Annotated in this window: 40 protein-coding genes and 1 pseudogene; 38 read left to right on the forward strand and 3 right to left on the reverse strand. The window is 61.5% G+C overall.

Annotated elements, in window-relative coordinates; genetic code table 11:
* Nucleotides 1-656: 656 nt before the first annotated feature.
* A pseudogene (locus tag LD110_RS21460) lies at nucleotides 657-956 on the reverse strand (transposase); the annotation flags it as partial.
* Between the two features lie 206 nt (nucleotides 957-1,162).
* Here LD110_RS21460 and LD110_RS21465 point away from each other — a divergent pair.
* From LD110_RS21465 to LD110_RS21595, 27 genes are all read left to right on the forward strand, one after another.
* Nucleotides 1,163-1,912: an IclR family transcriptional regulator gene (locus LD110_RS21465; RefSeq protein WP_225501967.1), complete on the forward strand. Its 750-nt coding sequence runs from the start codon at nucleotides 1,163-1,165 to the stop codon at nucleotides 1,910-1,912.
* 341 nt (nucleotides 1,913-2,253) lie between these two features.
* A complete protein-coding gene (locus tag LD110_RS21470; RefSeq protein ID WP_225501968.1) occupies nucleotides 2,254-4,311 on the forward strand; it encodes a CoA transferase in 2,058 nt (685 codons plus the stop codon).
* A 265-nt stretch (nucleotides 4,312-4,576) separates the two neighbouring features.
* Nucleotides 4,577-5,824 (forward strand): alpha/beta fold hydrolase, encoded by a 1,248-nt coding sequence (locus tag LD110_RS21475; protein WP_225501969.1) that lies wholly within the window; start codon nucleotides 4,577-4,579, stop codon nucleotides 5,822-5,824.
* Nucleotides 5,825-7,309 (forward strand): aldehyde dehydrogenase, encoded by a 1,485-nt coding sequence (locus LD110_RS21480; RefSeq protein WP_225501970.1) that lies wholly within the window; start codon nucleotides 5,825-5,827, stop codon nucleotides 7,307-7,309.
* A gap of 91 nt (nucleotides 7,310-7,400) precedes the next feature.
* Entirely contained in the window at nucleotides 7,401-8,876 is a 1,476-nt protein-coding gene (gene tcuA / locus LD110_RS21485) for an FAD-dependent tricarballylate dehydrogenase TcuA (RefSeq protein ID WP_225501971.1), read from the forward strand.
* A 70-nt stretch (nucleotides 8,877-8,946) separates the two neighbouring features.
* Entirely contained in the window at nucleotides 8,947-10,005 is a 1,059-nt protein-coding gene (locus LD110_RS21490) for an NAD(P)-dependent oxidoreductase (RefSeq protein WP_225501972.1), read from the forward strand.
* A complete protein-coding gene (locus tag LD110_RS21495; protein WP_225501973.1) occupies nucleotides 10,002-11,483 on the forward strand; it encodes an MmgE/PrpD family protein in 1,482 nt (493 codons plus the stop codon). Before LD110_RS21490 ends, LD110_RS21495 begins: the two co-directional genes overlap by 4 nt.
* Before the next feature lie 175 nt (nucleotides 11,484-11,658).
* On the forward strand, nucleotides 11,659-13,128 hold the full coding sequence (locus LD110_RS21500; RefSeq protein ID WP_225501974.1) for an aldehyde dehydrogenase: 1,470 nt from the start codon (nucleotides 11,659-11,661) through the stop codon (nucleotides 13,126-13,128).
* A gap of 150 nt (nucleotides 13,129-13,278) precedes the next feature.
* Nucleotides 13,279-14,253, forward strand: a complete 975-nt coding sequence (locus LD110_RS21505; RefSeq protein ID WP_225501975.1) for an SMP-30/gluconolactonase/LRE family protein — start codon at nucleotides 13,279-13,281, stop codon at nucleotides 14,251-14,253.
* Nucleotides 14,250-15,017 carry a glucose 1-dehydrogenase gene (locus LD110_RS21510; protein ID WP_225501976.1) on the forward strand — a complete coding sequence of 256 codons (768 nt, stop codon included), beginning with the start codon at nucleotides 14,250-14,252 and terminating at the stop codon, nucleotides 15,015-15,017. The genes LD110_RS21505 and LD110_RS21510 overlap by 4 nt, the downstream gene beginning before the upstream one ends.
* Nucleotides 15,004-16,215, forward strand: a complete 1,212-nt coding sequence (locus tag LD110_RS21515; RefSeq protein WP_225501977.1) for an iron-containing alcohol dehydrogenase family protein — start codon at nucleotides 15,004-15,006, stop codon at nucleotides 16,213-16,215. Before LD110_RS21510 ends, LD110_RS21515 begins: the two co-directional genes overlap by 14 nt.
* A 212-nt stretch (nucleotides 16,216-16,427) precedes the next feature.
* A complete protein-coding gene (locus tag LD110_RS21520; RefSeq protein ID WP_225501978.1) occupies nucleotides 16,428-18,362 on the forward strand; it encodes an NAD(P)/FAD-dependent oxidoreductase in 1,935 nt (644 codons plus the stop codon).
* Between the two features lie 48 nt (nucleotides 18,363-18,410).
* Entirely contained in the window at nucleotides 18,411-19,586 is a 1,176-nt protein-coding gene (locus tag LD110_RS21525; RefSeq protein WP_225501979.1) for a thiolase family protein, read from the forward strand.
* Nucleotides 19,583-19,978, forward strand: coding sequence for a Zn-ribbon domain-containing OB-fold protein (locus LD110_RS21530; RefSeq protein ID WP_225501980.1), 396 nt, complete (start codon nucleotides 19,583-19,585; stop codon nucleotides 19,976-19,978). The genes LD110_RS21525 and LD110_RS21530 overlap by 4 nt, the downstream gene beginning before the upstream one ends.
* Before the next feature lie 172 nt (nucleotides 19,979-20,150).
* Nucleotides 20,151-21,209 carry a substrate-binding domain-containing protein gene (locus LD110_RS21535; RefSeq protein ID WP_225501981.1) on the forward strand — a complete coding sequence of 353 codons (1,059 nt, stop codon included), beginning with the start codon at nucleotides 20,151-20,153 and terminating at the stop codon, nucleotides 21,207-21,209.
* On the forward strand, nucleotides 21,202-22,788 hold the full coding sequence (locus LD110_RS21540; RefSeq protein ID WP_225501982.1) for a sugar ABC transporter ATP-binding protein: 1,587 nt from the start codon (nucleotides 21,202-21,204) through the stop codon (nucleotides 22,786-22,788). Before LD110_RS21535 ends, LD110_RS21540 begins: the two co-directional genes overlap by 8 nt.
* 11 nt (nucleotides 22,789-22,799) lie before the next feature.
* A complete protein-coding gene (locus LD110_RS21545; protein ID WP_225501983.1) occupies nucleotides 22,800-23,993 on the forward strand; it encodes a hypothetical protein in 1,194 nt (397 codons plus the stop codon).
* Nucleotides 23,994-24,085: 92 nt separating this feature from the next.
* Nucleotides 24,086-26,647, forward strand: a complete 2,562-nt coding sequence (locus LD110_RS21550) for a beta-glucosidase (protein ID WP_225501984.1) — start codon at nucleotides 24,086-24,088, stop codon at nucleotides 26,645-26,647.
* Between the two features lie 146 nt (nucleotides 26,648-26,793).
* Nucleotides 26,794-27,861, forward strand: a complete 1,068-nt coding sequence (locus LD110_RS21555) for a Gfo/Idh/MocA family protein (RefSeq protein WP_225501985.1) — start codon at nucleotides 26,794-26,796, stop codon at nucleotides 27,859-27,861.
* A complete protein-coding gene (locus LD110_RS21560; protein WP_225501986.1) occupies nucleotides 27,858-28,658 on the forward strand; it encodes a hypothetical protein in 801 nt (266 codons plus the stop codon). Before LD110_RS21555 ends, LD110_RS21560 begins: the two co-directional genes overlap by 4 nt.
* Nucleotides 28,659-28,713: 55 nt before the next feature.
* Nucleotides 28,714-30,024 carry an ABC transporter substrate-binding protein gene (locus tag LD110_RS21565; RefSeq protein ID WP_225501987.1) on the forward strand — a complete coding sequence of 437 codons (1,311 nt, stop codon included), beginning with the start codon at nucleotides 28,714-28,716 and terminating at the stop codon, nucleotides 30,022-30,024.
* Between the two features lie 14 nt (nucleotides 30,025-30,038).
* Nucleotides 30,039-30,998 carry a carbohydrate ABC transporter permease gene (locus tag LD110_RS21570; protein WP_225501988.1) on the forward strand — a complete coding sequence of 320 codons (960 nt, stop codon included), beginning with the start codon at nucleotides 30,039-30,041 and terminating at the stop codon, nucleotides 30,996-30,998.
* A complete protein-coding gene (locus LD110_RS21575) occupies nucleotides 30,998-31,891 on the forward strand; it encodes a carbohydrate ABC transporter permease (protein WP_225501989.1) in 894 nt (297 codons plus the stop codon). The genes LD110_RS21570 and LD110_RS21575 overlap by 1 nt, the downstream gene beginning before the upstream one ends.
* A 60-nt stretch (nucleotides 31,892-31,951) precedes the next feature.
* Nucleotides 31,952-32,755, forward strand: a complete 804-nt coding sequence (locus LD110_RS21580) for a sugar phosphate isomerase/epimerase (RefSeq protein ID WP_225501990.1) — start codon at nucleotides 31,952-31,954, stop codon at nucleotides 32,753-32,755.
* Nucleotides 32,752-33,855, forward strand: a complete 1,104-nt coding sequence (locus tag LD110_RS21585; RefSeq protein WP_225501991.1) for a Gfo/Idh/MocA family protein — start codon at nucleotides 32,752-32,754, stop codon at nucleotides 33,853-33,855. The genes LD110_RS21580 and LD110_RS21585 overlap by 4 nt, the downstream gene beginning before the upstream one ends.
* Before the next feature lie 20 nt (nucleotides 33,856-33,875).
* Nucleotides 33,876-35,072 (forward strand): Gfo/Idh/MocA family protein, encoded by a 1,197-nt coding sequence (locus LD110_RS21590; RefSeq protein ID WP_225501992.1) that lies wholly within the window; start codon nucleotides 33,876-33,878, stop codon nucleotides 35,070-35,072.
* 2 nt (nucleotides 35,073-35,074) lie between these two features.
* Nucleotides 35,075-36,076 carry a sugar phosphate isomerase/epimerase gene (locus LD110_RS21595; protein ID WP_225501993.1) on the forward strand — a complete coding sequence of 334 codons (1,002 nt, stop codon included), beginning with the start codon at nucleotides 35,075-35,077 and terminating at the stop codon, nucleotides 36,074-36,076.
* Nucleotides 36,077-36,184: 108 nt separating this feature from the next.
* Here the strand turns inward: LD110_RS21595 and LD110_RS21600 are convergent, their stop codons facing one another.
* On the reverse strand, nucleotides 36,185-37,072 hold the full coding sequence (locus tag LD110_RS21600) for a helix-turn-helix transcriptional regulator (RefSeq protein WP_225501994.1): 888 nt from the start codon (nucleotides 37,070-37,072) through the stop codon (nucleotides 36,185-36,187).
* A gap of 148 nt (nucleotides 37,073-37,220) precedes the next feature.
* Between LD110_RS21600 and LD110_RS21605 the strand changes: the two genes are divergently transcribed.
* The 5 genes from LD110_RS21605 to LD110_RS21625 all read left to right on the forward strand — a co-directional run bounded on the left by LD110_RS21605 (nucleotide 37,221) and on the right by LD110_RS21625 (nucleotide 42,243).
* Nucleotides 37,221-38,264, forward strand: a complete 1,044-nt coding sequence (locus LD110_RS21605; RefSeq protein WP_225501995.1) for an NAD(P)-dependent alcohol dehydrogenase — start codon at nucleotides 37,221-37,223, stop codon at nucleotides 38,262-38,264.
* 81 nt (nucleotides 38,265-38,345) lie between these two features.
* Nucleotides 38,346-39,338 (forward strand): aldo/keto reductase, encoded by a 993-nt coding sequence (locus tag LD110_RS21610; RefSeq protein WP_225501996.1) that lies wholly within the window; start codon nucleotides 38,346-38,348, stop codon nucleotides 39,336-39,338.
* Nucleotides 39,339-39,388: 50 nt separating this feature from the next.
* Complete coding sequence (locus LD110_RS21615; RefSeq protein WP_225501997.1) at nucleotides 39,389-40,828, forward strand: MFS transporter; 1,440 nt, start codon at nucleotides 39,389-39,391, stop codon at nucleotides 40,826-40,828.
* Between the two features lie 144 nt (nucleotides 40,829-40,972).
* The gene (locus LD110_RS21620; RefSeq protein ID WP_225502006.1) at nucleotides 40,973-41,956 is read left to right on the forward strand and encodes an aldo/keto reductase; all 984 of its coding nucleotides are present in this window, start codon (nucleotides 40,973-40,975) and stop codon (nucleotides 41,954-41,956) included.
* 29 nt (nucleotides 41,957-41,985) lie between these two features.
* A complete protein-coding gene (locus LD110_RS21625; RefSeq protein WP_225501998.1) occupies nucleotides 41,986-42,243 on the forward strand; it encodes a hypothetical protein in 258 nt (85 codons plus the stop codon).
* A gap of 48 nt (nucleotides 42,244-42,291) precedes the next feature.
* Here LD110_RS21625 and LD110_RS21630 read toward each other — a convergent pair whose 3' ends face one another.
* The gene (locus tag LD110_RS21630) at nucleotides 42,292-43,221 is read right to left on the reverse strand and encodes a helix-turn-helix transcriptional regulator (protein ID WP_225501999.1); all 930 of its coding nucleotides are present in this window, start codon (nucleotides 43,219-43,221) and stop codon (nucleotides 42,292-42,294) included.
* Between the two features lie 198 nt (nucleotides 43,222-43,419).
* Here LD110_RS21630 and LD110_RS21635 point away from each other — a divergent pair, with 198 nt between their 5' ends.
* The 6 genes from LD110_RS21635 to LD110_RS21660 all read left to right on the forward strand — a co-directional run bounded on the left by LD110_RS21635 (nucleotide 43,420) and on the right by LD110_RS21660 (nucleotide 47,502).
* Nucleotides 43,420-44,442: a zinc-dependent alcohol dehydrogenase family protein gene (locus tag LD110_RS21635; protein WP_225502000.1), complete on the forward strand. Its 1,023-nt coding sequence runs from the start codon at nucleotides 43,420-43,422 to the stop codon at nucleotides 44,440-44,442.
* 112 nt (nucleotides 44,443-44,554) lie between these two features.
* Nucleotides 44,555-45,301 (forward strand): SDR family NAD(P)-dependent oxidoreductase, encoded by a 747-nt coding sequence (locus tag LD110_RS21640; RefSeq protein WP_225502001.1) that lies wholly within the window; start codon nucleotides 44,555-44,557, stop codon nucleotides 45,299-45,301.
* On the forward strand, nucleotides 45,298-45,681 hold the full coding sequence (locus tag LD110_RS21645; RefSeq protein ID WP_225502002.1) for a DUF2255 family protein: 384 nt from the start codon (nucleotides 45,298-45,300) through the stop codon (nucleotides 45,679-45,681). Before LD110_RS21640 ends, LD110_RS21645 begins: the two co-directional genes overlap by 4 nt.
* A 146-nt stretch (nucleotides 45,682-45,827) precedes the next feature.
* A complete protein-coding gene (locus LD110_RS21650) occupies nucleotides 45,828-47,063 on the forward strand; it encodes an MFS transporter (protein ID WP_225502003.1) in 1,236 nt (411 codons plus the stop codon).
* Nucleotides 47,064-47,085: 22 nt separating this feature from the next.
* Entirely contained in the window at nucleotides 47,086-47,340 is a 255-nt protein-coding gene (locus tag LD110_RS21655) for a hypothetical protein (RefSeq protein WP_225502004.1), read from the forward strand.
* Between the two features lie 21 nt (nucleotides 47,341-47,361).
* Nucleotides 47,362-47,502 carry a hypothetical protein gene (locus LD110_RS21660; RefSeq protein ID WP_225502005.1) on the forward strand — a complete coding sequence of 47 codons (141 nt, stop codon included), beginning with the start codon at nucleotides 47,362-47,364 and terminating at the stop codon, nucleotides 47,500-47,502.
* Nucleotides 47,503-47,864 lie beyond the last annotated feature (362 nt).

Raw genomic sequence — 47,864 nt, forward strand, 5'->3', positions numbered from 1 at the left:
TGAAGACAACCCATGAGGTGTCAGCAACGGATAGAGCCACACGGCAGCACAGCAATTCCATCATTACTGTCAACGGATTTGGCGCCGGACTGGGTCGTACATCGGCCGGATCGGCTCGGATTGCTTATATTTTCTGGAGTTCCCTTTGTTGACAAGGGCGAAATTCAGGTTCGAGTCCCACCTCGGGCACACGTTTTCCCCCAGGCTGGGGGCCTTTTAAGGGGTCTCCAGCCTGTTGACACTGTCAACACCCTGCCGGGGGTCGTTATGACGGGTGGCGGTCACGCCGTATTTGTCGGTGGCCGTTCTTGTGACCGGCTACTTCCTTTCCTGGCTTGGCGGCTTTTCTGCCGTTCTACTAATTCATTGCTCGGGCTGAGCGCGGCGACATGACTTTTTCACGGGTGGGGAGTGCCGCAGCGCCGACTTGTTGTGTGTTCCGTAGTCATAACTGTTCATGGTGGCCTTCGCTGGCGGCAGCATGACTTCTCCGTTTTCTTTTTCGGGATTGTTCCGGTGGGTCCGCAGGGATGGGCTGGGCTGGGATTTGCATGGTGTTGGTCCTTGGTTGCGTGACTGCGGGCCATTGGATTGAGGCGCCGTTCTGACGCGAAAATGACGTGACCATGGGTCGGCGACGGTTGAGTGAGCGGCCTCTATCCTGCTTCAGTGAGTGGTTCGATGGTGACTTTGTAGCCCAAGGATTCAAGTTGTCCGATTGCGCGCGTTTTTGTCCTGGAGGGTGCCCGGAGGCTGAAGTAGTCGGCGCCCGTTGCCGGTCCGGGCCTTGGCGGACTTGACCTTGCCGGCAGATTCATTGGAGCCCGGGCTGGAGCCGGTCCATGAGGCCAACTGCGCGGCGGTGGGAAAGACGGCCATGTGGCCCCGGTTTCGGCGATGAAAACCTCTGCGGCGGTGGTGCTAAAGCCCGGGATGCTCACGAGGAGTTCCCGACTTGGTGCACCTTGAGGAGTAGCGCTTGGACGTTCAGCGCTGGTCTCAAGCCTCCGTCCCCGCATATGAGTTGGCGTCGGATGGCCGGTCGTCGCGAGGCGGCGGACGGCGCGCCCGCGCCCTGCCGAATTTTGGGGTCCGAGAACGGTTATCGGTAGGATCGTAGAAGGCGACCTAGTGGTCGAGCGAGATCAAAGACGGAGCAGACATGGCGAACGGGCTGGATCGGGGCGAGATCCGGAATTCGGAGCACCGCACCGTCAGCCGGGCAATGGGCATCCTTGAGGCCGTCATCGCGAATGAGCCCCAAGGACTCCGGCTGGGTGACCTCTCCGAACAGGTAAAGGCGCCTAAGTCGTCCATCCACGGTCTGGCGAAAGGCCTGGTCGCGATGGGTTATCTGCGAGAGCACCAGGCTCGCTATTATCAAGGTCCTGCTCTCGCCATGCTCGCTCCTGGTCTCCTGAGGCTTCCCGCAAACGCCCATCGCGTTCTTGAGCGGCTGGCAGTGGAGGCGGACGAGACTGCGATCTTGGCTGCCCTTGTGGGGGAGTCTGTCATCAATGTGGACTTCGTGGAGTCAAGTCAGTTGATCCGCGCATCCCCGGTGGTCAACGTACGTCGCCCACTTTTGCCGACGAGCTATGGCAAAGTGTTTCTCGCATTCATGGAGCCGTCCAAGCGCGATTCTTATCTTGCTCGAAACTTCCCGGAAATCGAGCGGCGGGAGGCGATCACACTGGAGCTGGAGGAAATCCGCTCATCCCGCGTCGCATTCAACCGGGCTGAGTCAACGCCCGGGCTCTACGGTCTCGCCGCACCTATCCTCGGTGAGGAAGGCATCATTCTCGCCATTGGCGTGGCAGGGCCCGCCGACCGCATGCAGGGACGCGAAGCCGAACTGGCTCGCGTGGTTACGGCCGCTGCTGCCGAGCTCTCCCTCGCCCAGTCCGCCTAAGGCTTCGCGCGTCGCGTCTTCGCGACCAACTCTAGAGGCGCCTCTCTGCGCACGCTTCGACATTCCCGGTGCCTGCCTCCCCCGCCGAGTCACGCTGGTCGTTATCTATTGGGACGTCGCGGGATCTCATGTCCTCCTGAATTCAGGAGCCCTCCACACTTAGAGCGACCGGCTGCCGCTCGTCTCCGACTTGTGACCTCAAGTGGTTCGGTGACGTAAATAAGAGTCCTACTTCCAATCTGTTCCCAATTACGTATGAATGTTCGCTATGATGAACGCATGCGAGTCGTTTGGGCATGCCGGCGATGACCGCGAAGGCAACTGCGACAGGGAGGAATCGAATGAGCAGGACCATTACTGACCCGGGGGAGACCCACGGCCTCTCGACGAGTGACGTCCCCACTACCTGGCTTTCCACGCTGCGCGTCCTGTCGGTTGGAGACACGACGGCGGTGACCACTGCTTCCGCGATTCTGCGTGCTTTTGGCGCGAACGTCACTGTCGTTTCAGCTCTCGGTCTGGAGGAGCAGAACCAAGTACAAAGCCACGACGTAGTACTCGTCGACCGCATTGAGTCAGTGCCCGGGCTGACCGGGTCAAGGAACGACGTCACGGGCTATCTCCACTCCGTCGAAAAGCTCAACCGGGCAGTCTGGGTTACTGCCAGCGCCTTCGGCCTCGAGAGCGAACGGGCCGACGCACTCGGCTCGGACTTCGTTGCTTTGGCCGCAGGTGGTGTGCTGGGGCACTCAAGAGAGGGGGCCGGAACCCCCACTGTGCCTGCCGGTGAGATTGCGCTAAAGCTCGTCGGAGTTACGGTTGCCGTGTCTGCACTGCACGGCGTGCATGAATTCCGCGATACTGCCCGGCCGGTGCACGTCGACGTCTCTGCGCAGGGCGCGGTTGTTGCCTCGGGCCTCTGCTTAGAACTTGCGCACGCCTTGGGCCGTTGCCCCGACGAAGGTGGCAGTTCCCGCTACGGTGCTCCCACAGGCTTTTTTCACTGCAAGGAAGGGCAGTTTTACATTGTGGTGCTTGAGCAGCATCAGTGGGAGGCTCTCCAGCGAACGCTTTCCCCAGCCCTTGATGATCTTGTGTCCATCGAAGATGGACGGCGTTTCCCGGAGCGGGTAAATAGTGCGCTTGAGGAGTGGGCTTCGACGAGGTCCAATCTTGAGTGCGAAAGCATACTTCAGGATGCGGGTGTCCCCTGCACTGCTGTGAACTCGGTGGAGGAGTATCTCGAGCGGGCACAAGCGATCGGTCGGCCTCTGGATCAGGCCTCGGTGTCAGCGAGCATGCCGGCGATAGTTAGCACCGAGGAGAAGCGAAGTCCGATAGTCGCGGGGCGGTCCTTAAGCGAGTTGCGGGTGCTGGATGCCGGGCATGTGCTGGCAGTGCCACTCGCCACAGCATGGCTTGGAGCCATGGGTGCACAGGTGACCAAGCTTGAGGACGCGGCTCGCCTCGACGTGTATCGACGGCGCGGTCCCTTCTTGGATGGTGAGCCTGGGCTGAACCGGAGCGCATATTTCAACCAGGTCAATTATTGTAAGCGTCCTTTGGATGTGACGGTGAACGCAACCGGATCGAGCTTGGACCTGGAGCCCTTTGACGTCGTTGTCCATAATGTTAGTCCTCGCAGGGCTAAGGCCCTTGGTGTTGACGGCGAGACGGTCGCCAGCAAGGACCGTCCGAGGCTGTCTCTGTCTTCGAGCGGGTTCGGCGGAACGGGCGACTGGGCGGGGTACCGAGCTTACGGGCATAACATCCACGCGTTCGCCGGTCTCGTGAGCGCAACCCAGGACGCCGCGGGACAGATGGCCGACGTTGGCACGCCGTGGGCCGACCCGCTGACCGGCGCTGTGGCCGCGACTTGGATCCTTGCATGGTCGTTGGCCGACGAACACCACGCGGTGACGAGCGTCGATCTTTCCATGACCGAGGTCATGGCATCCCAACTCATTGACCTCGTAGGGGTCGACCCGGATCGTTACTACGATGCACCGGACTCAGGTAGCGATGTCTTCGTCCGCTTCGGCGACGATCTGATTGCTGTCTCGCTTCGCACGACAGAGCATGCGACAGCGTTCAAGAACATGACAGGGAAGGCGACCCCTACAGGTCTGCGGCGCGGCGCGGAGCTAATCGCGGCGGATCTAGGACTCGACCCCTCACTCCGAGCCAACGATTTCGCGGAACTGCTGCGCGAGCAAGGCGTACCGGCAGCGTTAGTTGAAGATGCGCATTCCCTCGCGAATGACGCCTTCCTCCGATCCACGGGAATACTTCAGCGTGTCGAAAGCCCGACGCTTGGCGGTTACGAGGTTACGGGGTTGCCCTGGAACATGATTGGGCAAAAGAGGGCACCGCTGACAGCTGCACCCGAGCTGAACTAACAACGGGCAGCAAGGGAATTACAAAGCCAATACAGGAGGCGCTGCCGATTGCAGGGCCAGTTAACGGCGACGGCCAGCACGCTCGGGCCGTCGGGAGTAAACATTTGCACCTAAAAAATTCTCTTTGGAGAGGTAAGTCAAAGATGACCCACACGAAAAGCTTCCGGTTCCACAGTGGGACGGCACGAATGACATCCCGTTTCGCAGCTCAGCCATGGGACTCGTGTTTGACGCGATTGGTGCGTGCCAAGGAAGGCGTGCTTCAGTGACTCAGGGTTTGGAGGCGCTCGCGGCGCGCCAGCAGGCCTGGCTGAGCGCCGCCACCGAAGACGCGCAGTTAGCCTCGTTCCGGCGTAACGTGGATCTCCGTCTGGCACTCGTTGATCGCAACCATCACATCGCCGTGGCGGTGACGCCAGGCGGTATCTCTCGCGCCGGCACCGACGTCGTTGACGTCTCGCTCGTCGCGCCCTCCGAGGCCTGGAGCGAACTGCTCTCCCATGCGCCAGCTCCCACCATGAACCACTTCCTGGCGATGCGAATGCGGGTCGAGGGCACCCGCATCGAGGGCGACGAGATGGTGTTTGCGCAGCACGCGCACGTCGTGCGGCGCCTTTTGGAGCTAGCTCGTGAGATCGTCGACGGGCCCGTACTCCGCGCGCCTGATCCGGTCCTGGACCGCAGCGGCATCCGCGGTCGCCATGTAGAGGTGACCGTCGATGGTCACCAGGTCGACCTGTATGTTGAGGAAGTCGGCAGCGGCGACGCGTCCCCGTTGCTGGTCCTTCACACAGCCGGAGCGGACGGCCGTCAGGCACATCCGCTGATGGCTGACGCGGAGCTGACTGCCCGCCGACGGGTAATTACTTTCGACATGCCAGGTCATGGCCGTTCCGAGGCCCTTCCGGGTCCGCTCGGATCGTGGACCCTCACCGCAGACCGTTACGCAGACTCAATCCTCGGAATCATTGAGGCACTCGCGTTGGAGAAGCCAGTTCTCGTAGGAGCCTCCATGGCGGGGGAAGCCTGCTTGCTCATGGCCTACCGATCCCCGGACCGCCTTGGCGGGGTTATCGCGTGTGAGGCGAGCGAACATGTGCCGGGGCGCGTGACTCCTTGGGCGGGTCATCCGCGAGTGAACGAGAGCGTCTTTGTTCCCGAGTGGATCGACGGCCTGATCGCACCCACCGCGCCAGCCTCGATGCGGGACCTTATCTGGCTTGGGTATTCACAGGGTGGTCACCGCACCTTCGCCGGTGATATCGACTTCTATTCCGGCGCCTGGGACGGGAGGGACATAGTCCCACGAATCGACACATCATTGTGCCCAGTGGTCATGATGACAGGAGAGTATGACTACTCCTGCACCCCGGCGATGTCGAAGGCAACGGCTGAGCGCATCCCGGGTGCCCGCTTCTGGACGATGACCGGCCTGGGACATTTCCCGATCTGCGAACACCCCGCTGCGTTCCGGCCACACCTCGATAAAGCCCTTGCAGAGATTGGTGCCTAAATGACTACGCTTCTACCCGATACCCGCATGCTGATTGATGGCTCCCGTGTGCCACTGGACAGCGAAAGGATAATCGCTGTCACGAGCCCGATCGACGGATCACACCTGGCCGAGATCGCCGACGCCAGCGGTGCGCAAATCCATGATGCGATCACCGCTGCAGAACGGGCTTTTTCCAAGTGGCGCCAGGTGTCTGGAAACGAACGTGCCAAGCTTCTGAACCGGTTGGCGGACCTCATTGACCGGGACTCCCACGAACTCGCACTGCTCGAAACCACGGACAATGGAAAGCTGTTGCGCGAGACTTCCACGCAGGCACGCTTCGCCGCGCGCAACTACCGCTTCTTCGCGGGGGCGGCTGACAAGCTGTACGGTCACACCATCCCGCTGGACTCGTGGGACACCTTCGACTACACATCCAAGGAGCCCATCGGAGTCGCCGTGCTCATCACGGCCTGGAACTCTCCAATGCAGCTCCTGGCCAACAAGCTCGCCCCGGCCCTCGCGGCTGGCTGCACGGTGGTGATAAAACCCAGCGAGATCGCTCCGCTCACCACCCTCCGGCTCGCTGACCTGATAGCCGAGGCTGGGTTCCCACAAGGCGTAGTCAACATCGTCACGGGTGGCGTCGAGGCGGGCATCGCGCTCACAACGGATGCGCGGGTTGGCCGGATCAGCTTCACTGGCTCAGTGCCTACTGGCCAAGCAATCGCCCGCGCCGCGGCCGGGACATTGGTGCCGGTTACCCTCGAGCTCGGCGGCAAGAGCGCAAACATCATCTTCGACGACGCCGACTTGGAACGCGCAGTTCCGGGCGCTGTGGCGGGCATTTTCGCTGCCGGCGGGCAGACCTGCATTGCAGGAAGCCGGCTGCTCGTGCACGATTCCGTGGCGGACATAGTTACCAAGCGAATCGCAGAGATCGCCCGGAACATTGTCATCGGCGACCCACGGGCCGATGAAACGCAAATGGGGCCTGTGGCATCCTCGCTTCAGCAAGAGCGGATTCTTGCCATGGTGAGCAAAGCTTTGGACGATGGCTCCCATCTCCTCGTTGGAGGCGGCAGACCGGACGACACCAGTCTGCCCGCTGGATCCTACGTGCAACCAACCATCTTCACCGAGGTCGACCCCGAATCGCGGCTCGCCCAAGAAGAGGTGTTCGGTCCTGTGCTGGCTGTCACGCGCTTCAGCGACGAAGAACAGGCTGTGTCTATTGCCAACAGCACGGAGTTCGGACTCGCCTCGGGTATCTGGACGTCTGATCTGTCACGGGCTCATCGAGTTGCCCGGGAGCTCGTCGCTGGAACGGTCTGGGTCAATACCTATCGCTACTCGGCCGCCCAAGCGCCGTTCGGCGGCGTCAAGCGCTCCGGCTATGGCCGGGAGCGCGGCCTGGAGGCGCTCGATGAGTACCTGCGCACAAAGAACGTGCTGATCGACCTGTCCAACAGCGTCCGCGACCCGTTTGCCATCAAAGCCTGAGAAGAAAGGGTGACAGGACGCCTCGGATATGAGGAAGCTGATCACCGCGCTGTACCTGACCTCCGGGTGCACACAATTGAAAGGAACCAAAGTGCCTGAAATCTCCGCTAAGAGCTTCGACGTGATCGTCGTCGGCGGTGGGAACGCCGGATTCTCGGCTGCGCACGCAGCCGCGGAGCGCGGGCGCCGCGTCCTCCTTCTGGAGCGTGGCACCAGCGACTCGGCTGGTGGAAACAGCTTCTACACAGCCGGCGCCACGCGCATCCCGCACACAGGGCTTGATGACTTGCGCTCATTCGTCGAGTTTGACGACCGTCATGTCGTGACCGAAGTTCCTCCCTATTCGTCGGAGGAGTACCTCGCGGATCTGGAGAAGGTGACGGACGGACGGACCGATCGCGACATGGCTAACGTGCTTGTGCACGAAGCTCAGCATGCGGTTCGTTGGCTCCACGGCCTGGGGCTGCGTTACCGGCTGATGTATGAACGTCAGGCCTACCAGCGGCCCGATGGCAGCTACCTCTTCTGGGGAGGTCTGCATGTCGGCAACGTGGGCGGCGGCGAAGGGCTGATAGCCGACCACACCCGCGTCGCGGACCGTTTGGGCGAAGAGGTACGCTACGGGGCGCATGCCCGCTCGCTCGTGGTCGAGGACGGCCGCGTGGTAGGTGTTCGGTACACCGACTGCGAGGACGTCGAGCATGAGGTCCGTGCCGAGAGCGTGGTTCTTGCGGCCGGCGGCTTTGAAGCAAACGCCGACTGGCGTCGCGAGCACCTCGGCGAAGGCTGGGAAAACGCAAAGGTACGCGGCACACCATATAACACCGGAGACATGCTGGCCGCCGCACTTGAGATTGGTGCAGCTAAGGGCGGCGACTGGTCGACGTGCCATTCAGTCCAATGGGACGCGGAGGCCGAAAACAACGAATCAAACCGTGAGCTCACCAACCGCCTGACGCGTCAAAGCTACCCACTCGGCATCATCGTCAACCGTGAGGGCGAGCGGTTCCTTGATGAGGGCGCAGATTTCCGCAACTACACGTATGCCAAATACGGTCGGGAGATTCTCCGCCAGCCGGGCTCCATCGCCTGGCAGCTGTTTGACGCAGAACTCCGGCCCAGCCTCCGGACAGAGGAGTACGACATGCCGGGGATCGGAGTGCACATCGCCGACTCGATTGAGGACCTCGCCGCCGCTACAGGAATCGACCCGCAAGTCGCGGTAACGGTGAAGTCCTTCAACGCATCAATCGATCGCAATGTGCCGTGTGACCCCACTGTCAAGGACGGCCGTGCGGCGGGCGTCGAGCCGCCGAAGTCGAACTGGGCCTCCCCGCTCGAGACACCTCCCTTCTATGCATATCCCGTAACTTGCGGAATCACGTTCACTTTCGGTGGGCTGAAGGGCGATCTTGACGGACGCGTACTCGATGAGGAAGGCCACGCGATCCAAGGCTTGTTCGTGTGCGGCGAGATGTTGGGCGGGCTGTTCTCGGGCAACTACCCTGGGGGCTCCGGGCTGGCTGCTGGCATGGTCTTCGGTCGTCGTGCAGGTGCGATCGCTTGAGAAAAGGAGCCATCATGGCATTCGCCCAATCGATCGACATGCCAACACTGACCGCCCCGAAGGAGCGCGCATGACTGTCATGGTCACCGGCATCGGATTCGTGGGTGCGTACATCGTGCGCGACCTGCTCGCTTCTGGATCGGACGTCGTTCTCTACGGACTGTTTGGGGGCATCCCCGATGGGGAGTCCGACTACGTCGACATCCAGAACGCCCGCCAAATCACGCGCGGGCAGGACTGGTCGCGTGTCACCGTCGTCCCGGGCGACATCCGGGACACTGCGCTGCTCGAAGCTACGCTGCGAACCCACAAAGTCACAAAAGTCATCCACCTTGCCTCCATCATGGCGGCGGCGGCGGAACGGGATCCCAGTCTCGCTGTCAGCGTGAACGTGGGCGGCAGCGTGGCGCTTTTCGAGGCCGCCGTTCGCGTGGGCGTGGAACGCATCGTTTGGGCAAGTTCGATCAACATTTATGGGCCAAAGTCGGCAGGTGAGGACGGAGTGATCTCAGATGCGAGTCCTGTGGACCCGACATCCGTGTACGGGACGACGAAGGTGTGCGTGGAGGGACTTGCTGCCCGCTATCACCTGAACCATGGTCTCAACGTCGTCGGGCTGCGCCTGGGAAAGGTGTACGGATTCGGCGAACACGTCAAGGCTGGACGGGGCGGGGGGAACACATGGTTCGCGAACCTCATCGAACTGCCTGCACGCGGTTTGGGCCCCACGGTCGTTCCCTTCGGAGAGGCCAGCCTCGGCTTCCAGTACATCGAGGACATCGCATCTGCCGTAGTGGCAGCCCTGGGCTCGACGCTTGGCGCAGGCCAAAGCTTCCTGACCGGAGGAGATTACCGTCCGGTTCGCGAGGCCTTCGAGTACGTACGTAGCATCCTTCCGGAAGCGCAGATGACCTTGGAGAATGGAGGAGAGGCGGCCGGATTGAAAGCGGGAGCAGAGACAAACTGGGCCCGGCGATACGATGGCACTCGACTCGCTGAGATTCTAGGCTTCCACCCGCGATTCTCCATGGAACAAGGCATCCACGCGACAGTTAACGCCTATCGCGACCTCGCTGGTCTGCCGGCCGTGCCCCCGCCCCTACATGCGAAGCAGGAGAGAATTTCATGACTTCCCCTAAGTCCCACGGCATCACGCCCGGCAACGATGGCGCTTCGTCGCCTTCTGTAGCACGGGAACTGTCATCCTTTGCCGCTGGGACCTCGTTCCTGGACCTGCCCAGGGACGTGGTGCTTGAATCAAAGCGCATCCTCTTGGACGCCGTAGGGTGCGCGGTGGCCGCGGCAGCTTCGACGTCGAACACGAAGGCGAGGGCCGCCGTCGAGTTTGGAGAGGGTTTCGGTGGCAGCGACGGCTCCGCAACGATTTTTGGTGCAACCCAGCGATCGTCACTTTACGGTGCGGCGTTTGCCAATGGTGAGCTCATCAACGCACTCGACTACGACGCCGTCCTGCCGCCCGGCCACGTCTCGCCGTACGTGTTGCCAGGTGCTCTCGCTGTCGCCGAGATCGACGGGGCGAGCGGTCAGGATCTCATTTCCGCGATCGCTGTAGCCCACGAAATGTCATTCCGGTTTGGTAAGGCAATGGACTACATCAGGGACACCAAGGCGGGGGTCGTGTCCTGGGCGCCGGTTTTGGGATACACAAGCACGGTTTTTGGGGCGACAGCAGCGGTCAGTCGCCTGAGGGGCGCAGGCAGTGATGTGATGTGCCACGCGTTGACCATCGCTGCGAGCACCACCCCGGTAAATTCTCTTCGCTCTTGGGTGGAGCACACCCCGGCGTCTACGATCAAGTACACGATGGCAGGGTCAATTGTTCATACGGCCCTCAACGCCTCGGCAATGGCGGCGCTCGGCCACAACGGGGATCCCGGAGTACTGGATGACCCTGAGTTTGGCTACCCGCGTTTCATCGGGACGAAACGGTGGGAGCCGGAGGCGCTCGTAGACGGTCTTGGCGACAAATGGCACTTTCAGCGGGCGAATGCCTTCAAGCACTACCCACACTGCCGTGCCCTCCATGGACTTCTCGACCTCCTCACGGACTCCCTTGAGGAGAACAGCATTGCATCGGAGGAGATCACGGCTATCCGGGCATGGGGTGAGGGCCACACAGATAGGCCCGTGTGGTTGGCCACTGAGGTTGGGGACCCGGTAGAAGGCCAGCTCAGCATCGCTCATGGCCTCGCGGTCGGGGCTCAGCGTCTCGCCCCAAGCAGAGCATGGCAGGATGCGTCGACAATTTCCAATCCGGAAGTGCTGCGCCTGATGAAGCTTGTGACATACGAAACCCACCCGGAATGGGCCAGTGCGATCGCTACCGATCCGTCGGCACGTCCTTCCAGGCTCGAAGTCGAAGCCCGCGGCGAGGTTTTCGTATCTGAGTTGCGGTATCCGCGAGGGACTCCGGGGTCTTCGCATGACCTATCCATGACAGACGACGAACTCCTGTCCAAGTTTCTCGTGAACACCGCGGACTCCCTTGGCGACCGTGTGGCCAACGAGGTTGCCGACGCGATCATGCGACTCGACGAGCTGCCCAACGTTTCCTCTGTACTCCGCTCTCTCGGCAGGGTGCACTAGGGCCGGCTTGCGGGCTGTCTGTCGCAGATAGTTGTCCGGCTATGCGAGTTCGACCAGACGCATCCTCAGTTCATACTGCATTCCGTACAGATATTCGGTATTCTGAAAATCACCAACTTGCGACCGGTAACATCGACCTTCGCAATCAAAGTCTCCAACGTAAGGAGAGACAGAGATGAGCTCAGCTCTCGCATCCAATCACGACACGGTATTTATCGGTGGGGAGTGGGTAGGCCCCGCGAGCGGCGATCGCATAGACGTGATCTCACCACTCACCGAACAGCCGATCGCTGCTGTGCCCTCCGGTTCGCGTGAGGACATCGACCGGGCGGTCACAGCAGCAACGCGGGCGCTCCATGCTGGCCCTTGGCCTGACATGGCCCTTGAGGAGCGGATCGCTATCCTCCAACGGTGGCGTGAGCTGATCTTGGAGCACAAGGAGGAGTTGGCGCAACTCATCACCGACGAAATGGGCGCTCCAATTACCCAGTCGCGCGAGATTCAGGTGGCCAATCCGGTCAACATCATCGACGCCTATGTGGCGATCGCACGGGAATATCCCTTCCGCTCGGTGCGCCGATCAACGAACGGCCAGGCGCTCGTGATGCGCGAGCCCGTTGGTGTGGTCGCCGCCGTCGTCCCGTGGAATATGCCCGCATCGCTCCTTGCACAAAAGGTTGTGCCTGCGCTGCTGGCCGGCTGCACAGTCGTCCTCAAGCCCGCGCCTGAGTCTCCGCTCGATGCGTACCTTCTCGTCCGGCTACTTCAAGAGGCCGGGTTGCCGCCTGGCGTGATAAACCTCGTGGTCGCGGACCGGGAGGTCAGCGAATATCTGGTATCCCACCCTGGCGTGGCCAAAGTGACCTTCACCGGATCGAGCGCGGCCGGAAGGCGAATAGCTGAGATTTGCGGACATGACTTCCGCAGGTTCACCCTCGAACTCGGCGGCAAATCTGCCGCAGTGGTGCTGGAGGATGCAGACCTGGATGTCGTGATGTCATCCCTCCGGCTGGGTTCTTTCCGCAACAACGGCCAGATATGTAGCCTCAAGACGAGACTTGTAGTGCCGGCCTCGATGCAAGCCGAGTTCCTTGGACGCCTTGACGCCATGATCGAGACCATGCCCGTTGGAGATCCGCATGACGATCTGACTCAGATTGGTCCGCTCGTGAACGCGCGCCAGCGCGCCCGTGTTGAGGAGTACATCCTCAAGGGCTCCCAGGAAGGCGCTCGACTGGTTCGCGGCGGTGGCCGGCCAGCAGGCTTGGACCGGGGATGGTTCGTCGAGCCGACGGTATTCGCCGACGTCGACCCGGGCGCAACTATTGCGCAGGAGGAGATCTTCGGCCCCGTTGTGGCAGTGATCCCTTACCGGGATGAAGAGGAGGCAATAGCGATTGCCAACTATTCTGACTACGGCCTGAATGGAGCGGTGTTTACGACCGACGTCGAACGCGGGGTTCAAATAGCCCGCCGTATTCATACGGGCACTGTGGAGCTCAACGGCAATCCGTCGGGGTTCCTCGCGCCCATGGGTGGCGTCAAGTCCAGCGGCGTAGGGCGCGAGTTCGGTCCCGAGGGCATCGACCCGTTCGTTGAGCTCAAGGCGATCGGTATTCCGGGCGAACTGGCCGACCGGCTCTAGCTCCCGTGGCTCGGCGATGGGCACCGGGATTCCAGCGTCCGTGGCCCTGTGCGGGACCTACGGCGGACTCAAGACATCAAAAAGATCGCTCGCCAGTTTCCAAAGAAGCACTGGCGGCGTCGCTATAGACATTGGCAGAAAGGTGCAAGCATGTACGAGGCCAAAACTCTCGTTGATCGCGGCCCGAACGGGCACATAACATTTCCAGAAGGTGGCCGGTGGCACGGAGGCCGATTCTGGTTCTCGGATCTGTACACCGAAGCGGTGTATTCGTGTGAGGAAGATGGTTCGGATGTGCAGGTCGAGGCATCCGTGGCAGGCACGCCGGTCGGACTCGGATGGCTGCCTGACGGACGCCTCCTGATCCTGGCAATCGACGACCGGCAACTACTCCGTCGCGACCACGACGGCTCGCTGGTAGTCCACGCGGACTTCCGGCCGCACCTCGTGTCTCCAGGGGATGGTCCAAACGATATGTTTGTGGCCGAGGATGGCTCGGCCTACGTCGGAATGATCGGGTTTAATCCTCGAGCGGGTGAACCGTTCAATCCCGGGCCAGTACTGCGCGTGACGGCGGACGGCTCCGTCTCGGTCGTCAGCGAGCCCCTGTACTTCCCCAACGGAATGGCACTTATTGACGGGAGGACGTTGGTGGTTGCCGAGTCGTGGGGAAATCGCCTGTCGGCGTTCGACGTCGATGCCGGCGGCTCGCTCTCGACCCGCCGGGACTGGGCAACGTTAGGCGATATCCCGGACATGAGCGATCAAACGAAGGTCTTCGACCAGCTCGTGGTGGCCTGCGACGGGATCTCCGGACCCGACGCCGAAGGCGCCGTGTGGGTTGCGGACTATCTTCGTCCTCGCGCAGTCCGGGTGCTGCCCGGAGTGGGGATTGTGGATGAAGTCAAAACCAGTGGTGGCCTGAACTCCTACGACGCCACGCTAGGCGGCGCGGATGGCAGGACTCTCTTCCTTGCGACGACGGCAGCAGATACAGACCCAGCGCTACGTCGGAGCGAGCCGGCCGGGCAGATCCAAGTCGCTCGGGTGGATGTCCCCGCTGCAGTCTTCGCCCATGGAAAGGACCGGGAAGAGTCACCGGCACACGAGGGGAGCATCGCATGAACCCGAATTATGACTTCAAGGGACAGGTAGCACTGGTCACTGGAGCGGCATCCGGAATGGGATTGGCGACTGCACGGGCGTTCGCCGAAGCCGGTGCCGCTGTTGTACTCGCAGACCTCAACGAGGCCGCAGTGAAGGAGGCCTCGGAAGCTCTGAATGCAAGCGGGCACGAAACCGTCGCCGTCGCCTGTAATGTCGCGGACGAAGCCGCTACTGCGGCAATGGTGCAGCGTGCCGTTAGCCAGTACGGACGCCTGGACATGGCGTTCAACAACGCGGGCATCCAGATTCCCGTTAGCGACGCAGCGGACGAAGAATTCGAATACTTCGAGAAGGTGCACGCCGTCAACCTTCAAGGGGTCTGGGCCTGCATGAAGCACGAACTCCGGCAGATGCGCGTCCAGGGAAGCGGAGCAATTGTGAACTGCTCGTCCCTTGGGGGTCTGGTAGGGGCGGCAGGGCGGGCCTCCTACCATTCCTCCAAATACGGGGTGATTGGACTGACGCAATCCACTGCCTTGCAGTACGCACCGCGTGGTGTTCGCATTAATGCGGTTTGTCCCGGGACCATTGTCACGCCGATGGTCACCTCGATGTTTGAGAACGGTCAGTTGGACCGGGAGCGGGCACAGGAGATGACGCCAATCGGCCGCCTGGGTAGCCCGGAGGAAATTGCATCCGCCGTGCTGTGGCTGTGCAGCCCTGGTGCGAGCTTCGTGGTGGGCGTCGCGTTGCCTGTTGACGGTGGCTATGTTGCGCAGTAGCGGTCAGGAGATCCTGCCCAAGGAGGCCGCCATTCCGGCCGCCATTGATCTGCGACACGCGACGCCGGCGGTGACAGTGTATGCCGGTGCCCGCGCGCTGAGGGCGCTATCCCGCGAGCTTGAGCGTGCGGGCGCGCGCTCTGTGGTGGTGGTAACCAGCCCGTCGCTGGAGGGAACGCGACCCCATCAGCTGGTCCTGGAAGCTGTCGGGGAGCGGCTGGCCAACTCTTTCGGCGGCGTTAAGCAGTTCAGCCCAACCGACGTGGTGGTTGCACTGGCGGAAATCATCACCGCGGTGGAGGCTGACGCCTTGGTTGTCGTGGGCGGTGGGTCGGCCATGGTGACAGCCCGTTCGGCGGCTGTTCTGGCAGGCGAGGGACGGCCGATCGATGAGCTCCTGACACGCCGCGACGACAGCGGCAAAGTGGTCAATCCGCGGATGCCGCGTCCTAAGGTCCCCATCTGGATCGTGCCCAGCACGCCCACGCCTGCCATGGCGAAGGCAGGTTCCGCGCTCAGGCAGTCGGGCACCGGTAAGCGGGTCGCGATCTTTGATCCCAAGGCGCGCGCAGCAGGTGTTGTGATTGATCCGGCCGCTCTCTCATCATCCCCGACGTCATTGTTCGTGGCGACTGCCATGAACGGGCTGTCAATGGGCATCGAGGGCCTGCTCGCAACCTCCGACGACCCGTTCGCCGAAGCGCTCCTTTTCCAGGGTGTCCGCGAAATCGTTACCAATCTCCGTGCAGTGGCGGTGGATAGTGAGAGTTGGCAGGCGAGGGCAAGAGTCGCTATGGGGTCCATCCTCACAGGCCAGGGGAGCGACTACTCCGGAGCGGGGCTCGCGCTAGCGCTCTCCCATGAGATTGCCCCGCACTCGGCGGTGGCCGGCGGGGTGGTGGAGTCAGTGCTGCTGCCGCACACAGTCCGTTTTACGGCTGGGGCGGTTCCGCATCGAATTCCGATCGTGGCGGCCGCGCTTGGGGCCACAGATCATACGCTCGACGGCGTAGCTGCTGCACTTCGGGACTTCGGGGGAACCCTGGGGTTGCCTACAACCTTGAGGGACACGGGCATTGGAGAACACGATTTGAAGGCGGCTATTGAGCACGCAGTCAACGATTGGGCGATGAACTCGCGGATGCCCCGCCTTGCTACGCTCCAAGACCTTGAGGCGATCGCGAACGACGCATGGTGACGCGTCGGATGTGGTGATCCGCCACGTCTCACTGCCCGCCGCAATTCAGTATTCAGCGCCAATGAAATGTCCCCGGCACTCCTGCCGGGGACATTTTTCTTGGAACGGGCGGGGCCAACTGAAGCGCCCCTGTGACAACTGTCCGTTGACCTTCAATTCCATTCAGGATATGGTACAGGTATTCAGCATTACAAACGGAAGGTTGATAAAGGGTGGAACAAGAGGCGAATCGGGAAGCGTTCGAGCGCGACATACGTGAGGCGATGCCCTACACCAACATCCCTACGCTGCTGCTGCTGCTTCATCAGTTCACGGGTGAGGACCGCTGGCTCAAAGACCCCTTCCAGCCGGAGCGCAGTCGCGGCCTCGACGACAATGACTCGGGCGGTCTCTCGCCTGAAATTCAAGCGCAGATCCGCGAGGCTGCTGTTCAAGCCATTCTGGCCTGGAAGGGCGGAAGTGCCGTTGCGAAGCCGTCCCTGTCAGGCGATGAGCTGATCCAGATGATGACGGTCACGGAAGCGGAGCCCATCCCGGCTGACTACGCATCGGTGATGGCTGACAAGCTTGTGAGGTATGCGGGCTATGCCCCCGAGCGCATTAGCGTCCCGGAGGGTTTCCGAGTGTTGATTGTCGGAGCCGGGATGTCCGGTGTTGCGGCGGCAATCAAGCTCGCTCAGGCTGGTGTCCCGCACACGATCATTGAGAAGCAGGATCGGGCAGGTGGCGTCTGGTCGTCACACCGCTACCCGGGTTGTGGGGTGGACACGCCAGGACATTTGTACTCGTACACATTCGCTCCTGGCAACTGGGCGACGTACTTCCCGCTTCAAGAGGAGATCCAGGGTTACTTCCATCGCGTCGCCGAAGAATCCGGCGTTGCAGACAGGGTCCGTTTCGGCACCGAATGCCTCACTTCGAGGTATGACGAGGAAAGCCATACATGGCACTCCCTTCTCCGCAACCCGGATGGTACAGAAGAAACGCTGGTCAGCAATGTCGTCATAACTGGCGTCGGCACTTTTACGACACCTAAACTCCCGGCCATCCCTGGCCTGGAAACCTTCGATGGTCCGGTCGTGCACACAGCTCGCTGGGACTCGGATGTAGAACTTGAGGGCAAGCGTGTTGCGGTCATCGGCAACGGTGCCAGCGCCATGCAGCTGGTTCCTGCAATCGCCGATACCGTTGAACATCTGTCCATCTTTCAGCGCTCCAAGCAGTGGGCGGCCCCGTTTTCCAAGTTCCATAAGAAGGTGCCGGAACCGCTTCGATTCTTTTTGCGTGAAGTTCCGCATTACGAGTGGCTCTATCGCCTTCGCCTGAGTTGGATCTTCGACAGTGCCGTCTACGATGCGCTGCAGAAGGACCCGGAGTGGCCGCATCCGGAGCGATCGATGAACGCTATTAATGACCGCCATCGGCGATTCTTTACGCGTTACATCAACGAACAACTGGAAGGCCGGCCGGACCTGATCGAAAAGGTAACTCCCGATTTTCCGCCCTTTGGCAAGCGGATGCTACTCGATAACGGTTGGTACAAAGCTGTCGCGCGGCCCGATGTCACACTGATCGACGAGGCTGTCGCGCGGATCGACGGCAACCGGATCCATGGTGTCGGCGGGCAGGTGGTAGAGGCTGATGTCCTCATCCTGGCTACCGGCTATGACGTGGTGCGTTACCTTTCCCCGGTTGAGCTCATCGGCCGCGGCGGTGTCAGCATTCGGGAAGCGTGGGATGACGTTGACTCACGGGCCTACCTGGGCACTGTTGTTCCCGGATTCCCGAACTTCTTCATGCTCTATGGACCGAATACCCAGCTTGGCCACGGCGGCAGCTTCATTTACATCGTCGAGTGCCAGATCGACTACGTGCTGAGCGTGCTGAGGGCAATGTCGGAGACTTCGGTTGACGTGGTCGAATGCCGCGAGGACGTCTACGACAAATACAACGAGACCATCCAGTCGATGCACCAGAACATGATCTGGAGTCATCCAGGCATGTCGACCTACTTCCGCAATGAGCGGGGCCGGATCATCACCCAGAATCCATGGAAACTACCCGACTTCTGGGCATTGACCCGAGAGGCCAACCTTGACTCGGACTACATCACAGTGCAACAGGTGGCCGAACTCGAACGGGCCTAAGGACGGCTTCCGAGATCAATTGATTCAGGCATTGAAGGGAGAATAAGCGTGGCCGAAGCGAGGCCAACAGCTGTGATAGCCGGAGTCGGCGAAACGACGTTCGCGCGGCATTCAGAAAGGGCGGACGAAGAGTGGATCGCCGAGGCGATTGCCCTTGCCCTGCAGGATGCTGGCCTGAGGCGAAACCAAGTTGACGGGCTCGTGGTCGCCACAATCTCCGTCCCTGATGATTCTCCGCATATTGCCGAACACCTAGGGTTCGAGTTGCGCTACGTCATGAAAGCAGATTATGGCGGTGCCAGCACTCTGGCTGGCATCGCCCGTGCCCGTGCCGCGATCGAGGCGGGCTTGGCGGATGTGGTGGTTGTGGCCGCCGGTGGGAATCGAATTGATTTGCCGACACTCAGCCATGATCGTCGCACTCCGCCCTGGGACTACAGCTTGCGCAACTGGCTCGCACCATTCGGATACGCCGAGCCCAATGGCCTGTTCGGAATTATCCAGCGTCGTCATATGCATGATTACGGCACTACCCTGGAGCAGCTTGGCAAGATCGCAGTGACCTTACGCGCGCACGCGCAACTAAATGAGCGAGCCCTGCTGAGGGAACCGATGACGATCGACGATTACATCAGTTCCCGGTTGATTGCAGACCCGATCCGTAGAGCAGACTGCGTTATGCGCTGCGCAGGGGGCGCGGCAATCGTCATCTGTGCGGACTGGGTTGCCCAAGGGCTGATGAAGCCTCCGATTTACATGCGCAGCTATGGCGAAAGGGTCAATCATCAGACGAGGGGACCCGATCATCAGCGCACGGAGACCGGCTTCGTAGCACTAGCCGAACAGATCTTCTGCAACGATTCCCGGTCCGACATGGACTTTGCCCAGTTGTACGACGACTATCCCATCGCCGTGCTCCTGATGCTGGAGGATCTGGGCTTCGCCGAAAAGGGCAAAGGCGGAACATTCATCGACCAGACCGACATCTCGATCGGAGGTGGTCTTCCGTTGAACACCGGTGGAGGTCAGCTCTCGATCGGCCAGCCCAGCCTGGCTGGCGGTGCAATTCACGTGGTCGAAGCCGTGCACCAACTCCGGGGAGAAGCAGGCGAGCGACAGGTGAACGGTGCGTCCCGTGGACTAGTGACTGGTATTGGCATGCTGTCCTACGCGGGAAATCTCGGGATGGTCTGCGGGGCAGTCCTGGGAACGGAGGCCGCATGAGCCACCCCGTAGCGGTCTCATGGGACAAACCTTTCTGGGAGTCAGCCGCCCAAGGCCGGCTCGTCGCCCAGCAGTGCCGCGACTGTGGGCGCCTTCAGCATTACCCACGCCCGGCATGCATTGATTGCCTCAGCCAATCCCGCGATTGGATCAGACTCAGCGGCCGCGGCACGGTATGGAGCTTTTCGATTGTTCGCCAGGTCGCGGATCCGGCGTTTGCGGGCGAGGTTCCGTTCGCCCTTGTCGACGTGGAACTGGAAGAGGGACTGAGGATCACCTCGCGGCTGGACGACACCTCCGTAGAAATCGGAGACCGAGTTCAGGTGACCATGAGGGCGATCGCCACGGGTCTTTGCCTGCCCTATTTCGAGCGGCTGCCGGATGCTCTCTGATCACAGCATCCACCCAATTTCAGGTATTTGAGCAGACACTTGACGCACTGATGCTTTCGAAATATCGTATGACCATTCATAATGGCGAAGACCGGTACTCATGATAAAGGCGGATCAGGGTCGGTCTCGCCCCCCAATTCAACTCAATCGATAGAGAAAGACAAGGATGTCGATGCTCGAAAATCGGAAGCGTGCGCGGAGCGCACGAGTCGTAACGGCCGCAAGTGCTTTGGTGTCTCTCGTGATGCTGAGTGCTTGCGCATCGGGCGGCGGCGCAGCGAGCGCCGACGCTGATAAAGGCGTTCTCATCGGGGTCAGCTTCTGGTCCCAGGATCAGAAGCGCTACCCGTTTGAGGCCGGAGTAATGGCTGAACAGGCGAAGAAAAACGGCGACGAGATCATCGTCAACTACGCCGACAACAATGCGGCGACACAGGCCGCGCAGGTGGACAGCATGATCCAGCGCGGCATCAAGGTGCTCGTCCTGGTCCCTCTCGACCCGAAAGCGTCAGCTGCCATCGTTACCAAGGCACAGGGCGAGGGTGTGAAGGTCATCGTCTATGATGCGCCTGTTACGGGAGCAAAGCCCGACTATATGGTTGGGCGCGACAACGCAAAGCTCGGGGAAGCGCACGCCGAAGCTGCCTTGAAGGCAGTTCCGACCGGCACGTACGGAATTATTCGCGGTGATGAAGCAGCAGCGGCTGCCCACGTCATCGGAAAACCGTACGACGATAAGATTCTCACCGACTCGAACGTCAAGGTGGCCTACGACAAGTACACGCCTGGGTGGTCCGCCGCGAATGCCCAGACGGAGGCTGAAGCTGCGCTTCAGAAGAACCCCGACACCAAGGCGCTGGTTGTTATGTGGGATGAAGGAGCGCAGGCCGCAGTCAGTGCCGCAAAAGCCGCGGGAAAGCAACCGGGCGACGTGTTCATAACCGGAACGGATGCTTCCACCCCGAGTCTCGCCTACATCGCCCAAGGGTGGCAGGGCCAGACCGTCTGGACACCGATCGACGAGATGGCCAGGAGGGCTACTGACATCGCCCACGCGTTTGGAACCGAAGCCACTCCGCCGGCTCCGGACGCAACCGTGGATGGCGTGCCGCAGGCCTATGTGAACATCACAAGTGTCACCAAGAGCAATCTGTGCGAGTTCGTCACAAAGATCGCCCCGAAGGGGTGGGTCACTGTGAATGAGGTTTACGGCAAGGATTCCTGTGGCTGAGGTTGCAACGACTACCGGTCTGGTCCCGCATGAAGGGACCGGACCGGCGGTCGTGCTCTCAGGCCACGATCTCGGCAAGACCTATGGGAGCACTAAAGTGCTCAACGGCGTCAACTTCACGCTCCGGGAAGGTGAGGTCCTGGCGATTGCCGGGGAGAACGGAGCGGGTAAGTCGACCCTCATGAAGATCATCGCTGGAATTATTTCAGCCGGAGACTACGAGGGGTCGGTACAGCTTGATGGGGACGAGGTGATGTTCGCTTCCGCCAAGGCTGGTACCGAAGCCGGTGTAGTCCTGGTGCCTCAAGAACTTCATGTTGTTCCCCACTTGAGCATCGCCGAGAATATGCACCAGGGAAACCTGCCAGGCCGTTTCGGTATCTATGATGAGCGGCTGTCCATCAAGGAGGCTAAGCAGGCTCTCGCAATCTTCGACCTGCACCTCGATCCCTCTGCCCCTGCAAGCACGCTCTCACCTCCTCAGCGTCGGCTGATCGTCCTGGCGGCCGCACTGCACCGCTCAGCGCGGGTTCTCATCCTTGACGAGCCCACAGCTGCGCTCACTGATTCTGAGGCGTCGGTACTGCTGGAGCACATTCAGAGTCTGCGCTCGTCCGGCGTTGGCATCATTTACGTCACCCACCGACTGGATGAGCTTGATCAAATCGCTGATCGTGTACTTGTTCTACGGAACGGAGCCATGGTTTCAGAGTTTGATACGGTTCCGCCCCGTCGGGACCTCGTGAGTGCGATGCTCGGGAAGACCTTGGAATCAATTCAAGCCATTAGGGGCGAAGCGACAATCGAGGAGACTGGGGGACGGGTTCTCAAGGTTCGTGATCTCTGCGTCTATTCCGGCGGTATCACTGGACGAGCCAGGGTTCATAACGCCAACCTCGACGTGTTCGAGGGCGAGATAGTCGGTCTGTACGGATTAGTTGGTGCGGGACGCTCCGAATTGGCCCGTGCTCTCTATGGGGCGTGGCCGGAAACCATAACTGGCGAATGCGTCATCGGGGGCTCCTCCGGGTTTCCCAAACGACCTCATCGCGCGGTCAAGTCCGGTCTGGTTCTCCTCAGCGAAGACCGTAAGTCGCAAGGTATTCTCTCCGGTCAATCCGTGGCAAGAAACCTGACGGCCTCCATGCTGGGCGAACTAACGACGTCGATGTCGCGGCTCCTCCTGGATGAACAGAAGGAGAGCAGTCGTGTCGCGGAGCTCATGAAGAAGTTGGGGGTACGGCCTAGCCGCCCCGATCTACCAATAGATGCTCTTAGTGGCGGAAATCAGCAAAAAGTGTTGCTGGGACGCTGCCTTATTGACGGGCTGAAGGTTCTTGTCCTGGATGAGCCGACCCTTGGAGTCGACGTCGGTGCACGAAAGGAAATCTATCTGATGATCCGCTCAATAGCGCGGGAGCTGAAGGTCGGGATTCTACTCATCTCCAGTGATGTCGATGAAGTCCTGACCCAAGCTGACCGCACCCTCGTTATGTACAAGGGAAGGATACGGGCGGAGTTTCCGCGCGGAGCGTCTTCCCACGATTTACTGTCCGCAGCAACTGGAGCAGTGAGCTAAGAATGACAACTTTGAAACAGAACACTGAAACCCTGCCAGGTCCTGGCCGATCCATTTCTGGCGGTATAGGTTCGGGCCTCCGACGGCTGTTGGTCTCACGCCTCGCGGTACTGCTCATCGCAACGTTGGTCCTCATCCTGTATTTCCAGTTCGCTTCCGACGGCGTATTCCTGACACCGACCAACGCGTCCTTGCTTCTGAGGCAGGCTGCCGTCGTGGCCGTCCTTGCTGCCGGCGTCGCTGTCCTGATCATTGTCGGTGAAATTGACCTGTCGATGGGAAGCGCTGCCTTCCTGGCAGGTCTGGTAGCGGCACAATGCCAGGTCGCTGGGCTTGATTTGGTGACTAGTATCTTGGCGGCTGTAGGTGCCGGGGTCTTGATGGGCATCGTCCAAGCTATCGCCACTGTTTCCTTTGCCATCCCCGCGTTCATCGTGACGCTCGCCGGCTTCTTGGTCTTTCGAGGCATCGGACTACTGTGGACCAACGCCGGGGCTGTAGGGCCTGTAAGTTCGGACTTCATTGCCCTCACTGAAGGCAGGATGCCGGCGGTCATTGTGGTGGCGATCGTGGTGCTTCTGATGCTCACCGCAGTACTGCAGAGCTACCGGACCTTCCGCGACGCCAAAGCATCGATAACTCCGACTCCGGCCCGCATTTACCTCCAGAAGGTCGTCGTCCCGCTTGCGGCAGCAGCTGCTTTGATCTGGATCAGCCTGGGTCGGAGCGGTGCTCCGTACGCCACGATCTGGATCGGCGTCGTCGCGTTGGCGCTCGGCGTTGTCCTAAACAAAGGAAAGTTTGGACGACAGATATTCCTGCTGGGATCAAACCGCGAAGCTGCGGTTTACGCGGGTATCAATGCCAAGCGCACAGTGATCATCGCTTTCATCATCATGGGCGTTATCTACGGCATTGCCGGGGTTATGCTCACCGCCAGAGGGGGGACCTCTACCGCCGATGCCGGTACCACCCTGGAACTTGTCGCCATCTCGGCCGCGGTGGTTGGCGGCAACTCGCTACGGGGCGGCGTGGGCTCGGTGGTCGGAGCTGTCATGGGCGCCTTCCTCCTGTCGACGATCGACAATGGCATGGCCCTCCTCGGCGTCTCCTCCTATGCGCAGAACGTCGCCAAGGGACTCATCCTCGTGTTGGCCGTTGGCCTTGACGGTTACTTCCTCCGACGGCGGCGCAGCAGGAGTTAACAGATATCCCATCTGTGCGGAGTCTGAGATCCGGCTCCGCGCAGAAGCGCGCCCATTAGGAACGCCACAATCCACACCAAGGGAGAGAGCCCATGACCGAAGAACTCGCCACCGCCCACTTTTCTGAGGATCTGAAGCGCCAGCTTCCGCTCGTTGCGCGACTGACCCTTAGCGAGAAGGTGCGCCTCCTCACGGGCGAAACGATGTTCACGTTGCCCGGGGAAGATCGCATCGGGTTGGCGCCCCTGGCATTCTCGGACGGACCATCAGGTGTACGTGGGCTCAAATTCATGGGTGGCGAAGCAGTTGCGCTCTTCCCTAACGCCACCCTGGTCTCTGGTTCATGGGACGACTCGATCGGGGAGGAGGTTGGACGCATGCTTTCCGAGGAGGCCCATCGCCAAGGTATTCATGTTGTGCTCGGCCCAACTGTGAACCTCCACCGAAGCCCCTTGGGTGGACGTCTCTTCGAAGCGTACTCGGAGGACCCCTACCTTACTGGCCGAATTGCTTCGGCATATGTGCGGGGTATGCAAGGCAACGGCACAGCCGCGTGCCTGAAGCACCTTGTGGCCAACGAGTCCGAGTCCCTGCGTACGGTCATGGACTCCCGCCTCTCCGAGAGTGCCTTGCGGGAGGTTTACCTTCTGCCCTTCGAAATGGCTGTCGATGACGCCGGCGCCTGGTCGGTCATGGCGGCCTACAATGACGTTAACGGTGTCACAGCTACCGAGCAGGATCACGTGCAAAACCAGATCCTCAAAGGAGAGTGGGGCTGGGACGGGCTCATCATGAGCGACTGGTACGCCACCAAACACACCGTCGAATCCGCCAATGGCGGGCTCGACCTCGTTATGCCAGGTCCAGACGGGCCATGGGGTGATCGGCTCGTGGCCGCCGTCCAACGGGGCGACGTCGATGAGGCCACTGTCGACGAGCACCTCGCGAGGCTCCTGCTGCTCGCGGAACGCACAAGCGCGCTTCGCCATGGCCCAGTTTATGACGGCGACGCGGTAGGCCCGTTCAATGCCGGGATGCCCGCGCCGGATTCCCGGATTCGCAGGGACCAGCTGCGCCACATCGCATCACGCGGCATGGTTCTGGTTAAGAACGACGGCGACGCCCTTCCCTTGGCGGACGATGACACCATCGCGATCATCGGTCGGCACGCCATCTCGACCCAGGGCATGGGCGGCGGCTCAGCACAGGTCAACCCGCCCTACATATCATCTATCGCGGGTGCGCTGACTGAGCGGTATGGCGGAATGCCGACTGTGGTAGACGGAGTGCACGTCCGCAACCGCCCGGCAGCGGCGGACCCCGCATTTGTAAGTGACCCAATCACCGGCGAACCAGGCATGCACGTCACCTATCTCAACGCCGAAGGTGCCGAAATCGTCAATCGCCACGAAAACGGCACTGCGATCAGCATTGGCTGGGATGACGACTTTGACGAGACACCCACAGGCGTGATCATTGCTGCCCGTCTCCGCAACCGGGCCGGTCCTGTGCGGCTGGGCGGTATCGGGTCGGGAACGTGGACGACCTCTTCCTACACCGGCATCCTTGGACAGGGCAACGTCACCTCTGCCGGCTTCGACCCAGCCGATGCAATGCTGCATCCGCCCTCCTATACCGAGGTCTTCGACCTGCCCGCAGATGCCCTTGTCACGGTACGTTTCGACTTCGCGGCAACCGACTGGGTAACCCTCCTCCAGAGCCGCCCTGAGCTGAATCTCGCTGAGGAAAGCCACCTACTCGCCACAGGTTCGTACGGCAGCGTCACACTTGTGGCGGAACAGGACACGCTGAACGACGAACACGCCCTAACGAAAGCCGAAGACGCAGCCCGTGCGGCTGGAACCGCAGTCGTCGTCGTTGGCCTTACTGAGGAAGATGAGACCGAAGCCAAGGACAAGACCACACTTAAGCTTCCGGGTCGCCAGGACGAACTCATTCGCAGAGTTGCCGCTGTGGCAGCCCGCACAGTGGTAGTGGTAAATGCGGCAACCCCCGTGCTCATGCCGTGGCTCGCCGACGTAGATGCTGTCCTTATCGCCGGACTGCCCGGACAAGAAGGAGGGCAGGCAGTTGCCTCCGTTCTCGTGGGGGAGAGTGAACCGACAGGACGCCTTGTGACGAGCTACCCCCAAGCTGACGGCGCGAGCCCGGCATGGAATGTCACCCCCGACAGCAACCTCGCCGTTACGTACAGCGAAGGCACTGCGGTCGGCTACCGCGGACACCATCGCGGGCTTGCCCCTGACCCGCTGTTTTGGTTTGGTCACGGCCTCGGCTACGGGGCCTGGGAGTACGGACCAGCACGACTTGCGCCGACTGCGGACGACGGTGGCGCCGCGACACTTGAGGTCGAAGTGACGAACACTTCTAGTCGGCATTCGCGCGAGACCGTGCAGGTTTATTTCTTACCGCGCGATATCAACCAGCCTGTGCGCCTTGCTGGCTACACGGGCGTTGACGTCGCCCCGGGGGAGACAGCGACCGTTAGCGTGATGTGCGACAACCGCCTTTTCCGCCGCTGGGACGAGGCTGCCAGCGCCTGGCAGTCGCTTCACGAAGGAGAACTCTTGGTCGCCCGCGGCCTCGGCGACATACGGGTACGAGTGGAGCTGAACAGCCATGGCCCCGCGTGAAGTCCAGCAACCAGGGGTCTTAGGCCACCCCTGTCACCGCTGAAACTACCCCTGCTAGTACTACCCTCAAGCGGATCTCCCTCACACAGGCCCAGTCTGGTGAGCTAAGAGTGATGCAATTCACCAACAGACTGGAGCGAGCTGCGATGCCCCCCACAAAACGATCCGATGAAATCAGTTCCCGCATCGGTGTCGGCTTCCTCGGCGCTGGGCCAGTGACGCAGGCAATTCACCTGCCCAGCCTTTCTCGCCTCACGGACCTCTTCGAGGTCACCCACGTAATGGACGTCGACGCCGACGTGGCCGCAGCTGTCGCTTCGCGCGTCGATGCTGCGTCCTCAACTTCCATGGACCAACTCCTCGGGGATCCTCGGGTTGAGGTCGTCGCGATTTGCAGTCCTCACAAGTTTCACGCTGCCCAAGTCATCGCCGCGTGCCGTGCGGGCAAGAAGGCGGTGTTGTGCGAAAAGCCCTTCGCTGTGTCGGCGGAGGAGGCAGCGGAGATCGCGTCCGTATCCGCCGAGACTGGTGTGCCCATAGTTGTGGGCGCCATGCACGCCTTTGATCCGGGCTGGCTCGCCGCAGAGAAGCTCTGGGAGACCCTGCCTGAGACTGCCCACACCATCCGGGTGTCTGTTGTCCTGCCACCCAATGCGCGATTTGAGGACTTCGCGACAGAGGTTATTGCCCGGCCGGCCGGGGGGTGGCCTGACTACTCCGACCCGGAGGTCATTGCGGCGACGCTTGAAGGCGGTGTCCTCGGGCTCGCCATTCACGACCTTCCGCTCGTGCGGCGCTTTGTCCCGACCTTTGACGACCTTCAGGTCCTGCGCGCAGAAGTCGTGCGGCCGTGGGGCTACGTGTTCTTGCTTCGCGCCGGGGGGCGCACCATTGAGCTCTCCGCGTCAGTGAATGCAACGTGGAAGCCTGACTGGACACTCGAAGCGACCGGCCCGGACTCCACTTTGAGAGTGACTTTCACCCCGTCCTACGTTCAGGCAGGGTCGGCGGTTGCCGAATTTACAGCCGGCGGCCTAACAAAGGTGGCCGGACCATTCGACCATAACGGCTACGAAGGCGAGTGGCGCCGGATCGCAGGAATCGTCCACGGGACAGAGGAAGCACCGGAAGCTGGCGCGTTGATCGAGGACCTCCGATTCGCCCTTGTAACTGTCGACGGCGCCCGCGCCCATGTCTTGGAGGCAGCAGTATGAGCACCTTGACCAAGCACTACACGGTCGACACCCATAGCGTGCCCGGTCTCTCTGAGACTGTCGCGTCACTGCCACTCTCGCTGGCCCCGGCAGGCCAGGAGCCCGCGCAACTTGCCGCCATTGCGGGGACACCCGGGTGGCTGGAGCGCACGCGGGAGGCGCTCGACGGCGGCGCTTTGGCTGCCGTCGTCAGCTCGCCCTCAGCTGCAGATGGCATCCTCAGCCTGCCGACTGATTTTGCGCAGCGTGCCATAGTCGAATGGTCCTTTGCCTCCAACCCAGGGTTGCAGACGGCAGCCGAGGCCACTTCGAGTCTGCGGGAAACTGCAGTCTTCGCCGACATCGAGTTGCGAGTGCCGACCGAAACGAACTTCGATGACGTGCTGCTCGACGTACTTATCGCTGCGGGCCGAGTCTTTGGTTCGATGTCTCCCGTCCGCTCGCTGCACCGCGACAAGGCGGGCTGGCACCTGGCCAGTTGGCTCAGGGGTCAGGCTTCGGACGTGCCCGTCTCGTTCTCGATTATCGCCACTGATGCCGCCCCTGCGACCCTGCGGCTGCGGCTGTTGACACAGGACGGCGGCTTATCCGCCTCCGTCCCTTCCCCGGCCACGGCGGAACCAGCCGAAGTCAGGATTACCGGGCCGGACGGCGAACGACTTCTGCCCACCCTCTGGGAAACGTCCCGTCGCGTCAGTTGGCGGCGGGCCGTCGCGGTAGCCGCCGGAGAGGCCGTCTCAGATGACCTCTCGGAGCTGGACGGCGCAATCTCGCTGGCCCCTAAGGGCATGGGCTGAAGCCGGATCGTCCAGGATTCTCACACCACCACCTCTCAACGATGAAGGACACGCTATGAACCCCACCTCCACCTCGTTTTCTCGCCGAGGTTTCCTCGGCCTCGCCGCCGCTGTTGCAGCGATTCCCGCCCTCGCCGCTTGCACTGGCGGCTCGCCTAGCGGCGGTGGAGGTGGGGGCGCGGTGAAGTTCTGGGACATGCCGTGGGGCACCCCCGCCTACAACGAGGCTGCAAAGAAGGTCACCGAAGCCTACGCGCCATCGAGCAGCAACTTGAAGGCGAGCTACCAGATAATCCAGTGGAACAACTTCTACCAGACGTACTCCTCGGCGATCGCATCGAAGACGGGTCCCGCGGTCTCCACGGGCGGCGGCTTCCAGGCGTTCCAGTTTGAGCAGCAGGGCGCGATCGCATACGCCGACGGCGTTATTGATGCGCTGAAGAAGAATGGTATGTACGATGACTTCCTCCCGGGCGTCCTCGACCCGTTCAAGTCGGACAAGGGCTACATCGCCGTCCCGTGGCAGCTGGACATGCGCGTCTTCTGGTACCGCAAGTCGCTCTTCGAAAAGGCCGGGGTAGCGCCTCCGACGGACTGGAACGGCATCCTCGAGGCTGGCAAGGCCCTCAAGAAGATCGGTGCCGTGGGCTTCGCCACCGGCGCGGGGTCTGGCAACTTCTTCGCCAACCACGTGGCCATCCAGATGATGCTCAATAACGGCGGCGGCGTGTGGAGCCCCGACGGACAGATCGATGTCATGAATGACCGGAACCTGGAGGCAACCGAGTTCCTGTACGAGCTGGTCTCGAACGGCATCATCGACCCGGGGGCCGTGAGCTACACGAACGACAACCTCCAGGCCCAATGGAAGGACAAGAAGGCCGGGTACGGCTCCTACGCGGCCGGCCTGGACAACAGCATCGGGGACACTTCCGGCGACCTCGTCGTCGCGCCCGTAGTGGCTGGCCCGCACGGGGACAAGGCGACGCTGGTGTTCCCGAACAACATCATGATGTACAAGAACACACCGTCCCAGGAGTCGTCGGATGCATTCCTCGTGTACTACCTGGGCCAGATCAAGCAGTTCTGGCAGCAGAACCTCCTGGGTTCCCTGCCGGTGTTCAAGTCGATCACCGAGCTGCCTGAGTTCGCGGGCAATCCGAACAACGTCAAGGTCATCAAGGAATGGCAGCCGATCGCGAAGACCTTCGCGGCACGCGGCGCGGCCCTCAATGCGAACCATGCGGTGCTGGACGGCGGCCAGGCAATCAGCCAGTTCGCCCAGTCGGTGATCACCGGGACGGGCGACGCGAAGACCGCTCTCAAAGCATTTGAAACCGGTCTCAAAGCCGTGGTCAAATCCTGAGTCGGAGGCATCCCGTGACAGTCACGACCAACGGGCTGGCGAAGGCCCGCCGGGGCGTTGCCCCCGGCGGGTCCGGCCAGCCCCTGAAACGAAATTCAACAAGCCCGCTCAAGGCGCAGAGAACCAGGACTTTTCTCTGGTTACTGCTGCCCTCGGTGCTGCTTCTTCTCCTCATCAACGGCTACCCGCTCGTGTACGCCGCGATCCAGGCCACCCACAACGGCTCGCTCATCGACACGGGGGAGTTTGTCGGCCTCGATAACTTCACTTCGGTGCTCACTTCCCCCGCCCTGTGGAAGGCTGCAGGGTTCACGCTGGTATTCACCATCGTGGGGGTGTTCGGATCCTGGATCGTGGGCCTTGGGCTTGCGCTGCTGCTGAAGACGCGGATCCCGGTCCGCGGCCTCTTCAAGATACTTCTGCTCCTGCCATGGGTCGTACCGATCGTGGTTTCGTCGACGGCGTGGAATTGGCTTCTCGGAACGCCGCAGAGCCCGATCCCTGCACTGTTCAACGCCGTAGGCCTGGGCTCCCCACTATTCCTAGCGAACCCGACGCTTGCCGCCGTCACTGTATGCGTTTTCAAGGTGTGGGTGAGTTTCCCATTCATGATGATGATGTCGGCTTCCGCGCTGGCCTCCGTGGACAGCACCGTCTATGAAGCCGCCAGCATGGACGGCGCCACCAAATGGCAGCAGTTCACGCAGATCACGCTGCCGCTTAGTGCCCGCTCGACCTACATCTCGTGGATCCTCATGACGATCTTCTGCGTCAACGACTTCCCGACCATCTATCTCCTCACCGGCGGCGGACCCGTGGATGCGACAACTTCCCTTGTCGTTTTCGCATACCGCACCGTATTCCAGAATTTCCAGACGGGCCAGGGCGTGGCAGTCGCATTCCTCATGACCCTCACGCTGGTGGTCGTGTCGGTCATCCTCTACCGTCAAATCCGAAAGTCGAGCGTCGAATAATGAGCACCGTCGTGCACACCCATGCAGCCTCCGGCAAGGGAGGATCCACTGCCTCTGCAGGCAAGAAGCGCCGAATGGTCTCAGAGGCAGACTTGCGCGGGCGCTGGTGGCGCTTCGCGCTCATTCTGGTGCTGACAGCCTTCGTCCTGGTCCCGATCGGTGTGGTTGCGGTCCTCGCCTTTACCCCCGGAACTTCGAGTACGACCTCCGGGTTCACAGTCGAAAATTTCATCAATGTCTTCGCTGAAACCCTGGCATCGACCTGGCTCAGTAACAGCCTCGTCGTCACTCTGGCTACGGTCGTTGTGTCCGTGGCCGTAGCGGCCCCAGCTGGCTACGTGCTCTCCCGCGGACGCAGTAAGGCGGTCTCGGGATACTCTCTGCTTCTGTTTGTCATGCAGTCCTTGCCAATTATCACCTCCGTGGTACCCCTGTTCATCCTGTTCGCAAACCTCGGCATTACGGACAACCTCGTGGGAATCACCATCGTTTATGTCGCCTCAACGATGGCCGTCGCGACCTGGATGATGGCCGCCTACTTCGATTCCATCCCGGTTAGCCTCGAGGAGGCTTCCTGGATCGATGGCTGCTCCGTGTTCGGGTCATTTTCGAAAGTCGTCCTGCGCAACAGCCTTCCCGGTGTGCTCTCGACCGCGATCTTCGCGTTTCTCCTCGCGTGGAACGACTATCTCGTGGCGATCGTGTTCCTGCGCACTGACGTGAACTTCACTCTTCCCGTAGGCGTGCAGTCCTTCTTCCAACAGAACCAGACGGACTGGGGGTCCGTCATGGCACTCGCCGTGGTCATGATGCTCCCGCCGATCATCGTCTTCGCCGGGCTCAACAAATACTTCAGCGTAGGTGGCATCGGTGGATCCCTCGCGGGCCGCTGAACCTTCTACCCGCGGGGCAATCCCCGGCCTAATCGACTCTTGAGAGGAAACTTTTTCTCCATGGATTATTCAGTCCAGCTTTACACCCTCCGCGACCCGCTTGACGCGGACCTGCCGGGCACGATCCGTAGACTGGCCGAGATCGGCTACACGCAGGTCGAGCCTTACAAGTTCGTAGAAAACGCGGCTGCGTTCGCGGCCGCATTTGCCGAGAACGGCATCGCTGCTCCGACCGGCCATGCTCCGCTCCTTTCAGGGGACCAGAACGAAATCTTCGCAGCTGCGAAACGACTGGGCATTCGTACCGTGATCGACCCATTTGTTGCCCCTGAGCATTGGCTCGACGAAGGAGCGATCCGCTCGACCGCAGCGCAATTGAATGCGGCAGCGAAGAAGGGCGCTGAGTACGGCATCCGTGTCGGCTACCACAATCACAGCTGGGAGCTCGGTTCGACGATCAAGGGAACCACGGCCCTTGAGTTCTTCGCATCCCTTCTCGACCCTGAGGTTGTCCTCGAGGTCGACGTGTACTGGGTCGCCGCGGGTGGAAAAGATCCCGCCGCTCTGGTCGAGCGGCTCGGCGACCGAGTCGTTGCGCTCCACCTCAAGAACGGCCCCGTCACCGTGATTGGGAGCCGCTTCGATCGAGAGGAATTCGGCGCCATCGTTAAGACCCAGCTCCCCGCTGGCCAAGGCGACGTCGACATCCTGGGAGTGATCGCTGCGGCTAAGAATCTCGAGGTCGGAGTCGTTGAATTCGATGACTATTCCGGTGACATTTTCGAAGGCGTCGCATCGTCACTGCGCTACCTTGAAGGCAGCTCGTCTGCCGTTTCATCGGCGGTGGAGGACTCCGCGAAGTGAATCACGGCCCGGTCGGCGTCGCAGTCATCGGTGCCGGCAACATCAGCAAGCAGTACCTGGACAACCTCACCACCTTCCCGGACCTCAAGGTCCACGTGATCGCGGACTTGTTCGTCGAGGCCGCCGAGGCGCGGGCCAAGGAGTACGGGATTCCCGAATGGGGGACGCCGGAGCTGGCGCTGAACCATCCCGACGTCGAGCTCATCGTGAACCTGACCATCCCGGCCGCGCACGTCGAGGTCGCCACGGCCGCGGTCAACGCGGGCAAGCACGTGTGGACGGAGAAGCCGTTCTCCCTGGACCGTGAATCCGGGCTTGGCCTGCTCAAGGCCGCCGACACCGCAGGCATCCGGCTCGGCACGGCACCGGACACGTTCCTTGGCGCTGGCCTGCAGACGGCGCGCCGCATCATCGAACGTGGCGATATCGGCACCCCGTTGACCGGCATGACCACGTTCCAGACCCCCGGCCCGGAGTCCTGGCACCCGAACCCGGCTTTCCTATTCCAGCACGGCGCAGGACCGCTGTTCGACATGGGCCCGTACTACCTCACCGCCCTGGTCCAGACCTTCGGTTCGGTCCGCAAGGTGGCCGCCGTGGGCTCCGCCGCGAAGGCGACCCGCGTCATCGGTTCCGGTCCCAAGGCCGGGGAGGAATTCGCCGTCGAGGTCCCCACGCACGTCTCGGCGATGGCACAGTTCGAGGGCGGGCAGTCCTCTCACAGCGTCTTCTCCTTCGAGTCCCCGCGGCTGCGCATGGGCTTCGTGGAGATCACCGGGTCCGAGGCCACCCTGTCCCTGCCGGACCCGAACTACTTCGAGGGCGACCTCAAGCTCTGGCGCCCCGGCGCGGAAGAACCGGAAATCATCCCCGCCACCGGACCGGCCAACGGCCGCGGCCTGGGCGTACTGGACATGGCCCGCGCCATCCGGGCAGGCGTCCCGCACCGGGCCACCGGCGACCTTGCCTACCACGTCTTGGACACGATGGTCTCGATCTCCGAGTCCGTGGAGTCGGGATCGTTCGTGGACGTCACCAGCAACGCCCCCGTTTCGGCCGCCGTCCCCGAGGACTGGGCGCCCGAAACCGCAACCCTTTAAGAATCCTGAGGAATCGAAACATGACCACCCCCGCCAACATTGACCAGAGCCCCGGTTCGCGGCAACGCCCCCTGGGTGTGGCCGCCATCGGTTACGCCTTCATGGGGAAGGCGCACTCGAATGCGTGGCGGAATGTGGCCAGCTTCTTCGACGTCCCGGCCTTCGAGCAGAAAGTACTCGTAGGCCGGGACGCCACTCAGGTTGCCGAGGCCGCCGCCAAATACGGCTGGGCCGAATCAGCCACCGACTGGCGTTCGGTCATTGACCGGGAGGATATCGACATCATCGACATCTGCGCCCCGGGCTGGATGCACGCCGAAATCGCGATCGCCGCTCTGGCCGCCGGCAAGCACGTCCTGGTCGAGAAACCGCTCGCGAACACCCTCGCCGAAGCCGAACTCATGACCGCCGCGGCAGCCAAGGCCCGCGCCAACGGCGTGCAGTCGATGATCGGCTTCAACTACCGCCGCGTCCCCGCCCTGGCCCTCGCCCGGGAACTGATCGCCGAAGGCCGGCTCGGCACCGTCCGGCACATCCGCGCCGCGTACCTGCAGGACTGGCTGTCCGACGGCGAATCCCCAATGACCTGGCGCCTGCGCAAGGAAACCGCAGGCTCGGGTGCCCTGGGCGACATCGCCTCCCACGCCATCGACCAAATCCAATACCTCACCGGCCAAAGGATCCTTGAGGCATCGGGGAAGTTGAAGACATTCGTCACCCAGCGGCCGGGCGAGCAGGGGATGGAAGATGTCACCGTCGATGACGCGGCATGGGCCACGTTCTGGCTCACCGGCGACATGGGAGCTTCTGTTGAAGCGTCCCGTGTAGCGACAGGCCAAAAAAACAGCCTCCGCATCGAGGTTTATGGCACCAAGGGAGCCCTCACCTTCGATCTTGAGACCCTGAACGAACTTCAATTCCTGGATGCCACCGTTCCTGTCCGGGAGCAGGGTTTCCGGCGGATCCTGGTCAACGAGCCCGAACACCCCTACCTCGAAGCCTGGTGGCCGCAAGGGCACATCATCGGCTGGGAACACACCTTCACCCACCAGATCCGCGACTTCCTCACCGCCATTGTCACCGGCGAGGCGCCCTCGCCGTCGTTTGAAGACGGCCTCCAGATCCAGCGCGTCCTGGCCGCCGTCGAAGATTCCGCCAACAACAAAAGCACCCTCACCTTCATCAACACGACCTCCCTTGTCAGCGAAGGAGCCTGACCATGCCTCGCCCGTATACCCTGTTCACCGGCCAGTGGGCCGACCTCCCCTTCGAGGAAGTCGCGCGTCTTGCGTCCGGCTGGGGCTACGACGGCCTCGAGATCGCCGTCTCCGGGGACCACCTGGACGCCTGGCGCTGGGACGAACCCGGCTACGTCGAGTCCAAGCTGGAGGTCCTGGACAAGTACAACCTCAAGGTCTGGGCCATCTCCAACCACCTCAAAGGCCAGGCCGTCTGCGATGACCCTATCGACTTCCGCCACCAGGCCATCGTCGGGTCCAAGGTCTGGGGCGACGGCGACCCAGAAGGCGTCCGGCAGCGCGCCGCCGAGGAAATGAAACACACCGCCCGCCTCGCCAAGGCCCTTGGCGTGGACACCGTCGTCGGGTTCACCGGCTCCTCCATCTGGCAGTACGTGGCCATGTTCCCGCCCGTCCCGGAAAAAGTCATCGACGCCGGCTACCAGGACTTCGCCGACCGCTGGAACCCGATCCTGGACGTCTTCGACGAACAAGGGGTGAAGTTCGCGCATGAAGTCCACCCCTCCGAGATCGCCTACGACTACTGGACCACCGTCCGCACCCTGGAGGCCATTGGGCACCGGGAAGCGTTCGGCCTGAACTGGGACCCCTCGCACATGATGTGGCAGGGGATCGACCCGGTCTCCTTCATCTGGGACTTCAAGGACCGGATCTACCACGTGGACTGCAAGGACACCAAGATCCGCCAGACCGGCCGCAACACCGTCCTGGGCTCCCACCTGCCCTGGGGCGACCCGCGACGCGGCTGGGACTTCGTCTCCGCCGGACGCGGCGACGTCCCCTGGGAAGCAGCCTTCCGGGCACTGTCCGCGATCGGCTACTCCGGTCCGATTTCGATCGAGTGGGAAGACGCCGGCATGGACCGCCTCCACGGCGCCCCCGAAGCCCTCGCCGCCCTCAAGAAATTCGACTTCCCCGCCTCCCAAACCAGCTTCGACGCAGCCTTCAGCGCCAAGGACTAACGCCGACTCCCCGCTGCAGGGGGCAGGTGCGGGAAATATGAAGACCTCTTAGATTGGCGATTCTGATGTTCGCCAATCTAAGAGGTCCTTTGTCTTTGGCCGTCGACTTCAGGCGTCGGTTTTCGCTTGGGCATCGGGTCGTTGGGGAAACTCTGTAGCCGCCCAGGACGCCAAGAGACGCAGAGCCTCTTCGGAAGCAGATCCGGGTTCAGCGGCGTAAAAGGTCAGCGTCAGACCTGGCTCGGAGTTCATCTCCAATGCCTCATAAGCGAAAGTGAGCTCACCAACAACGGGGTGACGAAAAGTCTTGAATCCTGTCCCGTGGTGACGGACGTTATGGGCGCTCCAACGACCTCGGAATTCTTCGCTTCGAGTGGAAAGTTCGCCCACGAGGTCGTGCAACTCTTTATTTCGAGGGTCCCGGCCCGCTTCGGTATGCAGGATGGACACCACTACATCGGCTGCCCAATCCCAGTCTCCCTGCAGTTCACGGCTGCGGTCGTCGAGGAACGTGAATATTGCGAGGTTTGGCGGGTAACCCGGCATGTCGAACGCATCCTTGTAGATGGCCCGTGCCAGAGCATTGACGGCTAGCAAATCCATTCTTCCGTTGCGGACAAACGCCGGCCCAGCTGTAAATCCGTCGAGCACCCACTGAAGACTCGGGTGAGGAGCCCAGGTCTTAGGGTTCCGGCGCCTGGGCGGGCGGCCTACCGGACTTGCAGCGTGGGCAAGGTCGAACAAATGCGCTCTTTCAGCATCATCGAGACGCAATGCTTGAGCAAGACTGGCCAGAATCTCCGGCGATGCACCGTTGAGGGCGCCTTGTTCAAGCCGGGTGTAGTACTCCACGCTCACACCGGCAAGGGCAGCAACTTCGCTGCGGCGTAGTCCGGTTACCCGACGATTTCTTCCCTCTGGCAGACCGACCTGCTGGGGAGTTACACGTTCACGCCGCGACGTAAGAAACTCGCGCACCTCTGCTCGGTTGTCCATGCATTCCACGTTAGATCAGAGGTCAACGGTTAGGGATACCCTGCCAGTACTACCATCATCCGGGACTGCTTCCGTTCGTCGACACATGGTTGAGTTGAGGAAACCCTCTTAAGGGCCCAATCAGGGCCCGATCGCCCCAGGAGAGACATTGCTAACCGTAAACGCCTTTGCCGCACCGTCCAGCAGCGACTTGCTCGAGCCAGTCACCATCACGAGGAGGGATGTTGGGCCCAAAGACGTCTTGATTGAGATCAAGTACAGCGGAATCTGTCACTCGGACATCCATACGGTTCGGGAGGACTGGGGTGCCGTTCAGCACCCCTTGGTGGTAGGCCACGAGATCGTTGGCCTCGTCGCAGAGGTTGGAGCCGAAGTCACCAAGCACGCCGTTGGCGATCGGGTTGGCGTCGGGTGCATGGTCGACTCTTGCCGCGAATGCGAGAACTGTCTCGCAGGGGAGGAGCAGTACTGCCTCAACGGCAACACGGGCACCTACAACGTTGTTGACTCTGACGGAAGGATCACGCAGGGTGGATACTCCACCCACATCGTCGTCACGGAAGACTTTGTTCTCAGTATCCCCGAAGCACTCGACTTCGCCGCAGCCGCACCACTGCTCTGCGCAGGGGTCACCACTTACTCGCCCCTGCGCTATTGGCAGGCCGGTCCGGGTAAGAAGGTGGCAATCGTCGGCATGGGCGGGCTCGGTCATATGGCCGTCAAGATCGCCGACGTTATGGGCGCCGAGGTCACGGTCCTCTCCCGGACCCTAGCGAAAAAGGACGACGGCCTACGCTTGGGTGCAGATCACTACTTTGCGACGGAGGACCCGGAGACTTTTAACGTCCTCAAGAACAGCTTCGACCTAATACTCAATACCGTTTCCGCGCCCGTAGAGCTGGCTTCCTACCTTGCCCTTCTGCGAAGGAACGGCACGATGGTGAATGTCGGCGCACCCGCCGAGCCGCTTCCTCTTCACGTCTTTAACATCATGGAAAACCGACGATCGTTTGCAGGCTCTGGCATCGGCGGGATCCGCGAGACGCAAGAGATGCTCAACTTCTGCGCCGAACATGGGATCAATCCTGAGACAGAGCTCATCGAGGCCGCCTACATCAATGAGGCTTGGAAGCGCCTCCTAGCAGCCGATGTGCGTTACCGCTTCGTCATCGACGCCCACACCTTCGCCTGAACATTAGATGCACAGGCGACGCGCAGCCGCATGCGAAAGGGCTGGCGCCTGCCAGCTTGAAGCAATGAAAGAGAGCAACATATGTTGAAGGAACGCACCCTCGGCCGACAGGGCTTGAAAGTCGCCGAACTTGGGCTGGGAACGATGGGCATGACCGCCTTTTATGGCACGTCCGGGAGCAAAGACGAGAGCGTTGCGGTCATCCGCCGGGCTCACGAGCTCGGCGTGACGATGTTCGATACTGCCGAGCTCTACAACATGGGGAACGGCTCAAACGAAATCCTCCTCGGCGAGGCAATCCGCTCATTTCGTGACGAGGTTCAAGTCGCCACGAAATTCGGCTTCACGTACGACCAGCACGGAAACTCCAACGGGCACGACAGCAGCCCTGAGAATATCCGCAGAGTTGCGGAAAACAGTCTGAGGTATCTGAAGACCGATGTCATCGACGTCTTCTACCAGCATCGTCCGGACCCGAACATCCCCATTGAGGACGTTGCGGGAGCCGTAAAGGAACTCATCGATGAGGGCAAGGTCCGCTACTTCGGGCTGAGCGAGGCAGGACCAGAGACGATCCGCCGGGCCCACGACGTCCAGCCCGTGTCCGTGCTCCAGACGGAGTATTCGATTTTCGAACGAGGAGTAGAGTCTGACGTGCTGTCAGTAGTCCGCGAACTCGGCATTGGGTTTGTCGCCTACTCACCGCTGGGCCGTGGCTTCCTGACGTCAACCGTTAAGCCGTCCGGTGACTACGACGAGTCAGATATGCGTCGATTCGATCCTCGCTGGCAGGGCGAGAACTACACGAAGAACAAGCTGGCGATCGATCAACTCAGTGAGCTCGCTTCTGCTAAACAGATCACCCCCGCACAATTGGCATTGGCCTGGCTGCTTGCCCAAGGTGAGGACATCGTTCCAATTCCCGGAACAAGAAGCCGAATCAGATTGGAGGAGAACCTCGGGGCCGCAGAGGTGACACTAAGCGAATCGGAGATCGAGCGAATCCACGAAATCGTGCCGGAGGGTGCCTACGGTGCCCGATACGTTTCGGAACACCTTCCAACCTGGGTTTGAGAGCGGTGGCTCGCGCGTTTTCCAAGGGTCTGAGCACGGAAGGGGCAAACGTGGAGCCAGAAGGCTTGATAACACCCAACCTGCCCTCTGTCGCGGCAGCATCGCAGGGGAGTCCGATCGCAGCAGTAGCGGCAGCCGCCTTGGGAATGTTCGCAGTGACGCTAGATGCCGTCGTCGTTAACGTTGCATTGCCCAGTATTCGGCAGGACCTGGGAGGTGGCATAGCGGGTCTCCAATGGATCGTGGACGGTTACACTCTGACCTTCGCCGCGTTCCTGCTCTCCGCGGGCTCGCTTTCGGATAGGCTCGGCTCCCGACGATCCTTCGGTATAGGTGTGGCGCTGTTCGTGGTCGCCTCCGTGGGGTGCGGCCTTGCCCCGAACTTGGTAGCCCTCATTGTGGCGCGGCTTGCTCAGGGTGCAGCGGCTGCGGTGATGATGCCATCATCGATGGCCGTCATCGCGCAAGCCTTCCCTGAACCCGCCCGCCGTGCGCGCTCAGTTGCGGCATGGGCAATGGGCGGAGCTGTCGCATCCAGCTCGGGGCCAGTCATCGGCGGTCTGCTTACACTTGCTAGCTGGCGGCTGATTTTCTTGATTAACCTCCCTGTCGGCCTTCTCATAGTGTTTTTGCTGATTTGCGCGGGACGGCCGACCGCTACGCAGCGACGAAAGGTTCCGTTCGACTGGGTGGGTCAGGTGACAGCCATTCTGGCGATGGGCAGCATTATTTACGCAACTATCGAGGCCGGTTCAGTGGGCATCCAGGCACCCCAAGTCCTGGCCACACTGGCCGTCGGCGTGGCGGCGTTCGGTGGATTCGTCCTCGCCCAGGCCCGCGGGAGACACCCCATGATTCCGCACGAGTTGGTGCATTCAAGAACGGTTTCCATCGCCTCAGCTGTTGGCTTCGCCTTTATGGTCGGCTTCTATGGACTCCCTTTTGTGATGAGCCTCTATCTCCAGGAGGGCCGCGGTCTCACCGCCCTGGAAACTGGCTTGGTCTTCCTGCCGATGATGATCATCGGCCTGATCGTGACGCCCTTCACCGCTTGGCTCATCGAACGAATCGGCGCACGGCGCTTGGTCACAACTGGCCTCATAGTGATGGCGACTGGCCTCGCATCCGTTGCACTCGCCCCCGCGCAGACACCTGTTTGGGTACTTTCGACCATCATGGTGGTCGTCGGCCTGTCCGGGCCACTCATCATGCCACCCATGACGAGCCTGCTTCTAGGCAACGTGGCCGGACATGTTTCCGGGACGGCGAGCGGCGTTTTTAACACGAGTCGGCAGATTGGCGGTGGCCTGGCGGTCGCAGTCTTTGGCGCTCTCTTGGCGGAGCGTTCTGAATTCAACAGTGGAGTGGCCGCAAGCCTGTCCACGGCGGCCGCGGTTGCCCTGATTGCGGCAACGGCCAGTCGATTCCTCCCCACAGGAAACGAGTCCGCGATCGGCAGGCATACGCAGGCGGCAGCACCGCCGTCGTAATCGTGCGGGGTGAGCACCTTCGAGGGTTTCAACAACACGGGTGGCCAAGCCTACTCACGGTAAGGGTGGCCCTGCCGGTGGCAGTATAAAGAGGGTATCCCTCATCGACATGCCGGTACTTAGGGTAGAACCATGACTCACTCGATGACATACGGGCACTTGGGGCGATCCGGTTTGAAGGTCAGCCGCATTGCCCTCGGGACCATGAACTTTGGTTTCACGGCTGACGAACCGACCAGTTCCGCGATCATGGACACCGCCATTGAAGCGGGCATCAACTTCTTTGACACCGCGGATGTCTATGGCGGCCTGCAAACCCCCGACATGAAGAAGGGCTATGGGATCTCGGAGGAGATCATTGGCCGGTGGATGAAGCAAACCGGGCACCGCGACGACATTGTGCTGGCTTCGAAGGTGTACCAGCCTATGGGGCTGGGGCCGAACGATCGCAGACTTTCGGCCTACCATATCCGCCGTGCCTGCGAGGCGAGCTTGCGGCGGCTCCAGACCGATCACATCGACCTCTACCAAATGCATCACATAGACCGTGCCACCCCATGGGATGAGATATGGCAGGCCATGGAGCAACTGGTCCGCGAAGGCAAAATTAGCTACGTCGGTAGCAGCAACTTCGCAGGGTGGGATATCGCACTCGCCCAGTCAGTTGCTTCGTCCCGGCACTTCCTCGGTCTGGCTTCGGAGCAGAGCCTGTATAACCTCACGAATCGGGCCGTGGAGATGGAGCTGATTCCTGCACTCCGCCATTTGGGTGTAGGTCTACTGCCCTATAGTCCGCTAAGCGCTGGGCTGCTCGCCGGGGCGCTTGAGGGCGCCGCTGCCCGGCAACGGTCCGGCGGAAAGGTACACCCGCAACTTGAAGCGAACCGTGAAAAGCTCGAAGCCTACGAAGGATTGTGTCGCGAGCTGGGCAACAAGCCGGCAGACGTGGCCCTTGCCTGGCTTTTAGGTAACCCGGTCGTATCCGCTGCGATCATAGGGCCACGCACCGTGGAGCAGATGCGTGACGTCCTCGGAGCCGTCGACGTGCGGCTGGATGCAGAAACCGTGGACCGGCTGGACAGGATCTGGCCCGGACCAGGCGAAGCCCCGGAAGCCTATGCATGGTGATCGTACAGCTAACTGCCAGGACCGGTGAGATGAACGTGAAGGATGCGGAAAGAACAGACGCTCACGGGCGAATGTCGGACTACTCGGCGAGCAAGGACGAACACGCCCCGGATGTTCAGCCCAGCCAGAACCAAAGCTCCGGAATCGTCGTCTACGACAGAAAGTGGGGCTGGTTTCGGAGGTCGCAACGTGCAGTGAAAGGAAACGTCGAGTCCGGCGGACAGGCGACCCAGGCAGACGTACGCCGTGACGACGACAGCTCGATAATCTACTGGCCTCTGCCTTAGACGACCGGTGCTACGAAGACGCCGTGCCAGATCCGTCGGATTGGCGGATTATGAGCGAGGCGTCGGACGCCTGGGCTGTTGTTGCGAATCAGATTGAGTGCTCGACTCTGTTGAGGAATCCGCTTGCTGCGTGGCTGACCATGAAGCGAGCAGGCGTAGGGCTTCTTCGGAGACGGAACCAGGTTCGGCCGTATAGATAAGGAGTGTGAGGCCAGGTTCGGCATCCACTGACGAACCCTGCCAGGTGAGAGTGAGATCGCCTACGACCGGATGGTGGAAGCGTTTGCTCCCCGCACCATGGCGAATGACGTTGTGGGCGCCCCACCGTGTGCGGAAGGCGTCGCTGCGTGTGCAGAGTTCGCCTACGAGATCGTGCAATTCTTTATCGTGAGGGTTTCGTCCAGCTTCTGTACGGAGGACATCCACAGTCATGTCGGCGATGACGTCCCAATCGGGGTAGAAGCGCCGGGCGACCGGGTTGAGGAATTGGAAACGCGCCATGTTCGGCGGCGTGGTGTCGCTGCTGTACATGTCAGCGAAGAATGCTCGGGCAAGTTGGTTGGCTGCCAGCAAATCCAATCGGCCGTTGAGCACGAAGGCGGGGCCACCGGTGACGGCTGCCAACGTCCACTGCAGGCTCTTGGACGGCGTCCATTCGGTGCTGGGGCGAGGCCGGGGCCTGGCTAGTGTGTCGGAGCCATCTGCGGCCTGAACCAGGTGCAGCAGGTGGGCGCGTTCGACGTCGTCCAGCTGGAGCGCACGGGCGACACCTTCAAGAACTGCAGGGGAGACGCCGGCAACGTGCCCGCGCTCGAGCTTGGCGTAGTACTCGACACTCACGCCGGCGAGGGCCGCGACTTCACTCCTGCGCAGCCCGGGAACGCGGCGCCGGGTTCCAGCAGCCAGCCCGGCTTGCTCGGGTGTGATCTTTGACCGCCGTGAGGTGAGGAACTCACGTACTTCCTGCTGGATATCCACGTATCAACGGTACGACACACAGTTCGACATGGCTCGCCGAAGGGATGTACTGCCGGTACACCCCTCACCAGGGTCTCGCTACATGGACGGAAAGGCGGTTGGCTGGATGGTGAAAGTTTTTCCGCGCGGACCGGAATACCGGGCCGATGACCGAACAATGACCGACTGATTATCACAACGTTTGGAGGAGTACCGACTATGCGCGGTGTTTTGATGTACGGCCCCGGCGACTTCCGTGTGAACGATCGCACGGACCCGGAGATACTAAAGCCCACCGACGCCATTATCCGAGTCACAGCGACGTGTGTATGCGGCTCGGACCTATGGCCATACCGCGGTGACGACGCCATTGACGGTCCCTCGCCTATAGGTCACGAGTACGTCGGGGTCGTGGAAAGAATTGGCGCTGAGGTCACATCTGTAAAGCCTGGCCAGTTTGTGATTGGGGGCTTTTCGGCTTCGGACAACACTTGTGACCACTGCCGGGCCGGATACCAGACTTCCTGCGTGCAACGAGTATGGATGAACGACATGGGGGCCCAGGCAGAGCTGCTGCGTGTTCCGCTAGCGGACGGCACTTTGGTTCCTACTCCTGGGACACCAGATACAGATCTGATCCCCAGCTTGCTTACTGCCTCAGATGTGCTTGGCACCGGTTGGTTTGCTGCCGTGGCTGCACAGGCCGGGCCCGGCAAGTCCGTTGCGGTAGTTGGAGACGGCGCGGTTGGTCTGCTCGGCGTACTGGCAGCCAAGAAACTTGGGGCAGAAAAAATCATCGCCATGAGCCGCCACGAGTCCCGCCAGAAGCTGGCCCTTGAGTTCGGAGCTACAGATATTGTCACTGAACGCGGGGACGAGGGTGTCGAACGAATCAAGGAATTGACGGGTGGTGTTGGTGCCGACTCTGTAATCGAAGCTGTCGGCACGCAGGAGTCCATGCTTCAAGCCATCCGTTCCGCTCGGCCAGGCGGGCATGTTGGCTATGTTGGCGTGTCTCACGACGTCCTGTTGCAGGGGCAGGACCTGTTTTTCTCCCATGTCCACCTCCACGGAGGACCCGCCCCGGTAAGGCAGTACTTGCCCGAACTGATCGACATGATCTGGAGGCGGGAAATCAATCCCGGTAAAGTCTTCGACCTCGAACTTCCATTGGAGCAGGCTGCTGACGCCTACAAGGCAATGGACGAGCGCAGGGCTATCAAGGTCTTGCTTCGCCCATAACAGCTGAACGCCGGACTCGGGCGGTCCCCGTGACGCTTGATCCGTCCGCACCTTCGCTTCACTGCTCGACTGAGCTTTCACGAGACAACGTCCTAAAGGGAAGGCGAGAATCATGTCCCGAGTCCTGGTTACCGGTTCGAGCGACGGTCTCGGCCGTGCGGCGGCTAAGGCTCTGCTCGACGACGGTCATTCAGTTGTGGTGCATTCACGCACCAGTGCACGGCTTGCCGCCGTGCAAGATCTATTGGACCGTGGTGCGGAGGCTGTCGTGGGCGATCTCGGCAGTCTGGACGAGGTGCGCGGGCTGGTTCAACAAGCAAACGCTTTGGGTCGCTTCGACGCTGTGATCCATAACGCTGGCGTCATCGGCGGTTCGTCCCTGCTGCCGGTGAACGTCGTCGCTCCCTTCGTTCTTACCGCAGAAATGGATCGGCCTGACCGGTTGATTTACCTTAGCAGCAGCATGCATCACGGCGGACGACCTGACATCGCGGGGGTGGACTGGAGTGGTGGACAAGAGTCCCGTTCCTATGCAGACAGCAAGCTCTTCGTAACTGCCCTTGCGGCGGCAGTTGCACGATTGTGGCCTGACGTATCGGCGTACGCGGTGGATCCCGGTTGGGTGCCGACGCGAATGGGCGGGGCGAGTGCCAGCGACGATCTTCGACTTGGCCACGTCACACAGGCCTGGCTCGCGGCCGGCACGGACATGGATGATGCAGTCCCGACCGGGCTGTTCTGGCACCACCAAGAAATCCGAACACCGCACCAGGCGGTACATGATGAACGTTTCCAGGCTGCGCTCATCGGCTCTCTGGCCGAATTTACGGGAAGCAAGATCCAAGGAGGACCGAAATGACGGATTGGGCCCGTACGCTCGATCGGATCGCCGCGAGCGATGATCTGCACATCGCACCGTTCCGCGCGGACGGTGCCACCTGCGGAACGCCGACCTGGATCTGGTCGGTCGTGGTGGAAGGGCGGTTGTTTGTGCGCGCGTGGAACGGTCAACGATCACGTTGGTACCGCTCCGCGATGGCCCAGCGCGGCGGCCGGATCATCGCCGCGGGGGAGACCCTGGAAGTAGAGTTCAGCCCTGGTGATCCGGAACTGAACGCACTCATTGATGAGGCTTACCTCGCGAAGTACGCCGGGAGCCCGTATCTGCCGCCCATGGTCGCCGCAGGCCCTCGCGGGGCGACGGTGGAGGTCTCCCCGAAAGGTGGACCAAATTTTTAGCAGCAATGACTGACGATGAACATGGTCAGTCATGACTTCAGCCGCAAGGTCGCCCTCGTCACCCGACGGCCGCATGGCATGTTCGCCTCGTCGACGACAGCCAATTCATAAATCAATGCCCAATGGATGGATGAGAGAAAATTCTAATGTCGCACGACACCCCTGCCACCTTCACTGACAAGGTCCAAGGACCACGTGTCGAAGAGAAGCACCCCAGTCACTGGGGAGGCGTCTACGCCATGTCGCTGTGTGTCTTCGCCCTCATCGCTTCCGAATTCATGCCGGTCAGCCTGCTTACCCCGATGGCTGCGGACCTGCAGGTCTCCGAAGGGACGGTGGGGCAGGGGATCGCGATCTCGGGTCTGTTCGCCGTGCTGACAAGCCTCTCAATCTCCAACCTCGCACGCGGTATGAACCGCAAGACGCTGTTGCTCGCTCTGACGGGCTTGATGGCGCTCTCGGGCGGGCTTATCGCACTGGCACCGGGGTATCTTCCCTTCATGGTTGGCAGGGCACTGATCGGAGTGGTCATTGGCGGGTTCTGGTCCATCTCCGCAGCAACGGCCATGCGCCTGGTGCCTGCTTCCAAGGTCCCGCGGGCCTTGGCCATCTTCAACGGCGGCAATGCCCTCGCCTCCGTCCTGGCCGCACCACTGGGCAGCTACCTTGGCTCCTTGGTGGGGTGGCGCGGCGCCTTCTTCTGCCTGGTCCCGGTGGCTGTCCTGGTGTTTATTTGGCAGCGGATCAGCCTGCCTTCCATGGAGGCACAGGTGCACGTCGGCAAGCCCGGCAGCGTCTTCGGTATCTTCACGGCGTTCAAGCGCCCACCCATCGCCTGGGGCATGGCCGCCTGCGGTTCCTTCTTCATGGGACAGTTTGTCCTGTTCACCTACGTTCGCCCGTTCCTGGAGTCAGTCACCAGGATCGATGTGGCCACGATCTCACTTGTTCTTCTCGTGGTCGGAGCCGCCGGCTTCGTGGGCACGGTCATGATCGGCCGTTTCCTCGGCAAGGGCCTCTACCGCACGCTCATCGTCATCCCCGCCCTCATGGCGCTCATCGCCGCAGCGCTGGTGCCCTCCGGTGGTTGGTTCGCCGCCGTCGTCGTACTCATGGGGTTGTGGGGCCTGATGTCGACCGCGGCGCCTGTCGGGTGGTGGAGCTGGGTCGCCACGGCCATGCCGCACAACGCAGAGGCAGGCGGTGGCCTGATGGTGGCCGTGGTTCAGACTTCGATCGCTCTCGGCTCCACCCTTGGCGGGCTGCTGTTCGACTCGACCGGACACCGCGGAACTTTCCTGGCCAGCGCCGCCGTGTTGGTTCTCGCTTCGGTGCTGGCGCTCGTGACGGCGCGCGCAACCCGCCGCGCGGCGGCTCACTAGGCCGCGTTACAGCACTAAACGAGTGGAGCTCCCCACAGCGGGGGACGGCTTCCTAACCGCAGGCTACATGGTCGAGAGATCCAACGCGATAAGGGCCCTGCTCATCACCGGAGAGCAGGCGCACTCGCGCTACTTCAGTGAGGACATCCACGCCCAGGCCTCCGGTCCGAGCAAACTGATCGTGGTTCCAGGCGCTCGCCATATCGATCTCTACGACGCGGCGTCAGCGACCTCGTCCGGATGTGTGCCTTGGCGGAGACCTTCGGTGTCCAGGTGATCCCACATTGCCACGGAATCCATGCAGCCCTTCACGCAGTTTGAGATCGACACGCCCGCACCGCACGGAGGGACGTTCGCGCTGCCGACACGTCCGGGATTCGGCATCGAATTCGAGGAAAGCCGCATCAAGGAGTCCCAAGAAATCCTGGACGTGTCGTGAGCCGCCGCTAGAGCCGATCTGTCCACCCAAGATGAGCGTGATCCGGAGGGCACCATCATCGCGTTCTGGCTTTCCCCTTGACCCCGGACACAGAGCGACTGCCGCACCCCTCGAAATGGGAGGCGGCAGTCGCACTGTCTTGTTCAAATCTGTTCAAAATCTCTCAGGAAGGGCGGTGTTGACATTGTCAACGCTTTTCGCTTCGGACTGGGTCGTACATCGGCCGGACTGGGCCGGATTACGGATGTTTTCCGGAGTTGCCTTTGTTTCCAAGGGCCGAAATCTGGTTCGAGTCCCACCTCGGGCACGCGTTTTCCCCTAGGCTGGGCGCGGTTTTTGGGCCTCCAGCCCTGTTGACACTG

The sequence above is a fragment of the Arthrobacter sp. M4 genome (genome assembly GCF_020251205.1).
In the GTDB taxonomy this organism is placed as follows: domain Bacteria; phylum Actinomycetota; class Actinomycetes; order Actinomycetales; family Micrococcaceae; genus Arthrobacter.

Excerpts from the sequence above, each read along its gene's own strand:
- LD110_RS21550 (WP_225501984.1), top strand. The coding sequence starts at position 24,086 with ATGACCGAAGAACTCGCCACCGCCCACTTTTCTGAGGATCTGAAGCGC.
- LD110_RS21560 (WP_225501986.1), top strand. The coding sequence starts at position 27,858 with ATGAGCACCTTGACCAAGCACTACACGGTCGACACCCATAGCGTGCCC.
- LD110_RS21500 (WP_225501974.1), top strand. The coding sequence starts at position 11,659 with ATGAGCTCAGCTCTCGCATCCAATCACGACACGGTATTTATCGGTGGG.
- LD110_RS21650 (WP_225502003.1), top strand. The coding sequence starts at position 45,828 with ATGTCGCACGACACCCCTGCCACCTTCACTGACAAGGTCCAAGGACCA.
- LD110_RS21620 (WP_225502006.1), top strand. The coding sequence starts at position 40,973 with ATGACATACGGGCACTTGGGGCGATCCGGTTTGAAGGTCAGCCGCATT.
- LD110_RS21590 (WP_225501992.1), top strand. The coding sequence starts at position 33,876 with ATGACCACCCCCGCCAACATTGACCAGAGCCCCGGTTCGCGGCAACGC.
- LD110_RS21600 (WP_225501994.1), bottom strand. The coding sequence starts at position 37,072 with ATGGACAACCGAGCAGAGGTGCGCGAGTTTCTTACGTCGCGGCGTGAA.
- LD110_RS21510 (WP_225501976.1), top strand. The coding sequence starts at position 14,250 with ATGAACCCGAATTATGACTTCAAGGGACAGGTAGCACTGGTCACTGGA.
- LD110_RS21470 (WP_225501968.1), top strand. The coding sequence starts at position 2,254 with ATGAGCAGGACCATTACTGACCCGGGGGAGACCCACGGCCTCTCGACG.
- LD110_RS21575 (WP_225501989.1), top strand. The coding sequence starts at position 30,998 with ATGAGCACCGTCGTGCACACCCATGCAGCCTCCGGCAAGGGAGGATCC.
- LD110_RS21505 (WP_225501975.1), top strand. The coding sequence starts at position 13,279 with ATGTACGAGGCCAAAACTCTCGTTGATCGCGGCCCGAACGGGCACATA.
- LD110_RS21645 (WP_225502002.1), top strand. The coding sequence starts at position 45,298 with ATGACGGATTGGGCCCGTACGCTCGATCGGATCGCCGCGAGCGATGAT.
- LD110_RS21530 (WP_225501980.1), top strand. The coding sequence starts at position 19,583 with ATGAGCCACCCCGTAGCGGTCTCATGGGACAAACCTTTCTGGGAGTCA.
- LD110_RS21465 (WP_225501967.1), top strand. The coding sequence starts at position 1,163 with ATGGCGAACGGGCTGGATCGGGGCGAGATCCGGAATTCGGAGCACCGC.
- LD110_RS21495 (WP_225501973.1), top strand. The coding sequence starts at position 10,002 with ATGACTTCCCCTAAGTCCCACGGCATCACGCCCGGCAACGATGGCGCT.
- LD110_RS21555 (WP_225501985.1), top strand. The coding sequence starts at position 26,794 with ATGCCCCCCACAAAACGATCCGATGAAATCAGTTCCCGCATCGGTGTC.
- LD110_RS21565 (WP_225501987.1), top strand. The coding sequence starts at position 28,714 with ATGAACCCCACCTCCACCTCGTTTTCTCGCCGAGGTTTCCTCGGCCTC.
- LD110_RS21625 (WP_225501998.1), top strand. The coding sequence starts at position 41,986 with ATGAACGTGAAGGATGCGGAAAGAACAGACGCTCACGGGCGAATGTCG.
- LD110_RS21515 (WP_225501977.1), top strand. The coding sequence starts at position 15,004 with ATGTTGCGCAGTAGCGGTCAGGAGATCCTGCCCAAGGAGGCCGCCATT.
- LD110_RS21640 (WP_225502001.1), top strand. The coding sequence starts at position 44,555 with ATGTCCCGAGTCCTGGTTACCGGTTCGAGCGACGGTCTCGGCCGTGCG.
- LD110_RS21595 (WP_225501993.1), top strand. The coding sequence starts at position 35,075 with ATGCCTCGCCCGTATACCCTGTTCACCGGCCAGTGGGCCGACCTCCCC.
- LD110_RS21580 (WP_225501990.1), top strand. The coding sequence starts at position 31,952 with ATGGATTATTCAGTCCAGCTTTACACCCTCCGCGACCCGCTTGACGCG.
- LD110_RS21535 (WP_225501981.1), top strand. The coding sequence starts at position 20,151 with ATGCTCGAAAATCGGAAGCGTGCGCGGAGCGCACGAGTCGTAACGGCC.
- LD110_RS21480 (WP_225501970.1), top strand. The coding sequence starts at position 5,825 with ATGACTACGCTTCTACCCGATACCCGCATGCTGATTGATGGCTCCCGT.
- LD110_RS21490 (WP_225501972.1), top strand. The coding sequence starts at position 8,947 with ATGACTGTCATGGTCACCGGCATCGGATTCGTGGGTGCGTACATCGTG.
- LD110_RS21635 (WP_225502000.1), top strand. The coding sequence starts at position 43,420 with ATGCGCGGTGTTTTGATGTACGGCCCCGGCGACTTCCGTGTGAACGAT.
- LD110_RS21610 (WP_225501996.1), top strand. The coding sequence starts at position 38,346 with ATGTTGAAGGAACGCACCCTCGGCCGACAGGGCTTGAAAGTCGCCGAA.
- LD110_RS21660 (WP_225502005.1), top strand. The coding sequence starts at position 47,362 with ATGCAGCCCTTCACGCAGTTTGAGATCGACACGCCCGCACCGCACGGA.